This window comes from Brevundimonas sp. MYb52 (genome assembly GCF_002979535.1).
Taxonomy (GTDB): Bacteria; Pseudomonadota; Alphaproteobacteria; order Caulobacterales; family Caulobacteraceae; genus Brevundimonas.
Window position 1 is genome coordinate 1 of sequence record NZ_PCPB01000004.1, and the last position, 53820, is coordinate 53820.

A 53820-nucleotide genomic window follows, 5' to 3' on the forward strand; every position below is an offset into this window, starting at 1 on the left:
AGACCATTGATCATGGCGTTTCATTTTCTGCTCCCTCCCCCCTCGAGGGGGAAGGGAGCAGAAAATGAAACGCCATGATCAATGGTCTCCTCCCAGCCCTCCTCCTCTGCCTCGCCAACCTCCTCGCCTTCAGCCTGTTCGCCAACGACAAGGCGCGGGCGCGGGCGGGCGGACGCCGCATCCCCGAGCGCACCCTCTTGCTCGCCGCCCTGTTCGGCGGCCTCGGCGCGGTGCTGGGGCAGCGGCTGCTGCGTCACAAGACCCGCAAACAGCCCTTCGCCGCCTGGCTGAGCCTGATCGTCGGCCTCCACGTTCTGGCGCTGCTGGCCGCCGCCCTCCTCATTGCGCCCGCCCTCATCGCCTGAGATTTTCGGCGGTTGCCGCCCCGGCCAGACGGGCTAAGGTCGCGTCAGGGACAAGGGGAAGAATGATGAAAAACTTGACGATCACAGCCGTTCTGGCGGCGGTTCTGGCGGCAGGCGCCGCGCCGGTCATGGCGCAAGACGCCGGGCTGAAGGCGGCGGTCAAGGCGGACTATGACGCCAACCTGGGCGCCCTGTTCGACCACTTCCACCGCAACCCGGAACTGTCGGGCATGGAGGTCCAGACCGCCGCCCGCATGGCGCAGGAGTTGCGCGCCCTGGGCTATGAGGTCACCACCGGCGTCGGCGGCACCGGCGTGGTCGCGGTGCTGAAGAACGGCGCAGGCCCTACCGTCATGATCCGCGCCGACATGGACGGCCTGCCGCTGCTGGAGAACTCGGGCCTGGCCAACGCCTCGACCGCGCGCCAGGTCGACAGCGACGGAACCGAGAAGCCCGTCATGCACGCCTGCGGCCACGATGTGCACATCACCGCCCTGGTCGGCACCGCCCGTCAGATGGCGGCGAGGAAGGCCAACTGGTCCGGCACCCTGGTCCTGATCGCCCAGCCGGCGGAGGAGCGCATCTTCGGCGCCCGCGCCATGATCAACGACGGCCTCTATACCCGCTTCCCCAAGCCGGACTACGCCCTGGCCTTCCACGTCTCGGCCGACACCCCCACGGGCAAGATCGAGGCGCCGCTAGGCATCACCTCATCCAGTTCGGACAGCGTGGACATCACCGTCCACGGGGTCGGCACCCACGGGGCCTCGCCGCATCTGGGCGTTGATCCCGTGCTGGTGGCGTCGCAGATCGTCGTGTCGCTGCAGTCGCTGCGCAGCCGCGAGACCAATCCCCTGGACGGGGCCGTGGTCACGGTCGGCGCCATCCACGGCGGCATCAAGCACAACATCATCTCCGACCGCGTGGACATGCAACTGACCGTGCGCGCCGACAGTCCCGAGGTCCGCACCCAGCTTCTGGACGGCATCGACCGTATCGCCAAGAACACAGCCCTGGCGCTCGGCGTGCCCGAAGACAAGCTGCCGACTGTGACCCGTTCGGCGCTGGAGAACACCCCGCCGACCATCAATGACGCCGCCGCCGCCGCCCGCGTCCGCGCCGCCTTCGTCGCCGGCCTGGGCGAAGACGTGCTGATCGACAAGCCGCGCGGCGGCATGGGCGCCGAGGACTTCGCCTATTTCGTCACCCCCGAGAGCGGGGTGAAAGGCGTCTATTTCAGCGTCGGCGGCACCCCCGCCGATCAGGTGGACGGCGCCCCCGGCCACCACTCGCCCCTGTTCCGCATCACGCCCGAACCGGCCGTGACGCTCGGCGTCGAGGGCTCTGTCCTGGCCGCCGAGGCCCTGATGCCGAAAGCCTGACCCTGAACCCTCGGGCGGCTGATCCGTTCAGTCTGCAGCCGCCCGACCTTCACGGAGTTTCCCCATGCGCCTGCCTCGCCTCGCCACCCTTCTGGGCGGTCTGTTGCTGTCGCGGCGCGGGCGTGGCTTCGCCGGTCGCCATGCCGGCAAGCTGGCGCTCGCCGCCCTGGCCTTCGAACTGTGGCAAAAGCATCAGGCCAGCCGCCCTGGCGCCGCGTCTCAGTCGCCATCCGGCGCCGAGCCCAACGCCCGGCGCCATGCCCGCAACCGCTGGAGCGGCCGTCAGCGCCGTTGATACGGCGCCCTCTGGACTGACCTGGGGTCAAGCGCCCAAGCTGAGCCATCCTCAGACGGAGCGCGCCCATGATCGTCGTCCACCACCTGAACAACTCCCGCTCGCAGCGCGTGCTCTGGCTGCTCGAGGAACTAGGCCTGCCCTACGAGATCAAGCGCTACCAGCGCGACCTGGCCACCATGCTGGCCCCGCCCGAGTTGAAGGCGGTGCATCCCCTGGGCAAGTCGCCGGTGCTGGATGACGGCGACATCCGCGTGGCCGAGACCGGAGCCATCATGGAATACCTGCTGGACGCCTATGACCCCGAGGGCCGGCTGCGTCCGCCGCGCGGCACGGCGGAGGGGCGGCGCTTCACCTACTGGCTGCACTACGCCGAGGGCTCAGCCATGCCGCCCCTGCTGCTGAAGCTGGTCTTCGCCCAACTGCCCAAACGCGCCCCAGGCCTGCTGCGCCCCCTCGTCAACGGCATCGCCGCCAAGGCCCAGGCCGGCTTCATCAACCCTCAGCTCAAGGCCCATGCGGACTGGCAGGAGGCCGAGCTGGCCGCCACCGGCTGGTTCGCCGGGCCGTGGTTCAGCGCCGCCGACATCATGATGAGCTTCCCGCTGGAGGCCGCCGCCAGCCGCGCCATCGACCTGGCCGCCTACCCCAACATCGCTCGCTTCCTGCAGACCATCCATGCCCGTCCGGCGTGGAATCGCGCCTTGGAGCGAGGCGGGGAATACGCCTACGCCTGAGGTCCGCGTTCGTCGATCACGGCTTCGGGAGGTCGCAACCCCGACAGGGCGCCGACGTTAACGACCCCATGCGCCTGTCCATTATTCAAGTGATCGCGGCCCTGGTCGCCGCCGTCTGCGTCGTCATCGCCTTCATCGCCGCCGGGGTGGGACTGATCTCCACCATCTTCATGCTGCTGGCCCTGGCGGCCCTGGGCTTCATCGCCTGGACCGCGATCCGCCGCGCCGTGGGTCAGCCCCGGCCCTGATCCGTCACGCCGATCATGCTCTTGAGTTTGGCTGAAGGGCGCCCTAGACTCTTGGCCCCGATCACGTGCGCCCCGTGATCGTGTCTGTGCTGATTTACGTCTCTCATTAGTCTCCGGGCGAAGCAAGAAACTCACGACACAATGGAAAAAGTGCCGATGACGGCCGAGGGCTACCGTGTCCTCGACGAACAGTTGAAGCAATTGAAGCAGGTCGAACGGCCGAGCGTCATCGCGGCCATCTCCGAGGCCCGCGAACACGGCGACCTGTCTGAAAACGCGGAATATCACGCCGCCAAGGAACGTCAGGGCTGGATCGAAGGCTCGATCGCCGACATCGAGGACAAGCTGTCGCGCGCCCAGGTGATCGACGTGTCCAAGCTCTCGGGCAATCAGGTCAAGTTCGGCGCCACCGTCACCTATGTGGACGAGGACACCGAGGAAGAAGGCGTCTATCAGATCGTCGGCGAACACGAAGCCGATGTGAAGCTGGGCAAGATCTCTATCGCCTCGCCCATCGCCCGCGCCCTGATTTCCAAGGAAATCGGCGACGTGGTCGAGGTCAACACGCCCGGCGGTGTGAAGGCCTATGAAATCCTCAAGGTCGAGTGGAAATAAGCTCTCCTCTCACTGAGCAGGCCACAGGGGCGCGCGGTTCTGCCGCGCGCCCTCTGTCTGTCTGGGTGGTGTCCGATGGTCGCGCCGGCATCCAGAACCAGGCCCTGGGCCTGGCCGAGGCGGTCGCCCGCCAGACCCCCGCCGACATCGCCATCAAGCACGTTCACTGGCGCTCCCTGTTCGACCGCTGGCCTTCCGGGTTGAAGACCCCCGCCATGCTGGCGCCGGGGTCGCTTGACCCGCGCACCGTGACCGACTGGCCCGACCTGTGGATCGCCACGGGGCGCGCCAGCCTGCCCCTGTCCGCCCGCGTGCGCGACTGGAGCGGCGGCCAGACCTTCACGGTCCAGACCCAGGACCCGCGCTGGAAGAACGGCGCCTATGACCTGATCGTCGCCCCGGCCCACGACGGCCTGTCGGGCGACAACGTCTTCGAGATCATCGGCAGCCCGCACCGCATCACGCCGCAAAAGCTGGCCGAGGCCGCGCCGACCTTTGCCGACCGCATCGCGCCTCTGCCGCATCCGCGCGTGGCGGTGATGATCGGCGGCAAGTCCAAGGCCTTTGACCTGACCGAGGCCCATGCGGCGGTTCTGGCCGAGCGCATCAAGGCGGCGGTTCAGGCGGCTGATGGCTCCCTGCTGCTGACCTTCTCGCGCCGTACGCCCGAGGCGGCCAAGGCGGTGATGACCGAGCGTCTGTCGGCCCTGCCCGGCTGGATCTGGGACGGGACCGGCGACAATCCCCTGTTCGCCATGCTGGACGCCGCCGACCATATCCTTGTCACCGAGGACAGCGCCAATATGGCGACGGAGGCCGCCGCGACCGGCAAGCCCGTCCATATCCTACCCATGATCCCGCTGAAGCCCGCCGGCAAGTTCGCCCGCCTGCACGCCGACCTGGCCGCCCAGGGCGCCGCCCGCCCCTTCGACGGGACGCTGGAAGGCTGGACCTACGCCCCGCTCAACGAAACCGAGCGCGCGGCGCGGGCTGTGCTGGAGGCAATGGCTGCGCGCTAGTCGCAGCCGCCCCCGCCATCCGACGAACAACCCGCGTCGCTGGCGGACGACGAACTGGAAGACCCGCTGTCCAGAACGCCGGTCGAATCGGACCCGCCGCCTTCGCTCTTCTTCTTGGTCTGGGCCAGCATCGCCCCCATCAGGGCCACGCCCAGGCCCGAGCCGATGGCCACGCCCAGCGACAGCCCCAGGGCCAGGTTGTCGGTCGCCACGCCGACGCCCGTGCCGATGGCGATCCCCGCCCCTATGCCGATGGGCAGGAAGGCCGCCGCCTTGTTCGCCGGTGTCATCTCGTTTCCTCCCCTGATCGAGGCCCGACCTAGCTGAGCGCCAGGCGGGCCAGGTTCTGATCGCCGCGCTGACAGGCTGGTCCGGCTTCGTCTCGGACCGAGATCCCGGCCGCCGCCATTTCGGCGCGGAAGGACTGGCCGGCGTCCGGCTGGGCCTCACGATCGTCGGTCGCCGGGGCGCCCGGCGCCGGACGGCACAGGCTTAAGGCCGGACTGGCGCGCCACCGGGCCAGGGCCCAGACAGTGCGAGCGCGGGCCTCGGCGTCGCCCAGATCGACCGACTTCGGTTCCTGGACCGGCGGCGTGACCCAGACATCCACCCCGTCGAAGCGTCCGCGCAGGGCCGCCTCCAGGGCATAGGCGCTGTCCAGGTCCAGCCCGGCGTCGGGCCGCAGCAGGACGATGGCGCGGCGCCCCTCGGCGTCGGTCATCACGGCGTCCGTGGCGAAGGGCACAGCGTCCGCCAGCCGGTTGCGCAGCGCCGCCGCCGGATCGGGCGCGGCGGTCTGGCTGGTCTGCACGGCGCGGGCCGCCGCCTGAGGGTCGGCCACGACGATCTGATCCAGGGTAGCGGCGACGGGGACGTGCAGGGCCGCCGTCAGACGCTCCTGCAGACGGGTCTGGGCGTCGGCCACCAGCTTGCGCGTGCTGACCAGGGCCGAGACCGTCACCCCCTTGCCCTCGCTGCGGGCGTCCAGCAGGGTGATGCGGGATTCACCGCCGGCGAAGATGTCCTCGACCGCCAGCCGGGTCTCGGCCGTGGCCCGGCTCTCCAGGGCGATGCTGCGCAGCGACAGCACCAGGGGCACCGCCAACAGAACAAAGACCACCATGACCGCCACGCCGCGCCACGGCTTGGGCCGCTCCAGCAGGCGGGGCCGGAAGCCATAGAAGCCCGCCGTCACCGTCGCCGCCAGGGCGATGGCCACCAGGTTGGTCATGAACAGGAAGAAGGCGCCGGCCGCAATCGACAGGTCGCCTGTCCCCAGGCCGAAGCCTACCGTGGCGACCGGCGGCATCAGGGCGGTGGCGATGGCCACGCCGATGATGGTCTCGCCTCTCTGACGGATCACCGCATAGGCGCCCGCCACCCCGGAAAAGACCGCGATCAGCAGGTCGAAGAAGTTGGGCCGCGTGCGAGCCAGAATCTCGGCCGTCGGCTCCTTCAGCGGCGACAGCAGGGTCAGCAGGATCGCCACGAACAGGGCCAGCCCCACCCCGACGCCCAGGGCCGTCAGCGACTGCTTCAGCTCGTTCCAGTCCAGCAGGGCCAGGGAGAAGCCCAGGGCCACGATCGGCCCCATCATCGGCGACACCAGCATGGCCCCGATGACCACCGCCGGCGAGGACAGCATCAGGCCCAGGGCGGCGATGGCGGCCGAAATGACCGTCATCATCAGATAGCGCCCGCACAACCCGCCGTTCTCATAGACCGCCTGGGCGGCCTCGGCGTGATCGACCCCGCGCCGGGCGCTGACCAGCAGGCGGCGCAGCAGGTTTCGGGTCTCTTGGGCGGCGGGATTTTCAGCAGTCATGACGCCTTCCTTATCGCCGCACGCAGCCTTACGGAACGACGGGCGTCGCGAAATCGGGAATCAGCGCCTAAATAGGCGTCATGACCCAAGCTCGTACTGTCCGCCTCGCCGTCATCGGTTCCGGTCCCGCCGGCTGGACCGCCGCCATCTATGCCGCCCGCGCCTCGCTGAACCCGGTGGTCATCGCCGGCCTGCAGCCCGGCGGCCAGCTGACCATCACCACGGATGTCGAGAACTATCCGGGCTTTGCCGAGACCATCCAGGGCCCCTGGCTGATGGAGCAGATGCAGGCCCAGGCCCTGCACGTCGGCGCCGAGGTCATCCACGACATCGTGGTCAAGGCCGACCTGTCGCAGCGCCCCTTCCGCCTGACGCTGGACAGCGGCGCGGAACTGCTAGCCGAGACCGTAGTCATCTCGACCGGCGCCCAGGCCAAGTGGCTGGGCCTTGAGAGCGAGGCCGACTATCAAGGCTTTGGCGTCTCCGCCTGCGCCACCTGCGACGGCTTCTTCTATCGCGGCAAGCAGGTCGTGGTCGTCGGCGGCGGCAACACCGCCGTCGAAGAAGCCCTGTTCCTGACCAACTTCGCCGAGAAGGTCACGGTCATCCACCGCAAGAATGAGTTCCGCGCCGAGAAGATCCTGCAGGACCGCCTGTTCGCCCATCCCAAGATCGAGGTGATCTGGGACGTGGCCGTGGATGAAATCCTCGGCGTCGTCGACGGCGTGGCCCGCAATGTCACCGGCGTCCGCCTGAAGAACGTCAAGACCGGCGCCCTGTCGGAAGTCCCCGCCGACGGCGTCTTCATCGCCATCGGCCACGCCCCGTCGTCGGAACTGTTCGCCGGTCAGCTGGAGATCAACTCCGGCGGCTATCTGCGGGTCAAGCCGGGCTCGGCCTCGACCGCCATCGAGGGCGTCTATGCCGCCGGCGACGTGACCGACGACGTCTATCGCCAGGCCGTCACCGCCGCCGGCATGGGCTGCATGGCCGCCCTGGAGGCCGCCCGCTTCCTCGCCGAAGAGGACCACAAGGCCGCCCACAACCCCATCAGCCACAAGGAAGCCGAGAAGATCGGCGCCTGGTAGAGGCGCCCGACCTCAGTCGCGCGCCACGGTGAGGCTGAACTCCCCGGCTTCATTGCGACGCGCGGTGGCGCGGGGCTGGAAGGGGGCGATGACGAAGGTCATGTCGCGATCCGCCTTGAGCGTGGCGCTCGCCCCGTCCGTTTCGCCACGATGCAGGGCCGCGCCGCTATGGTCGGCGGCGTCGCTGACGTTGACGTAGAGGTTGGAGCTGTCGGACTGGAAGGTCACGGTCAGCGTCTGCCCGGCGGCGACCGGCACGGCATAGACCGGGGCCTTGTCGCCCACGACCGACCCGGTGACCGTCGTGGTCCCGGTGCGGTCAAACGTCAGCGGCGTCAGGGCTCCGCCTTCGCCCACGAACTGCTGGGCATTGGCTGTGTCCACCGCCGGCAGGGCCGCTGCTGCAGCCGCGACCTGGGGCGCGGCGGGCGCCTCCGTCTTTTCCGGCGCCTTCGGACTGCAGGCGGCCAGCAGAGCCAGGGCGGCCAGGCCCGCGATGGACGACGAGGCGGCGATCAGTTTCGTCATGATTGAGCTCCAGTGGTCTCATGTTGAAAGAAGACACCCGCCGGATTCTCGCCGGGGCCGCTCCCAAGGTTGATTTCAGGCCGACGGCTTGCCGACTTCCTCGACCGCCATGGCGGTGACGCCGGGCGGGGGCGCGACCGTCACGGTCGGCGCGGGCGAGGCCTCATAGGCCTTCAGTCGCTCATTGATGGCGGCGATCTCGTCCTTGCTGGCCTGGCGACGGCCGCCCAGGCTGGCGACGCCGACGACGCGGGTCTGGCCGTCGATCTCGACCGTGCGCAGTTGGCCGGGAGCGGTGCCCGCCAGGGCTTCTTCAATGCTGTCGGCGGCCGTGGCCAGAAGAACGCGCGGTTGGGCGAAGCGGGCCTCGTCGATGACCGGCTCGCGGCCCGCCGACTTCTGGACGAAGGCGGCGCTTTCGCCCGGCGCGCCCTTCCAGCGATAGAAGATGTGCGCCCCGACCTGGGTGATCTTGGCCAGGGTCGGCGACCACCAGGGATGGACATAGTCGGCGTGATAATGGGTCGCGGTGCCCACGCGGGTCGCCACATGGCCGGCCAGGGCGCGCTCGGCCACGCGGGCGGCGCGGGTCCAGGCCCAGGCGATGGGGGGGCGGCCGAGGGCGCCGTCGCAGGTGAAGCTGAACTGGCAGCCCGTGGTCCGCTCGGCCCCCTGATAGACAACGCCGCAGACCGTGGCCGGATAGTTGGGATCGCGCACCCGGTTCAGCACCACCTGGGCCACGCCCTCCTGACCCTCGGTGGGCTCCAGGGCCGCCTCGTAATAGACAGCCTGGGTTAGACAGCGCAGGGCGCGTTTGCGGTCCGCCTCGGTGGCGGGACGCAGGTCAAAGGGCCGGGCCGGCTGCAGGGCGCCGAAGGCCGTGGGCATGGCCGCGTTCAACTGCTGGGCCGCGACGCCCGAGACGCCCGCGTCCAGCGACGGCTTGCCGCCCAGGGTCAGGCTCTCCCACCCCGGCGTCAGGTCATAGAGCTCAGGCAGGTTCAGCGCCGGATCAAAGCGACGCGCCACAGCCAGTTGCCCCGCATCCAGCCGCGCCATGACCAGTTGCAGGCCGCGCGGGGTCAGGTCGCCGCCGGTGGCGCGAGCCACGGCCTCGGCGGTGCGGTCGATGTCGGGACGCGGGCTGGAACTGGCCGACATGGCCACGCCCATGACCGCCAGGCTGACAGCCATGACCATGGGCGCCGCGGCGATAGCCCGACGTCCCGTGGTCTTCAGCGGCGGCAGTCGGCCTTTCAGCATCCAGCGTCCTGTTTTCGGCGCTGGCGCGCGCCGGAAGGCGATCTGAGTGACCGCTCAATCCGGCGCTTTTCAGGCCCGAAGATTACTGTTCCGTGAGGAGGCGTGACGATCTAGCGGTCGCCCAGGCTGGACCGCAGCATCCAGGCGGCCTTTTCATGGGCGGCCAGACGCTGGGTCATCAGGTCCACGCTGGCCTCGTCGCCCACCTCGTCGGCGGCGTCCAGGGCGGCGCGGGCCGTGGCGATCAACACGCCGTGGTCCTTGATCAGTTCCCTGAGCATCTCGCCGGCGTCCTTTTCAGGGTCGCCGTCCTTGATCGAGGTCAGGTTGGCGAAGGCCGAGGCGCTCTGCGGGGCCAGTTCGCCCAGGGCGCGGATACGCTCGGCGATGTCATCCAGCGCAGCCCAGATTTCGTTGTATTGCTGCTCCAGCAGCTTGTGCAGGCTGAAGAACTCCGGCCCCCGGACGTTCCAGTGATAGCCATGCGTCTTCTGATAGACGGCGAAGCTGTCGGCCAGGACCTTGGACAGTTCGCGCGCGACGTCGGCGCGCTCCTTGGGCTTCAGGCCGGTGTCGATAGCGGCGGTCATGGCGGCTCCTGTTCTGCGTCGCTGTACGAATATCCAGCCTTGCAGTTAGGAAATCCGGGCCGCGATCCAAGAGGGCGCGCCCGGACACGGCCGGAAACTTCGCCCCTGTAACGCCGAAGCCGCAGGGGCGTTGCACGCCCCTGCCGGTCTGTCGCGTCTTAGCGCTGGCGCGCCTTGCGAGCGGCGTAGCGGGCGTCGCGCGCGGCCTTCTGTTCTTCCTTGGTCAACTGCTTGCGCTCCTTGCGGGCAGCGCGCTTGGCGGCGTCGACTTCGTCCTGAGCAGCCATTTCGGCGGCCAGACGAGCAGCTTCCTTCTCGGCCTTCTCGCGGCGCTGTTCAGCCTTCTCCAGCTCGAACTGCTGACGCTGGGCCTCCTTCTCGGCGGCGCGCTTCTCAGCCAGCTTCTCGAACTCGGGATCCTGGACCGTCGGCTTGGGCTTGAACTTGGCCAGCAGGGCCTTCTTGGCGTCCTGTTGAGCGGAGATGCGGTCGTTGAAGCCGGTTTGTTTGAGGTCTCGCATGCGTAGAGGCGGTCTTCCTTGAAACTCTGATGAGGGGCGACGCCGATCAATGGCGGCCCGGCGGGCGTGCGGATGCGCGAACGGCCCGGCGCGCTGCCAAAGCGGAATCTGGCGCGAAAATCAAGCTCTGCCGCCGTTTTGGGGCGTCAAACACGCAATTTCGCGTCGAAATCGACGTCGGACAGGCAGATGGAGGTTTGCGACGCCTCAGGCAAGCGACGCCGCAGATCGCCTCTTATCGGTTCGGCTTGTCGATATGACCCACGGCCGCGCCCGCCGCGCCGCCGACCGCCGCGCCCACCGGTCCGGCCACCACGGCGCCGGCGATGGCGCCCGTCGCCGCCTTCTGCTCGATCGTATGCCCGCAGGCGGAAAGAGCCAGGGCCGAAACCCCCAGGGCGAAAACAGCGACGGCGCGGATCGAGGAACGGGTCATCAGGCGAAGAACTCCTTGAAATGGTTGAGCTTGCAACGCGGTCGGAGGCGTTGAGTTCCCATCTAAGGCAGGAGTCAGGCAAGCAAGTAGAGAACCCTGCGCCAATAGGGTTTTAACCCAACCTCCCACACCAGCGAAATCATCGCTCCGTAATCAAATACAGACGTCAGAAGATGTGCTTTAGCAAAAACTCGCCACATTTATCCGCGCTCAAAATATCGTCTGTATGAAGGCGACGAATTGCTGCGCCGCAACAGCAATTGCCGAATCAACCACATTGACGCCATAAACGGATGGCTTAAGGCCCGCCTTCCGGAGGTCGGCCGTTCGTCGATCTCTGGTCCGGAGCTGGTTCGCGACGCGTCATGTCGCCTGGTTTCGTTGAGTACGGGGGCGGCATCCTCGCCCTGCTGAACAGGACTACGCCTTTGAGTTTCTCCTCGCAGACGCGTGCGCTGATGCACGCCGCCCAATCTGTTCGCCTGCGCCCCAAGACGGCGGCTGCGGCGTTCGGCGGCGTTGTCAGCCTTGCCGTCGGTGGAGCCTATCTGGGCGGCGTCGCCGCCCAGGCTTCGACCGTTCGCGCCCAAGCTGAACGCCTGCAAGGCGCCGGCTCCGAGGGCTATACCCAGGAAGCCATGGCCGCAGCGGCCGGCGGCCTGGACGCCAGCGCCCTGGCCATCGCTGATCGTCACGATCCCTATTCCGTCGCCGGCGCCGCCCAACGCGACCGCCAGGCGGAGTTGCTGACCGCCCGCCTCGACGAATCCCAGAACGGCCTGCGTCGCGCCAATCTGACCAATCCCGCCGCCCAGCCGTTCCGCCTCGGCGCCGCCCTGGACCAGTCGCGCGACCTCGATTGCCTGACCAGGGCCGCCTATTATGAAGCGCGCGGCGAAGGCGTGGACGGCATGCGCGCCGTGGCCCAGGTGGTGCTGAACCGCGCCCGTCACCCCGCCTTCCCCAACACCGTCTGCGCCGTGGTCTATCAGGGTTCGAACCGCAGCACCGGCTGCCAGTTCAGCTTCACCTGCAATGGCGCCATGCGCGGCGCCGTCAACCGCGCCGCCTGGAACCGCGCCCGCGACGTGGCCTCCAAGGCCCTGTCGGGTCAGGTCTACGCCGCCGTCGGCAACGCCACCCACTTCCACACCACCGGCGTCTCGCCCGGCTGGCGCAACAGCCTGATCCGGGTGGGTCAGGTCGGCGATCACCTCTTCTATCGCTTCGGCGGCCGTTCGGGCTCCAGCGACGCCTTCCGCTACACGCCCCGTCCCTCGACCGGCGCCGAACAGCCGCGCATGATCCAGGCCAGCCTGACCACGGCTGAACCGGCCAAGGTCAGCAGCGCCGTCGCCTATACGGCCGTCCTGGCCCGCGAAGGCGCGAGCGTTCCGGCTGCGGTCGCGACGGCTGCGACCACGCCCGCCGAGGCTGCGACCACGGAGTAGTCCGGTTCGCAGCCGACCGCCCTCAGCGGTCCTGCGTCTTCCATTGCGGCGTCATGTTCTGCTTCAGGTTGCCGAACCGGCCCTGTTGACCCGTGTTGACGTCCGCATCGCCGGGCTGGCCCGACTGGGCGCCCGTGGCCAGATCGCGCCGATCCGCCATGTCCTGGATGGTGCGCGCGCCGTGATCGGCGAAGCTGCGCTGCTCCTTGGGAACCGTGGGGGACTTGGTCATAAACCTCTCCTTTCGCCTTCATGAAACGACCTCCGGCGCCGAGGCGTTCCCGGCCTGCTTCTTGCTATAAGCTCGACCGAACGCTCTTCAGACGTCCCGAGTAGGCCGCATGACCCAGACGAACACCGCCCCGGCCGCCCCCGCCAAGACGCGCGGCGGCGCGCTTGACGCCCTGCGCTTCATCGCGGCCCTGTTCGTCGTGGTGTTCCATTTTGGCAGTTCTGCGCCAATCGAGCTGGAGTCGATGCACGCCTTCCTGGGGCGCGGCTATCTGGCCACCGACTTCTTCCTGATCCTGTCGGGCTTCGTCCTGGCCAAGGCCTATGGCGCGGCGGTGGCCAGCCGCAAGGTTTCCCTGGCCCGATTCTGGCTCAAGCGCCTGGCCCGCTGCTACCCCACGCACATCATCACCCTGGCCATGCTGGTCGCCATGGTCCTGGCCGCCGGCTGGCTGGGTCTGGCCCAGAGCAGCGAGGGCCGCTTCGACCTGTCCGGCCTGCCCGCCCAGATCTTCCTGCTGCACGCCTTCGGCCTGGGCGGCGGTCACTGGAACATCCCCAGCTGGACCATCTCCACCCTGCTGATCTGCTACGCCTTCTTCCCCATGCTGTGGCGGGGCATGCTGAGGATCAACAGCGTCTGGATCAGTCTCGGACTGGGCCTGGTCATCATCGTCGGCTCCAACGCCCTCAGCCTGGCCCTGTTGGGCGAGCAGCAGTTCAGCCTGCCCTTCCAGTGGTGCATGTTCCGCGCCGCCCCCCTCTTCCTGGTCGGCCTGACCCTGGCGCGCGCGGTTCAGACAGGGCGCTGGACCAGCAGTTCGGCCCGTCTCGTCGGCTTCGGCGGCGGCGCTGTCCTGCTGGTCAACGCCTGGCTGGTCGGGCCGGACCTGATCAACATCCTGGCCATCTGCGCCATCATCATCGGCTGCGGCGCCTCGCCGGTGACCAAGCCCATCCCCGGCGCCGAATGGGGCGCCAAGGTCAGCTTCTGCCTCTTCATGGTCCACACCATCACCGGCGCCGTCTGGTTCGACGTGGTCGAGCCTCTGGCGGCCCGTCTGCACCCGGCGGTCGAGAGCGTGGCCTGGGAGGCCTGGGCCATGTGGCTCGGCGCCCTGGTCTTCACCCTGATTGCCTCGGACCTCTACAACCGCTTCATCGACGAGCCGATCCAGAAATGGATCGGCCGCAAGTGGTTCGCCCGGCCGGTCAGTTCGCGTCCAGACCCACGTCCAGTTGCGGAACCGAGTGCGTAAGGGCGCCGACCGAGATCACGTCCACCCCGGTCGCGGCGATCCCCGCCACCGTCGTCAGATTGACCCCGCCTGAGGCCTCCAGAGTCACAGGGCCAAAGGCGCTGTCGCGCACCCGACGCACGGCTTCTTCCAGATCGGCCAGGCTGAAGTTGTCCAGCATGATGACGTCGGGGCGTTCGGGCAGGACCTCGTCCAGCTGATCCAGGCCGTCGACCTCGACCTCGACTTTCATCAGGTGGGGGGCGAAGGCCTTGGCGCGACGCGTCGCCTCGCCCGCCCCGCCGCAGACGGCGACGTGGTTGTCCTTGATCAGGATGGCGTCATCCAGACCGAAGCGATGGTTCAGCCCACCGCCGCAGGCCACCGCGTGCTTCTCCAGCGCGCGCAGGCCCGGCGTGGTCTTGCGGGTGTCGGCGATGCGGGCGTTCGTGCCCGCCACGGCCTGCACATAGGTCCGCGTCAGGGTGGCGATGCCGCACATCCGACCCAGCAGGTTCAGCGCCGTCCGTTCCGCCGCCAGCAGGGCGCGAGCATTGGCCTCGACCTCGACCAGCACGGTCCCGACCTCGAAGGCCTCGCCGTCGGCGACCTTGATCGTCACCTTGGCCTTGGGGTCCATGACGTGGACCGCGATCCGCACCACGGCCCCGCACGCCATCACCCCGGCCTGACGGGCGGCGAAGACGGCGCTCATCCGCGCGTCCTCAGGGATGCAGGCCTGAGCCGTCACGTCGCCGGTGCGGCCCAGATCCTCGGCCAGGGCCATCCGCACGACGGGCTCGATCAGCAGGTCCGGCAGGGTTCGGGTCATACTCTCAACGTCTCTCGTTTTGCGCCGTCATCCCGGGACGCGCAGCGGACCCGGGACCCAGACGGTCAGACTATCTCAGCCGCCTGGGTTCCGGCTCGCACCTGCGGCGCGTCCGGAATGACGGAAGGGGAAAGGGTCATCCGCGTGTGCTTCGCCGTCGGCAGGCTGTCGGGATAGTCGGCGCGGAAATGCCCGCCCCGGCTCTCGCGCCGGTTCAGCGCCCCCTCGGCGATCAGCCGCGCGGCGGTCAGGACCACGGCGTCGGGATGGGCCTTGGCCAGTCTGTCGATCACGGCGATCAGGGCGGTCAGCCCCGTCTCGTCACGCACCACGCCCGCGAACCGGGTCATGGCGGCGCGCAGCTCGGCCATGGCTTCGGGCGGCAAATCCTGCGACGCCCGCGTCGGCTTCAGTTCAGCCTTCGCCGGTTGCACTTCCAACGCCGCCGCCCGGCCGGCGCGACGCCCGAAAGCGCCCGCTTCCAGCAGGGAGTTGGAGGCCAGACGGTTGGCGCCGTGCACCCCGGTCGCCGCGCACTCGCCGATGGCGTAGAGGCCGGGCACGGTGGTCCGCCCCTCGTCGTCGGCGACGATGCCGCCCATGTGGTAGTGGGCCGCCGCCGCCACCGGGATGGGGCTGACGCGCGGGTCCAGCCCGGCGCGCAGACAGGCGGAAAACACCGCCGGAAACTCATGCGGAAAGGCCTCGCCCACCGCCTTGGTGGCGTCCAGAAACGCCCCGTGCCCGTCGGCCCTTGCCGCGTGCACCGCCCGCGCCACGATGTCTCGCGGGGCCAGATCGGCGTCTTCGTCCGCGCCCAGCAGGAAGGCCCCGGTCCCATCCACCAGCCGCGCCCCCTCGCCGCGCAGGGCCTCGGTCGCCAGGGGCGCAGGGTCCAGCCCCACGTCGATGGCGGTGGGGTGAAACTGCACGAACTCGGGGTCGAGGATTTCAGCCCCGGCCGCATAGGCCAGCGCCAGCCCCTCGCCGCGCAGGGCCGAGGGGTTGGTCGTCACTTCATAGAGCCCGCCGACCCCGCCGGTGGCCAGCACCACGGCGGGGGCGAAAACCTCGTCCACCCGTCCGCCGGATCGCTCGATCAGGGCGCCGCGCACCCGACCGTTCACGTCCTGGATCAGGCCGCGCAGCCGCCCGTCCTCCCAGATCTCGATATGTTTCGACGCCCGCGCCGCCGCCACCACCGCCGACAGGATGGCCCGCCCCGCCCCGTCGCCGCCGACCCGCGCCACACGCGGCAGGCTGTGCGCCGCCTCCAGCGACACAGAGAAGCCGCCTGCCTCGTCCCGGTCGAAGGGGGCGCCCAGCGCAGCCAGCCACTCCACCGTCTCGCGCCCGCGCTCGGTCAGGGCGCGCGCCGCCTCGGGCTCGACCAGACCGGCCCCGGCCCCTTCGGTGTCCTTGGCGTGCAAGATCGCGCTGTCCTTGGGCGACAGGGCCGCCGCCAGACCGCCCTGGGCCCAGGCCGAGGAACAGGCGTTCAGCAGCAGGTCCGGCGTGACGACCAGGGCTTTCGCCGGCGCCGCCTCCAGCGCAGCCGACAGGCCCGCCAGTCCGCCGCCGATGATCAGGGGCCCGTCATGCCGGATACGCGCCATGCCTTTAACGGCCTCCCACGCCGATGAACTTCAGGCCCATGTCGAAGGCCGGCTCGACCGCGCCGCCGGTCAGGGGCAGCAGGGCGCCGACAGCCGCCGCCGCACAGATCGCCGCCGTCGCCAGATAGAGGCCCAGGCTGCGCCCCGCCTCGGGCCAGCTCAGTTGACCCCAGGCCGCGCGCCAGACGCCGCGCTTCATGTGGCCGAAAATCGCGATGGCGAGGAAGATCGCCAGAGGCCAGCGTCCCGTCGACAGACCCCACCAGACGGCCAGACCGCCGACGGCCAGCAAGGCGACCTGCTCCAGCCGCGGATGCACCCGCGTCAGCACCGGACCGAGCGCCTTGGACCCGTCCAGCGGCGGCGCCGGCAGCAGGTTCACCAGATTGATCATGGCGATGAAGAAGGCGGCCATCAGCGACTCCGGCGATCGCAGCCACAGACCCGCCGCCACGAAGGGGATCATGGCGATCAGGCCAAAGGCCGGGCCTGCCAGCGACACCAGCACGCCGTGCCACTCGCTTTTCGGCTCGCGCTGCGCCTTGGCCATGCCGCCGAGGAAGGGGATGATGTAGATGCGCGCCGGTCCCATGCCGAGGCGGTTCATCGCCAGCACATGGCCGTATTCGTGGACGAACAGGCCGAACAGGACGCCGCCCGCCACGACGACGCTTTGCGTGATCCACCACAGGAAGCCCGCCATTAGCAGGGTCGAGGCGATGGCCCAACCCGGATGCTGGCCCTTGTCCTCTTGCGGCGCAGGCCGGCGCACAGGTTCAGGCGTCGCCACTTCGGGCGGCAGGTCCCAGGGACCGGGACGGCGGGTGGTGTTGTCGATGTCGCTCATGGCGTCGAACTGGGCTTGCGGCGAGCGACCCGCAACGGGCCGCATCGCCGCAGGACCTCAGATCAGTTCCACATCGACGTGATGCTTGGCCTTGAACAGGTCATAGCGCGCCGGGATGGCGGGCGGCGGCAGGTCGATCATCCGCTGCACGGCCAGTCGCCCACGCTCGGCCATGTCTTCCGGCACCGTCACCTCGAACTGCATATGCAACAGGCAGTCGCGGATGTTCTCCAGCGTGATGCGCTTCATGTGCGGGCACAGGTTGCACGGGCCGATGAAGTCGACGCCCGGCACGTCGCCCTTGACGTTCGAGGCCATCGAGCACTCGGTGATCATCACCACCTGCTTCGGCTTGCGGTCGACCACATAGTCGATCATCGCCGCCGTCGATCCGGCAAAATCGGACGCCGCCAGCACCTCTTCGGGGCATTCCGGGTGGGCCAGGATTTCCGCGCCCGGATAGGCGGCGCGCATGTCGGCGATGTCGTCGGCGGTGAAGCGCTCATGCACCTCGCAGCGGCCCTTCCAGGCGATGATGCCGACATTCGTCTGGGCCGCGACATTGCGCGCCAGGAACTCGTCGGGGATCAGGATGACCTTGTCGACGCCCCATTCCTTCGCCGCCCATTCCACCACCTGAACCGCATTGGCGCTGGTGCAGCAGATGTCGGTCTCGGCCTTCACGTCGGCGGTCGTGTTCACATAGGTGACGACCGGCAGACCAGGGTAACGCTGCTTGATCAGGCGCACGTCCGCGCCCGTGATCGACGAGGCCAGCGAGCAGCCCGCGCGCAGGTCGGGGATCAGCACGGTCTTGTCCGGCGACAGGATTTTCGACGTCTCGGCCATGAAGTGCACGCCCGCCTGGACGATGACCTTGGCGCTGGACTGCGCGGCCTCCTTGGCCAGGCCCAGGCTGTCGCCGACATAGTCGCCGACGCCGTGGAAAATTTCGGGCGTCATATAGTTGTGGGCCAGGATGACGGCGTCGCGCTGCTTCTTCAGCGCATTGATCTCGCTGATCAGTTTCGCCTGTTCCGGCCACTCCAGCGGCGTCACCAGACCCTTGACCTTCTCCCAGACCGGCGCGGTCTCGCGCGCCAGTTCTTCTGACAGGCCAAATGCGCCGTCCGCCATCGCCTCAACTCCCTTGCGGCCGTCTGCGCCGCCCCGACTTATGCTCAAAGTTAGCATAAGCAGGCGCAATGTAGGCCCTTCCGCACACGGCGCAAGCCCAATCCGTCAGTCGTCCAGCGTGAACAGGGCGTCCAGCGGCACGTCCAGCGCCCGCGCCAGCGTCAGCGCCACCAGGACCGAGGGGGTAAAGACGCCGTTCTCGACCGTGTTCACGGTCTTGCGCGACAGCCTGGCCCGATCGGCCAGCTCCTGCTGCGTCAGCCCCGCCGCCGTCCGCACCGCCTTCAAATGGATGACCAGACGCGGCTCAGCCACCGCTGGCCCGCCGGTCCAGTTGCCAGTAGCGCAGCCCCGCCGCCGAGGCCGTGACGAACATCAGTCCGGGCAAGGCCGCCACCGCCGCCTCGGCCCTCCACAACCCCAGACCGAAGACGACCAGCAGCCCCACCATGGCCGCGGCCAGCGCCGCATTCAGCGCATCGCGACGGAAGGACAGGGTCAGCTCGTCCTCCAGCAGCCGCTTCATCTTCTTGTCGCCGCGATTGTCGAGGCCCGCGACCATCATCAGCAGGACGATAGAAATCATCGGCGACAGCCCGACCATCATCCAGTCCAGCCCTTCGCCCTGACCGCTTGCGATGTTCCAGGCTCCAAGCGTCCCCCGATAGACCAGAAACAGCGATGTCAGCGGCATCAGCGCCATCGACACGGCTCGCTTTTTCTGGACCATATCGCGATAGCCGCCCCTAGCGTTCTCGACGCGGATAGTGTCGCCGTCAGGCAGGTAACGGCCCGCCAAAGGAAGTGAGGCGACAACGGCGCCCAGTCCCGCAAAGGCAAGCACCACGCCTGCCGCCGACGTCCATCCCTTGCCGTTTCCGGCGAGCACAAGACCAAGCACGCCCGCCGTCGCCCCCATACCGCCAAGCGCCGCGACCATCCGCAGCCGCCGCACCCGACGCCGTTCGTTCGCCTTCGCCCGCTGCAATTCCTCGTCCATCCGCCCCCTCCATGACACCTACAGGTTACATATCACCTATGGGTTACATGGCAAGCGCAGACCTTTAAAGCGCCTCAGCCTCCAGCCGCGCCGCCCACAGAGCGGCGCGCTTTTTCAGCTCATCCTTGCGGGCCATGTCGGACAGGTCGAGCGACAGGCGGTCCAGTTGCTCGAAGCGGAAGCTGTCGGCGCCGTGGGCGGTCCACTCGGCCTGCAGCGACCGGAAGGGGCTGCCGCCCATCTTCAGCGCGAACCACAGGCCGTTCTGCTGGGTGTCGATGTGGCGGCTCTGGCCCACCCAGGCGCGGCCGGTGGCGGAGCAGATGACGGCGAACACCCCGGCGATGGTTTCGCGGTCCTTGTAGTCGTTGATGAGCGCCTTGCGGTCTGCGGACGTCATGGACGCCTCCCTTTGTTTTACCCGGATCAAATAACAGAAGTTATTACCCGGGTAAATATATGCGCCTCCAACAATCCGCCGCCCGCCAAGCGCAAGAGCCTTCCCCCGCACGCAACTTCTGGCCTAGACGAAAGGACGATTGATCCTCCCTGCCGCGCTGTTTCGAGTTTTTCGTGCAAGACACCGTCCGCCGCATCCTGACCGCCCGCGTCTATGACGTGGCCGAGGAAACCCCTCTGGACCCGCTGAAGCGGCTGTCGGCGCGGCTGGACCGCGCCGCCCTGCTGAAGCGCGAGGACCTGCAGCCGGTCTTCTCGTTCAAGATTCGCGGCGCCTACAACCGCATCGCCAACCTGACCGAGGCCGAGTTGGCGCGCGGCGTCATCTGCGCCTCGGCGGGCAATCACGCCCAGGGCGTGGCCCTGGCGGCGGCGAGGCGCGGCGCGGCCTCGACCATCGTCATGCCGACCACGACGCCGGGCATCAAGGTGGCGGCGGTCAAGGCGCTCGGCGGCAACGTCGTCCTGCACGGCGACAGCTTCGACGACGCCTACGCCCACGCCCGCGCTCTGGAACAGGAAACCGGCGCCGCCTTCGTCCACCCCTTCGACGACCCCGACGTCATCGCAGGCCAAGGCACGGTCGGGCTGGAGATCCTGCGTCAGCACCCCGACCCGATCGACGCCGTCTTCGTCCCCATCGGCGGCGGCGGCCTGGCGGCGGGGGTGGCGGCCATCGTCCGTTTCCTGCGCCCCGAGACGAAGATCATCGGCGTCGAGCCCGCCGACGCCCCGACGATGAAGAGCGCCATCGCCGCCGGCCATGTGGTGACCCTGGATCAGGTCGGCCTGTTCGCCGACGGGGTGGCGGTGCGCCGGGCCGGGGACGAGACCTTCCGCCTGTGCCGCGACCTGCTGGACGACATCGTCCTGGTCGACACCGACGCCATCTGCGCGGCGGTGAAGGACATCTTCGACGACGTCCGCGCCGTGGCCGAGCCCTCGGGCGCCGTGGCCCTGGCGGGCATGAAGGTCTGGGCGGCGCGTCATCCCGGCGTGGGCGCCCTGGTGGCGATCAATTCGGGGGCCAACGTCAACTTCGACCGCCTGCGCCATGTGGCCGAGCGCGCCGAGATCGGCGAGGGCGCCGAGGCCCTGCTGGCCGTGGCCATGCCCGACCGCCGCGACGACTATCACCGTTTCCTGCAAAGCCTCGACGGCCGCTCGGTGACCGAGTTCAACTATCGCTGGTCCGGCGACGGCACGGCCCAGATCTTCGTCGGCGTCTCGCTGAAGGGCGGCGGCGCCCTCAAGCAGCCGAACGCCGCGCGCGAGGCGATAGGGCAAGAAAAGGAGACGCTAATCGAACGCCTCCGCTCGGACGGCTACGCCGTCGAGGACATGAGCGACAATGAAACCGCCAAACTGCACGTCCGCTACATGGTCGGCGGGCGCACCATCGGCCTGCCGCACGAGCGGCTGCTGCGGTTCGAGTTCCCCGAACGGCCCGGCGCCTTCCTGCGCTTCCTCAACAGCCTGCAGCCTGCCTGGGCCCTGACCCTGTTCCACTATCGCAACCACGGCGACGACGTCGGCCGGGTGCTGGCCGGGATCAGCGTCGCCCCGGATCAGGTCGCCGCCCTGTGGACCGCGCTGGACGCCCTCGGCTATCCCTATGTCGACGAGACCGACAATCCGGCCTGCCGCCTCTTCCTCGACGGCGCCGCCTAGGGACACCGCATGAAACTGAACCGCCGCGCCGTCCTGGCCGCTCCGCTGGCGCTCGCGCCGCTCGCCGCCTGCGCCTCCCTGCCCGCCGCCGCGCCTGCCGACCAGACCGTCTGGACCTTCGACCGTCTGTCAGCCATCGGCGGAGAGGTCACCCACGTCGAAGGCGCGCCGCAGATCATCGCCAGCCCCTTTGGCCCGGCGGTGCAGTTCGACGGCGTGGACGACGCCCTGTTCATCGACAGGCATCCGCTGGCGGGCGCCGCGACCTTTACCTTCGAGGCCGTCTTCCGCCCCGATGGCGGCCCCTTCGAGCAGCGCTGGTTCCACCTGCAGTCGGACGAGGCGCCGGGCGGCCCCGGCACCCGCATCATGTTTGAGATCCGCGTGGTCGAGGGCGGCTGGTATCTGGACGCCTTCACCAAGGGCGAGGGCTACAACAAGCCCCTGATCGAACCGACCCGGCTGCACCCCCTCGGCCAGTGGGCCCACGTCGCCCAGACCTTCGACGGGACCACCTATCGCGCCTTCGTCAACGGCGTGCTGCAGGCCGAGGCGGAAATCGCCTTCAGGCCGCAAGGCCCCGGCCGGTCCTCGGTCGGCACGCGCATCAACCGCGTCAACTACTTCAACGGCGCCGTCCGCGAAGCCCGCTTCACCCCCCGCGCCCTGGCCCCGGACCAGTTCACCTCGCCGCTCAGATAGGGCCGGACGCGGCCTAACGCCCCTTCCGGCCGAAGCTGCGCCAGACGAACAGGACGGCTATGACGGCCAGGGTGACCAGGGCCAGCGCCCCGTCTGATGTTTCCAGAAAGCGCGTCTGCCACGGATGTTCTGACCGGGTGACAGCGTCGAACACCCAATAGGTGTCTGATCCCCTGACGCTGGCGCCTTTTCGCACCACCTCGCCATTGAGTTCAGACGCCATGAACGGGCGCACCACGGCGTTCACCAGGACGGTGATCGCCAGAGGGATAACGTACCAAAGGGAGTCGACAAGGGCCTTGCCCCGAGACGTCATCATCCGCCGATCAGAATAGGCGCCTCGCCGAATGTCAACGCAGAGCGAAGGCGCCCTGCGCCGCTCCCAACTGGGCCTTTTCGTGGGCCAGCAGCCAGCGCTTGCGCTCCAGCCCGCCGGCATAGCCAGTCAGGGTTCCATTGGCGCCGACGACGCGATGGCAGGGCACGATGACGCCGATCGGATTGGCCCCGTTGGCCAGGCCCACGGCGCGCACGGCGCTGGGCTTGCCGATGGCCGAGGCCAGTTGGCCATAGCTCCAGGTCTCGCCCGCCGGAATGGTGCGCAGGGCCGCCCAGACCAACCGCTGGAAGTCGGTGCCGCCGGTCTTGACCGCAATGCCGTCCAGCGCCGTGGCGTCGCCGCCGAAATAGGCCGCGACCGCCGCCCGCACCGCCTCGGGCGCCCGGCCCGCAGTCAGCACGACCTCGCCATAGTGGCGGGCCAGCAGCTTTTGCATCCGCGCCTCGTAATCCACGAAGTCGAAGGCCCGCACCGCGCCCTCCGCGTCAGTGACCAGCAGGACCTCGCCCACCGGCGAGGCGATGCGATCCAGCGTAAAGGCTTCAGGCTGCGTCTTTTTCATCGTCCATCTCCATCAGTGCGGCGCTGTCGATCCCCGCTTCGCGCAGGTGCAGCGCGCCATAGGCCCGCCAGGGCCGCCATTGCTCGGCTCGAACCGCGAGCCTTTCGTCATCCAATCGGTCGCTGGCCATGTCGGCCGCCTCATCGATCCAGTCGCCGGGCAGGCGCAGACCGGGCCGCGCGCGCACCAGGGGCGCCAGCAGACCATCCGCCGACAGATCACGCTGGATCGCCTCGGGGTCCGCCGACAGGTCGAACACCCGCCGCACCCGCGCCAGCACGCCCGGCAGGGCCTTGAGGTCCGAGACTGCGACGCTGACCGACAGTCGGTTCCCCGCCTCGAACCGGGCCGAGACTTCGCCCGTCGCGCCGTCCACATCCGCCGTCAAATCGCGCCGCCAGACGCCGCCCACAACCGTCTCGCCACGCGCGGTCAGGGCCGCCAGCATGGCCTCGATCTCATAGGGCGCCCGATAAGGCAGGCTGAGACGCACGCCGCCGTCGCCCGGCTTCTCCGCCCGACGCCGCAACGCCGAGGGCGGGCGTCCATAGAGGCCCTGAAACGTCTCGTTGAAGCGCCGCACGCTGCCAAACCCGGACGCCAGGGCCACCTCGGCCATGGCCAGGTCGGTCTGGTGGATCAGGGCCTTGGCCAGCAGAACGCGCCGCGTCTGGGCCACGCTGACCGGGGCCGCGCCCAGATGCTGTCGGAACAGGCGGCGCAGGTGCCGCTCGCCCACCCCCAGCCGCGCGGCCAGGGCGTCGACATCCCCTTCATCGAGCGCCCCCGCCTCGATCAGGCCCAGAGCCCGGCTCACCGTATTGGACGTGCCGCGCCACGCGCCCATGTCGGGCGCGGTTTCCGGCCGACAGCGCAAACAGGCGCGAAACCCCGCCTCCTCCGCCGCCGCCGCCGAGGCGACGAAGCTCATGTTCTCGCGCTTGGGCGTTCTTGCCGGACAGACCGGGCGGCAATAGATCCCCGTCGTCTTCACGCAGGTGAAGAACCGCCCGTCGAAGCGCGGGTCGCGCGTCAGGACCGCCCGGTAGCAGGCCTCCTGATCCAGACTGTCGCGGGCGTTTTCCATGCCCGCAACATGATCCTTCGACGCCGCCCTGTCTCGCGGTTTTCGGACATGACGGCGCCGGGCAGTTTCAGCGGTCGCGCACGGTCACGATCCGCCAGAGGTTCTGCACAATGCTGAAGCCATAGCCGATCATGGCGATCACCAGCACCCAGCTCAGGACTGAACCCAGGGTCACGGCCGTCTCCTCCAGACCTCGCCCTTCCAGGCGTAGCGTCCGCAGCAACTCCGTGCCGATCCTGTTGGCCGGGCCGCCCACGACGCGGGCGACCTGCTCGCCCTGGGTCAGGGTGAACCACCAGCCGGCGTCGAACAGCCGCCAGGCGATCCAGATGGCCGCGCCCGCCAGAGGGATTCGCAAGGCCCAGGTCACGCGGTCGGCGCCGCCGCGCGCCAGGGCCACCGCGTCCACCGCCAGCCCCGAAACCACCCAGGCCAGGATGGCGCCATAGAGGGCGGACCAGATGGGCGCCGCAGCCACCGCCACCTCGCCGCTGCGAAGCGTGAACTGGCTCAGTCCGTCGAACCGGATCACCCCCATCCACCACAGCAGGAAGATCCCGCTGAAGACGATGGACCACAAGACCTCGGCCACGCGCGATGTCTCCGCGCGCAGGCCCCAGACCTTCGCGCCCTTGGGCAGCCACTCCGCCTTCGCCTTTTCACTTCCGCTTATCGACGCGCCCCACTTGGCCGGATCGGCCAGACCAAAGGCCGACAGGTCGCGCACCCGCCATTTCGTCAGCCAGGTCGGCTTGATGTCGTAGTGCTCCATGATGGCGCCGGCGAGCGTAAGCGCCCCCAGCAGGGTCAGCGCCCCGGAGAAGAAGCCGTGGAAGGCCTGACTAATCGACTGGCCGAAATTGACCGGGTCGCCCAGCACATGGACCAGCAGCCCCAGCGCCTGCACCGCCGCAATGACGATCAACCCCGCCTTGGCCCCGAACAGCCAATAGGGAAACAACTCGGGTCCAATGAGACTGTCCGGGCCCTTGCGATAGCGGGCGGCGACGACCAGCGGATGGCCGATCTCGTGCAGGATGACCTCCTTTTCGTCGTCGGTCAGGGCCCGCTCCAGTTCCTCCTCGCGCGCCTCGACGCGGCTCAGGATCAGGTCGCGCAGCTCGGCGACGATGTCCTCGCGGTCTTCCACCGACAGCTGGGCCGCCACGGCCTCCAGATAGCGTTCGATCACGTCCATTTTGGTCTCCCTCCCCCGAGAGTTCACAGCATTCGATCCAGCGAGGCGTTGATGCCGCGCCATTCCTCGGTCAGGGCGGCCAGCAGAGCCTCGCCCTGCGGCGACAGGACATAGAAACGCTTCTTGCGCTTCTCTTCCTCTCGCCATTCGCTGGTCAGCAGCCCCTGCCCCTCCAGCCGCCGCAGCAGCGGATAGAGAGTGGATTCCTCCATCTCCAACCCGTCCGCCGCCAGGGCCTGACGCAGGGTGTAGCCGTAGCGTTCGGTCCGCAGGCAGGCGAGCACCGCCAGCACCAGCGACCCGCGCCGCAGTTCCAGCCGCATCGTCTCGAACAGATCCTTGTCCACGCGGGACCACCTCACCTGCCGCCACATAGTGTGTGACACACAGTGTATGCGACATACTGTATGAGACTGTCAACGACCCGACTTGTCGCCCCGCCTTCCCTTCCGCGCGAAACGACGGTTAAGCTGGTCGCCAGTAGGGGGAAGCTTTCATGTCACGTCGTCGTATCGCCGCGCGTCCGTTGCTCGCGCTCAGCCTGGTTCTGGCCGCAGCCGCCACGCCCGTTCTGGCCCAACAGACGCCGCCGACCCAGGACGCCGTCCTGGGCCATGCACCAGGCACGCGCATTACCCGCGCCGCCGAGGTGCGTCGCTATTTCGAGGCCCTGCGCGCCGCCGCCCCTGATCGCATGGTCATGGGCGACTACGCCACGACCTGGGAAGGTCGTCCCCTGTTCTGGGCCGCCGTCGGCTCGCCCGCCAACATCGCCCGGCTGGATGCGATCAAGGCCGCCACGCAGGCGCTCGGCGATCCGCGCCGCACCTCCCCGGAACAGGCCCGCACCCTCATCAACGACACCCCGGTCATCGTCTGGATGGCCTACTCGGTGCACGGCAACGAGATCAGCCCCGCCGACGCCGCCATGGCCGCCGCGCGCCGCCTGACGGACGCCTCTGACGCCGAGGCCCAGGGCTGGATGCAGAACGCCGTGGTCGTCTTCGTTCCGACCCAGAACCCAGATGGGCGCGAGCGGTTCATCAACGGCTTCGAGGCCGGACTCGGCCTGCAAGCCAACCCCGACGCCCTGTCCGCCGAACGCTCCGAGCCCTGGCCGTCCGGCCGCTTCAACCACAACCTGTTCGACCTGAACCGCGACTGGTTCATCCAGTCCCAGCCGGAGACCCAGGGCCACGCCGCCCTGATCCGCGACTGGCGCCCCCAGGTAGTGGTCGATTCCCACGAGATGGGCACGGACTCCAGCTTCTTCTTCCCCCCAGAAGCCCAACCGCTGAACCCGTGGATCTATCCGCCCATTCTCGACGCCCGCGAGCGCTTCGGCCGCAACAACGGCGCGCGGTTCGACCAGGCGGGGCTGGACTATTTCACGCGCGAAACCTTTGACGCCTTCTATCCCGGCTATGGCGACGGATGGCCCGCCTACCTCGGCGCGGTCTCCATGACCTATGAGCAGGGTTCGGCGCGCGGTCTCATGGCCCGGCGCTCGTCGGGCGAAATCCTGACCTACGCCGATACGGTCAAGGGCCACCTGACCGCCACCTTGTCGACCATAGAGACGGCGGCGCGGGATCGCGAAAAGCTGCTGAACGACTTCTACGCCTTCCACCGCGACGGCGTGGCGGGCGGCCGCGGCGCCTATGTCATCGCGCGCGCGGGCGCCGCCGACCCGGCCGCCGCTGACAAGCTGGCCGGCCTGTTGGTGCGCTCCGGCATCGAGGTCGGGCGCGCTACGGCCGCCTTCTCAGCCTGCGGTCAGACCTATCGTCCCGGCGACTATGTCGTGAACCTGTCCCAGCCCCAGCGCCGCATGGCCGAGACCCTGCTGGCTCGGGACGTGCCGCTGGACCCCAGGTTCCTGGCCGAACAGGAGGCCCGCCGCGCTCGGGGTCTGGGCGACGAGATCTATGACCTGACCGGCTGGTCCCTGCCCCTTCTGTTCAACGTGCCCAGCCAGAAGTGTGCAGGCGCGCCGGCGGTCCAGACCACGGCGGTCGGCCCCGACCTGGTGCGCCCGATCGCCATCGCCGGGTCGGACGCGACCTACGGCTATGCGATCAATCCGGGCACGGCGGGGATGCGCTTCCTGACCGCCGCGCTGATGGAGAAACTGCCGGTTCGCTCAATCGAGGCCCCCTTCACCCTGGACGGCAAGGCCTATGCGGGCGGCGCCTTCATCGTGCCGCGCGCCGGGTCGCCGGCTGATCTGGACGCGCGCGTGCGCCGCATCGCCGCCGCCAGCGGCGCCGAGGTCACGGCCCTGGCCACCTCCTGGGTGTCCAGCGGCCCCAGCGTCGGCTCGGACAAGGCCACCGCCATCACGGCGCCACGCGTGGCCATGGCCTGGGACGACCCGACCGACGCGGAGTCCGCCGGCTCGATCCGCCACATTCTGGAGCGGGAATACGGCTGGCCGGTCACGGCGGTCCGCACCCGCCGCCTCGGCTCGGCCGACCTGTCGCGCTATCAGGTGCTGATCCTGCCGTCGGGTGGAAACTATGAGAAGATTCTGGGCGAGGACGGCGTCGCCAACCTGCGGGCCTGGGTCCAGTCCGGCGGCGTCCTGATCGGCGTCGGCTCGGCCAGCCGCCTGTTGACCGACCCCGACGCCAAGCTGCTGGACAGCCGTCGCGAAACCGCCGTCGTTCCAGAGGGCGACAAGACCGAAGAAGGCTCGAGCGCCACGACCCCTGGCACGGAAATTCCTTCAGAGGCCGACTACCTGGACCGCACCAACCACCACGGTTCGCCCGATTCCGTGGCCGGGGTTCTGGCCCACGCCGTCGTGGATCAGGAGCACTGGCTGGGCGCAGGCGTGGCGCGCGAACTCAGCGTCATGGTGCGCGGCTCGGACATCTACACGCCCCTGACCCGCGAACAGGGGACCAATGTGGTGCGCCTGGCCGGCCCCGACAGCGTGCTGGCCTCAGGACAACTGTGGGCCGAGAACCGTCGCCAGCTGGCCTACAAGCCGGTCGCCATGGCGTCCGAGGTCGGGCGCGGCCAGGTCGTCGCCTTCACCCAGGACGTCACCATGCGCGCCTTCCTGGAGGGGCTGAAGCCGCTGTTCCTCAACGCCGTCTTCCGCGGCCCGGCCCACGCTTCGGGCGGCAACGGCGAGGCGCGCTAGAGGCGGTGTTCATGCGCGGCGGCGAGGGCTAGGATTCAGCATGATGATCCGCCTCGCCGCCCTCTGCCTCGCCAGCCTGACGCTCGGCGCCTGCACCACCACGGTCGGCGGCCTGCCGGTTCGGAACACGCCTTCCGATCTGAGCCAGTGCCCGGACCTGAGCGGCGCCTATCGCGCACAGGGCGAGATCCTCAACCGCCGGGGCAAGCCCGTTGCAGACCCCGACCTGAACGCCCTGCTGGCTCGTCCGCTGGCGGTGCGCGACCTGTCCCAGGCGCCGGAAATCTGGCGCGACGCCCCGCCGTCAGCCGTCGCCCTGTCGCGGCAGGACGCAGCCTGGCGGATCGAGACGGTCAACGGCCAGGGCGTGACCGCTGCGGGCCGCCTGCCCCTGTTGAACGGCGCCGCCGACCCTGAACCGAACGAAGTCCCCTACGCCGCCGACCTTCTGTCGCGCACCAACGGCTGTGCGCGCGGCAAGCTGTGGATCGCGACCGAAAGCGTGCGCACCCAATATGAGAGTTACACAGCCCACAGCCACGTCGGCGTCCTGGCCGCAACGCCCGAGGCCCTGATCCTGGACCTGTGGACCGAGCGCCGCCAGATCGGCCTCCTGCCCTGGACCTTCGTCGACCGGTCCGTGACCCGCTACCGCTTCGCCCGCCTCACGTCGCCCGCGTCGCCAGCGGCGGCGCAGCCGTAACGGCCCAGGCCTTCGGCGCGTCTAGGGGCGTCGCGCACTTCGCCTCGATCAGCTTTGCGTCCTGCGTGCGATAGCGCACCGGCTGCGACGCCGCGCAACGCGCCTGAACCGCAAAGAACATGGCCGAGGCCTCGCTCGCCGGATCAAGGTCTTCGACAGCAACCAGCAAGGGATCGCCCGACAGCACGCCGCACTTGTCGCCCGTGTCCAGCTTGACCCCCTGCTCGGTCATGTAGAAACCGTTGGCGCCTTCGGCGCAGTTCTCGCCATTCAGATGAAACAGCGCCGCCACGCGATACTGGTCCGCATCCGGCCCGTTCTCCAGCGCCACCCCCAGGGCCGCCAGCCGCGCCTCTATCCCGCTCCAACGCGCCGCGCCCGGCCCGTCCATCAAGACGGCGACCGCACTGTCAGGCTGCATCAGGGCGCGAAAGTCGGCCACGCCGTAGCCGTCGCCGGCCCGACCGGCGTCGAGCATGGTCCTCCAGAGATCGAACACATCGCCCGCCCCGCCAGAAGCCCGCCGCGCCTCCAGATCGGCGATCCACTGGACCACGACGCCGCAGTTGTAGATGGCTGAGCCCGCCGCCAGCTTCCGCGCATCATAGTCGGCGTCGCCCAGGGCCTCCCGGCACCCGTTCAGCCTTTTCGCCAGCGCCCCGCGCGCCTGCCCCTCATCGATCACGCCGGTCGAGGCGGCGGCGACCAAAGCCCCATATTCGGCCATGCCTTCGTGCAGCCAGGGGGCCGAACCACTGTCCTTCATCTTCATGCCGTTGCCGTTCCACAGGTGTAGAACCTCGTGCCAGACGAAGGTGCCCAGCGGCACGGCCACATCCGGCGGCGGCGAGGCCCACATCTCGCCATGGAACCGCAATGAAATAAGCCCTGTATCCGTCACGTCCCCGCGAAACCCTGTCGGCCCCGGACTGTCGGTCGAGATGATGAGCGTCGGCTCGTTCGTCAGGACATGACCCAGCCGGGCGCCGTAGAATTTCTGGGCGGCGAAGAAGCCGTCGCGCAGCAACTCCGTCAGGGCCGGCGGCGCCGAGGCGCTGGTCACCACCGCCGCCCCGTCGCGGCGCATCAGCGCCTCCTGCGGCCCTAGATAGAGATAGCCCTTCACCGCCTCGCTCGTCGGCACGGCGACTTCGCCCGCAGCGAGCCGCGCCGTCAGGTCGGCGTCCATGCCCTGCAGTTCCAGCCCGGGACCATAGAGGACGTGCCCTTCCCCCGCCTTCGACAGACCCATGTAGATACGGTCCACCTCGGCGACGTCAGGCGTGATCCGGATGTCGAATGTCTGAAACGGCGCCTCGCTCTCGACCACGCCGTCCTTCAGCGTCAGGCCCGGCGTCGCCACCGTCCAGGTATCGCGGATGACGCTGCTCGCCAGGAAGGCCGCCCGCGTCGTCGGTTCGACCAGCCGCCAGGTCACGATCACGCCGCCCGGCGCGGAGCGGGCCTCTATGGTCGCCGCCTGTTGCGCCTGCACCGGCGCGGATACGGCGCAGGCCATCGTCAGGGCCGCCAGGGCGCCCGCCAGTCTCTTGCTCATCTTGCCTTCCCTCCGACGCCCCGAGGGAAGCTTGGCCGCGTTGCGCCCGCCTCGTCAACCGCCGTTCAGTCAGTCTCGACCGCCTCGCCGCCCTGGACCATCCGTGTCACGGCCATGTCGGCGGTGACATTGCCCAGGGTGCGGAAGATGTCGGGGATGACCTCGACCGCCAGCAGCAGGGGCAACATTTCCAGCGGCACGCCCATGGCGATGCAGATGGGGGCGATGGAGGCGAAGAAGCTGGCCTGACCGGGCAGGCCCACGGTGCCGATCGAGATCAGCACCGCCGTCAGCATGGCGGCGAACAACTGGCCCATCGACGGCTCGATGCCGAACAGGTGGGCGCAGTAGATGGCCACGCCCAGGTTGGCGACCGGGCTGGTGATGCGGAACACCGCCACCGCCAGCGGCAGGACCAGGCCCGCCGTGGCCCGCTTGACGCCCAGCATATCCACCGATCGCTCGACCATGACCGGCAGGCTGGCCAGGGACGACTGGGTCGAGAAGGCCACCACCTGGGCCGGCGCCGCCGCCCGCGCGAACCGGCTCAAGCTGACCCGGCCGAAGATCACCGCCAGGGGATAGAAGATCAGACCGATGCCGATGCAGGCGATGGAGATCAGGGCCACATAGTGCAGCAGGACACCCGCCGCGCTGGCCCCCGCCATAAGCCCCACCCCGATCGACAGGGCGAAGACCCCAAGCGGCGCCGCCAGCAGCACCCAGCGGACGATGGTGATCATGGTCTCGCCCACCGCCTCGAAGAAGGTGATCAGCGGCAGCCGCAGCCGCTCGGGCAGGCCAGAGGCGGCAAAGCCGAAGAAGACGGCGAAGACCACCATGCCCAGGATGGCGTCCTCGGCGGCGGCGCGGATCGGGTTGGCCGGGGCGATGGTTTTCAGAAACTCGCTGAAGGGCGCCCCGGCGCTCAGGCCTTCGGCGCCCTCGGGCTTGATGGCCAGCAGCAGACGCGCGCCCTCGGGATCGATCGGCCACAGGGCGTGCAGGCCATAGGCCGCGCCCACCGCATAGAGGGTTGCAAAGACGATCAGCCCGCCAAACCAGGCCACGGCCCGCATCGCCAGACGCCCGGTCCGCGCCGCATCCGCGATCGAGGCGATGCCCGTCACCAGCAGGCTGAACACCAGGGGGATGATGGTCATGCGCAGGGCGTTGAGCCACAACTGGCCCAGGGCCTGGATGAAGTCGGCCGTGGCGTGACCGCCCGGCAGGCCCCACTTCTGCGCCGCCGCCCCGGCCAGCAGGCCCAGCACCAGAGACAGCAGCACCATGGTGCTGAGAGAGGTCAGAAAGGAGCGCGCCGTTTTCATAACAGCGACGCTATCAGCGCCGGTGAAACACGCCAGCGGAACTTGCCGTCGCCCCTCAACCTTTTCGCCCCGAGAGGCCCCGAATTAAAGCCAGTAGCCCAACCGTGGATTGAGTCATATCGTCGTTACGCCGCAACCGGCACAGCCAACCTGGACGCCCTGCCATGTCACGTCAGCGCTTCATGTTCCTTCTCGGCGCGATCGGCGCCGTCGCCGCCCTGTCTTCCGCCTCCGCTTCCGCTCAGCAACGCTCCAGTCCCGTTCGCCCGCCCAGCGCCTCCGCCCCCTCGGGCAGCTACCAGCAAAGCTGTCGCGGCATTAACATGAACGGCAACATGCTCAGCGCCCAGTGCCCCAACAGTTCGGGCGCGCCGGTTTTCTCGTCGATCGACACCAACAGCTGTCGCGGTCGCGACATTTCCAACGACAATGGCTACCTGCGCTGCAACTCCGGCGGCGGCCCTGTCCCACCAACCCCGCCCATCCCCACCGGCAGCTATCAGCAGAGCTGCCGGGGCATCACCCTCAACGGCGCCATCCTGCGCGCCCAGTGCACCAATCTGCAGGGTCGCCCGGTCTCCTCCAGCCTCGACGTCAATGGCTGCCGGGGCCGCGACATCCGCAATGACAACGGCTATCTGCGCTGCAGCACCGGCCCCGTGCCCCCGGTTCCGCCTCCCGGCGGCGGCGGCGGGGCCTTCGAGGCCATCGCCTACACCAGCGCCAACTTCGGCGGGCGGCAACTGCGCATCCGCACCCCGATCGCCAACCTGGGCAACATCCCCGGTTTCAACGACAACATCCGTTCGATCCGCATCGTCAGCGGCCGGGCCGAGGTCTGCGTCGATTCCCGTTATCGCGGGCGCTGCGTCACCCTCAGCCAGTCGGTCAGCGACCTGAACCGCATCGGCATGGGCAACCGGATCTCCTCGATCCGATAGAGACTGCGGCGGGAGGCTCCTCGGGGCCTCCCGAAACCGCCAGCGCCCTCTGCCCTATGGCGTCCCGAGCCTGCACGCACTACCTTGACGTTCATGGCTCGTTCTCCTTCGAAACCGTCCAAGCCCGTCCATGTGCCCGGCCAGAGCGCAGGGATGCAGGAGATGGCCGCCCCCTTCGTCCACGACGCGCCGCGCGCGCGAGGCAAGGCGGCGAAAGAGCCCATGTTCGCGCCCGTCGTCGGCCCGCGCCTGGTGCCGGAACAACCGCCAGCCGCCCCCGACGACTGGGTCCCCCACCGCCCCTCGCGCGAGGGGACGAAGAAGGGCGGCCGCTTCCGTCTGGAGACGAAATACACCCCCGCCGGGGATCAGCCCGCCGCCATAGCCGAACTGTCCGCCATGGCCGAGGCCGGCGAGCGCGATCAGGTCCTGCTGGGCGTCACCGGCTCGGGCAAGACCTTCACCATGGCCAAGGTCATCGAACAGACCCAGCGCCCGGCCCTGATCCTGGCCCACAACAAGACCCTGGCCGCCCAGCTCTATTCCGAGTTCAAGGCCTTCTTCCCCGACAATGCGGTCGAGTATTTCGTCAGCTACTACGACTACTACCAGCCCGAGGCCTACGTCCCGCGCACCGACACCTATATCGAGAAGGACAGCTCGATTAACGAGCAGATCGACCGGATGCGCCACGCGGCCACCCGCGCGATCCTGGAGCGCGACGACGTCATCGTGGTCGCCTCGGTCTCCTGCATCTACGGCATCGGCTCGGTCGAGACCTATACCGCCATGACCTTCACCCTGAAGGTCGGCGACACCATCGACGAGGCCAAGCTGCGCGCCGACCTGATCGCCCTGCAGTACAAGCGCAACGACCTGAATTTCGAGCGCGGCATGTTCAGGAAGCGCGGCGACGTGCTGGAGATCTTCCCCGTCCACATGGAGGACCGCGCCTGGCGCATCCAGCTGTTCGGCGACGAGCTGGAATCCATCCAGGAGTTCGACCCCCTGACCGGCAAGAAGACCGCCGAGCTGGACGAGGTCACCGTCTACGCCGCCAGCCACTACGTCACCCCGCGCCCCTCGCTGAACCAGGCCATCACCGGCATCAAGGACGAGTTGAAGGAGACGCTCGCCTGGATGAACGAGAACGGCAAGCTGCTGGAGGCCCAGCGGCTGGAACAGCGCGTCCGCTTCGATCTGGAGATGATGGAGGCCACCGGCTCCTGCGCCGGCATCGAGAACTACAGCCGCTGGCTGACCGGCCGCGCGCCGGGCGAGCCGCCGCCCACCTTCTTCGAATACATCCCCGACAACGCCCTGCTGTTCGTGGACGAAAGCCACGTCACTGTCGGCCAGATCGGCGCCATGTTCAAAGGCGACTACAGCCGCAAATCCACCCTGGCCGAGTACGGCTTCCGCCTGCCGTCGGCCATCGACAACCGCCCGCTGAAGTTCGAGGAATGGGACGCCATGCGGCCCCAGACCGTCCACGTTTCGGCCACCCCCGGCAGTTGGGAGATGGAGCGCACCGGCGGCGTCTTCGTCGAACAGGTCATCCGCCCCACCGGCCTGATCGACCCCCCGGTCGAGATCCGCCCCGTCTCCGGCGCCACCCGTAACCAGGTCGACGACGTCATCGACGAGGTCAAGGCCACCTCCCGCAACGGCTATCGCTCCCTGGTCACCACCCTGACCAAGAAGATGGCCGAGGACCTGACCGAATACATGCACGAACAGGGGGTGCGCGTCCGCTACATGCACTCCGACGTCGACACGCTGGAACGCATCGAGATCCTGCGCGACCTGCGCCTCGGCGCCTTCGACGTCCTGATCGGCATCAACCTGCTGCGCGAGGGCCTGGACATCCCCGAGTGCGGCCTGGTCGCCATTCTGGATGCGGACAAGGAGGGCTTCCTGCGTTCGGAAACCTCCCTGATCCAGACCATCGGGCGCGCGGCCCGCAACGTCGACGGCCGCGTCATCCTCTACGCCGACAAGATGACCGGCTCGATGGAGCGCGCCATCGCCGAGACCAACCGCCGCCGCGACAAGCAGCAGGCCTACAACCTCGAACACGACATCACGCCCGAAAGCGTCAAGCGCGACATCAAGGACATCCTCGACAGCCCCTACGAGTCCCGCGACCTCGACCAGTTGACCCGCCCCGGCGTCGCCGAAGCCGCCAAGCCCTTCCTCGGCTCCAACTTCCAGGCCGCGCTCAAGGACATGGAGGGCCGGATGCGCGAAGCCGCCGCCAACCTCGAGTTCGAGGAAGCCGCTCGCCTGCGCGACGACATCAAGAAGATGAAGCTCCTCGACCTCGAATTCGCCAACGAAGCCCTCACCGGCGCCGACGAAACCGTCGACAAGTCAGCCCCCAAACGCTGGCGCGCCGAAGCCGCGGCCGAAAAGGCGGAGGCGTTCAGAAAGGGGCGGTAAGCGCGGCCGCCGCCTTCCAGCGCAAGCACGACGCGGCGGTCGCCTGCGGCAAGGCGCCGCCCTTCATCCCCGATTCATGATGCGTCGGTGCAACATGGGCCGCCTGCCGCAAGCTTGGCCGCAAATCGGTTGCGACCTTGCGGCGAAAATGCGGCATGGTGCGTTACGGAGATACGCGATGACCAAATCGAGCAACCCCGACACTGAGGCCCGCGCCAATCTGCGCGTCGTCTCTTCGCCAGAGGCCGAGGTCTATGACCTGATGCGCGCGCCCGAGACCACCGCCGAGCGCGTCAAACGCCTCCAGGCCGAGGCGCGCGCCCTGGCGCTCGAACAGGTCGAGGCGCTGGAAGAAGTCTTGCTCAAGGCCGCCGACATGGCGCGCGAGATCGCCGACGGCGGCGACGCCTATCCCGTCGGCGCCCGCGAACTGGCCCACCGCCTGGTCCAGGACCTGCCCGCCAAGGCCGAAACCATGAAGGCCATCATCGCCAAGAGCCATCCATGATGGTTTGAAGGGCGCTATCGCGAGCGACGCGGTCGCTCGCTGCCTGAGCGCAGATTTAGGGCGCTATCGCTCGGCTCGCGGAGCCTCGCTGCTTGAGCGCGTCGCCTCTCACTGTTCAGGCGCGCGCGAAGCGCCAGGCCGCGTCGGGTCGGGAGGTCCCGAAGGGCCGACGACCGCGGCCTAACCAAGAATGTCTGCGTACTCGGCGTGTCGCTTCAACCACGCCACGGCATAGCTGCAGTGCGGGATCAGGGTCAGCTTCTCGGCCCGCGCGTGCTCGGCCATGGCCTGCATGAACTGGCCCGCCGCGCCCGTGCCGCGCAGAGCCGGGTGGGCCTCGACGTGCAGGATGACGCGGGCGTGGCCGCGCACCGCATACTCGGCCCAGACGGGATGCGCCTTCCCGTCCACGTCAGCGAACTCCTGCTGGAAGCGGCGGTCGGCGGGCTGGTCGCGGAAGGCGGACATGGAGGCTCCTGAAATCAGGCCGGCCGATCGTTGAGCAGGGCCAGCAGACCCAGAACGCTCTTCACCGTGAACCAGATCGACACCAGCAACAAAAGAAGGCCGAACAGCATCAGGAAGGGAATGCCGATCAGCAGCATGGAGGCCACGGCGCTGACCGCGATCAGGCCCCACAGCACGATGCTGATCCAGAAGACCGACCAGAACAGCTTGATCTGGGCCTCGATATGCTGGGCCGCCAGCCCCGTCGCCGAGCCCCGGCAGGCATAGGCCACGACCAGGCCGACCAGGACGAGCAGGTTGGCGCTGGGGATCGACAAAATATAGAGAATCCAGGCCAGAACGGCCCCGTCCCGGCCATTGCCGCGCGCCTCGGAGATCTGATCGGTCATGACGGGCCTCTAGTAGAACAGACGAAGGGGATGACGGATGGCGCGGCCCTCCAGCAGGTCCTTCAGACCCAGGGCGCCGCGCACGATGGTCCAGACCGCCATGACGAAGAGGACGAAGACCCCGACGTTGATCAGGATCAGCACCACCCCGCCGATGATGGCGGCGACGGCGGCGAACAGGGTCCGCTGCTGGAAGATGAAATGGCTGCGCGCCAAGGGATCAGCGGGCGGCGCCTTGCGCCACATCCGCAGCAGGCCGATCGCCGCCGCCACGCCAAAGGTCGGCACCGCGAACAGGATCAGGGCGTAGCCGACATAGAGGCTGGTCAGGTCGCCAGCCTGATCGGAGGAGGCCGCGCTGTTGCTGCTGTAATCGCCGGACTGGACCATCGGAACCTCTTGAACGAGGCGGGACAATGGCGGGACGCATCGCCCCGCGCAACTGGCCTCAGCGCGAATAGGCGACTTCACAGCCCGCCGCCGCCGCGCCGGGGATGGCGCCAGGCTTTTCCACCCGCACCTTGACCGCCAGGACGCGAGGATCGTTCAGGCAGGCCAGGGCGATGCGTTCGGCGAAGGTCTCGACCAGGGCCACGTGCTCGCCGCCCGCCAGATCGCGGGCGATGCGGGCCACGCCCTCATAGTCCAGGGTATCGGACAGGGTGCGGATCGGGGCGGCGCCCAGGTCCAGCTCGACATCGACGAACAGGGGCTGCAACCGGCCATGCTCGTGGGCGTGGACGCCGATGGCGGCCTGAACCTCCAGACCGCGCACCAGCACGGTCAGACCCAGGCGACGCGGCTCGGACGCGGTGAATGGCGTAACAACGGCGCTCACGACCAGGTCTCCGGCGGCAGGATATCGTTGATGCTGAAATCGGCCCGATCGCACCAGTCGCCCAGCTTCCACGCCCGCTCCGCCTCGGTCAGACCGCGCGTCAGGACGGTATTGGTCGGCGTCTCCTCGATGGCCAGTTCGGCCAGACGGAAGGGCAGGCCCTCGGCGGCGAGGATGGCTTCCAGCTTGCGCCACAGGGCGATGACCAGGGCCTCGGTCGTGGGGTCGCCGTCGATGGTCAGGACCTGGTTCAGCCGCTGCGGCTCATGGCTCTGGAACCAGTCCAGCAGGGGGTCGGCGCGGTTCAGCTGGAAGGCATGGTCCAGGCTACGGTCGACAAAACCGTGCCAGCGCCGCTTCAGGTTCTCGAACGAGGCGGCGTGGTTCGACTGGCCGAATGCGATCTCGGCCGTCGGCTCCAGCGTCACCTTGACGAACTCATTGTGGCCATGCGGCACGGCGCACTTGGACCCCGCATCGGCGATCAGCCGGTGCGCCATCGAGAAGCGGCGGGTGAACTGGACGGCAGGCATCAGGGGCAAGGGTTCCGAAAACGCAGTCGCCCCATATAGGCGCCGCGAAGGGTTCGCGCATCAACACCCTGACGGCGGCGAAGTAAAGGCGCGGTCAGGGCCAACCTCAGGGAAGGGGGATTCCGTCAAAGGCCACGTCGCGGCCTCGTCCGATCAGGCTCTCGCCCCCGTCGATGGTCAGGTTCTGGCCAGTCAGGCTGGGCGTCTCGAGGATGAAGCGCACGGTGCGGGCCACGTCCTCCAGCGAGGCGCCGCGCCCCAGCGGCGTATCGCGCCAGGCGGCTTCATACTCGGCCTCGGTCTGCTCGCCGCTGCGCAGGATCAGGCCAGGCGAGACGCCGCACAGCCGGATGCGGGGCGCCAGACCCATGGCCAGGGTCCGCGTCAGCCCCGCCAGACCGACCTTGCCGGCCGTATAGGCGAAGAAGTCCGGGTTCGGACTATCGACCTTGTGATCCAGAATATTGACCACCACGCCCTGCCCGCTCGCCGCCTCGACGGCCCGGGCGAAGTCGCGGATCAGGAAGACCGGGGCGGTCAGATTGGACGCCAGATGCTCGCCCCACGACGCCTCGGTCAGGGTGGGCAAGGTGTCATAGCGAAACAGGGAGGCGTTGTTGATCAGGGCGTCGATGCGCCCGAAATGGCCGATGACGCGGTCGATCAGGCCGTCGCGCTCGCTGGCGTCATTGAGGTCCGCTTGAAAGGCCGCCGCCCGCACGCCGAAGCCACTCAGGTCGGCGACAAGAGCCGCCGCCTCTTCGCCCCCGCCGCGATGGTGGACGGCCACGTCCCAACCCGCCTCGGCCAGCGACCGCGCGAGCCCGGCGCCGACGCGCCGCGCAGCCCCGGTGATCAACACCACCTTGTTCGCAGAGGCCGTCACTCAGCCCGGCCTGCGGCGGAAGATTTCCACGCCCGCGCCGGCGGCTTCCGGGAAGATGTCCGGCTTGGTGATCCGCACCCGGCAAGCCTCGACCGGCGGCAAGGCGAAGCAGACGCCGATCAGTTCCTCGACCAGGGTTTCCAGCAGCTCGACGTGATCACGCCCGCGCCAGCTGGCGATATGATCGCGCACCCGATCGTAATCGATGAAGCTCCCGTCTGGCAGCGGCCAGCGGGCGAACATCTCCACATTGACGATCAGCCGCGTGGGGCGCTCGGGGTGCCGCTCCCACGGATGCAGGCCAATGCGCACATCGACCACCACATCCGACAACAGGACGCGGACATGGTCCCCGGCGTTGCGCCAGTCGAACCCGCCCGCTCCGGCAGCGGATTCAGTCAATCCGGCCGAACTCGTAGAAGTTCACGGCGGCGATGACGGCGATGAAGGCGAAGATGATGGCGATGGCCAGCATGGGAAGGCTCCTGTTCAAAGCTTCGCATAGAGGCAGAGACGCGACTGTTCAAGCCGCCCCGCCGCAGCCTATCGTCGCCCGATGACCACCTGGCGCACCTGTATCGAGCCCTTCACCCGGCCCCTCTTCTTCGCCTGGTCGCGGATGAACCGGGGCATGACGCTGGGCGTGCGCGGGGTGGCGACGGACGCCGAGGGTCGGGTGCTGCTGGTCAAGCACACCTATCTGCACGGCTGGTGGCTGCCCGGCGGCGGCGTGGACAAGGGCGAGACGACCCATGCCGCCGTGGTCCGTGAACTGCGCGAGGAGGCCGGCCTGATCGCCAGAAGCGAGCCGCGTCTGATCTCGGTCCATTCCAACGAGCGCTTCTTTCCCGGCGATCACGTCCTGGTCTTCGCCATCGACGCCTTCGACATGACCGAGCGCACCAGCCATGGCGAGATCGCCGAGATCGGTTGGTTCGCCCCCGACTCTCTGCCCGAGGATGCGACCCGCGCCACCCGCGATCGGCTGGCCGAGATCTTCGGCGGCGCGCCCGCCGATCCGAACTGGTAGAGACGGCCCATGCAGGTTCCGATCCTCGTCTTCCTGACCTTGCTGATGGCCGGCGCCGCCACCGCCTTGCAGGGACCGACCAACGCCAGACTGGTCACGGCGGTCGGCTCGCCGCTGAACGCCGCCTTCGTCTCCTTCGCCGTCGGCACGATGGCGCTGGGCTTGCTGGCGCTCGCTCTGCAGACACGGCCCGACGTGGGCGCGATGAAGGCCCTGCCCTGGTGGGCCTGGATGGGCGGGCTCTACGGCTGCGCCTTCGTGGTCTCCGCCGCCTGGGGCGTACCGCGCCTGGGCGTGGCCACCACCATCACCGTCATGATCGCGGGGCAACTTCTGCTCAGCCTGGCGCTGGACCATTTCGGCGCCCTGGGCGTCGAGAAGCAGCCCTTGAGCCTGGGCCGCATCGCCGGGGTCGCCCTGGTGATCGGCGGCGTGGTTCTGGTTCGCCGTTCCTGAGCCTATATCCCCGCCGATGACCGACGAGACGATAGACACTGCCGCGACCGAGGACCTGCCGCTTCAGGCCACCGCCCTGATCGCCGACGAGGCGCGCCGCGCCCCCGACAAGCCGGGCGTCTATCGCATGTACGGCGAGGACGGCGACTGCCTCTATGTCGGCAAGGCCAAGTCGCTGAAGAAGCGCATCGTCCAGTATGCGCAAGGGCGGTTCCACACCCAGCGCATCGGCCTGATGGTGTCGCTGACGCGGTCGATGGAGCTGGTGGTCACCACCACCGAGACCGAGGCCCTGATCCTCGAGGCCGGCTACATCAAGCGGCTGAAGCCGCGGTTCAACGTCCTGTTGAAGGACGACAAGTCCTTCGCCGAAATCATGATCCGGCGCGACCATCGCGCGCCCCAGGTGAGAAAGCATCGCGGGGCCCACACCACGCCCGGCGCCTATTTCGGCCCATTCGCCTCGACCTGGGCGGTCAACCGGACCCTGAACACCCTGCAGAAGGCCTTTCTGCTGCGCACCTGTTCGGACAGCGTCTATGAGACCCGCACCCGGCCCTGCATGCTGCATCAGATCAAGCGCTGCTCGGCCCCCTGCACTGGCCTAATCAGCCTTGAGGACTACGGCGATCTGGTGAAGGAGGCCGAGGCCTTCCTGCGCGGCAAGTCGCGCGCCGTCATCGCCCGCCTGTCGCAAGAGATGCAGACCGCCTCGGACGAGATGGAGTTCGAGCACGCCGCGCGGGTGCGCGACCGCATCCGCGCCCTGTCAGCCATCGCCATGGAATCGGGCCTGAACGCCGAAGGTGTCGGCGACGCCGAGGCCGATGTCTTCGCCCTGCATTCGGAGGGCGGTCAGGCCTGCGTGCAGGTCTTCTTCTATCGCGCGGGTCAGAACTGGGGCGGGCGCGCCTACTTCCCCCGCATCGACAAATCGGACACCGATCCCGAAATCCTCGGCGCTTTCCTGGCCCAGTTCTACGAGGACAAGCCGATCCCGCGGCAGATCCTGTCCAACGTCCGCCCGCACGAGTTGGAGCTGCTGCAAGAGGCCTTCACCCTGAAGTCGGGCCGCAAGGTCGAGATCGCCCGTCCGCAGCGAGGCGAGAAGCTCGCTGTCGTTGAATACGCCCTGACCAACGCCCGCGAAGCCCTGGGCCGCAAGCTGGCCGAGAACTCGGCCACCTCCAAGATCCTCGACGAGGTCTGCGAGGCCTTCGGTCTGGACGCCCGGCCCGAGCGGATCGAGGTCTATGACAACGCCCACATCCAGGGGACCAATGCGGTCGGCGGCATGATCGTCGCGGGGCCCGAGGGCTTCCGCAAGAACCAGTACCGCAAGTTCAACATCCGGGGCGACGACCTGACCCCCGGCGACGACTACGGCATGATGCGCGAGGTCATGCGCCGCCGCTTCGGCAAGATGGTCAAGGACGAGGAGGCCGGCGAGGTCGTCGAACGCCCCGACCTGCTGCTGATCGACGGCGGCGCAGGCCAGTTGGCCGAGGTGCTGGCGGTGCTGGCCGATCTGGGGGTGGACGACATCACCGCCGTCGGCGTGGCCAAGGGACCGGACCGGGACGCGGGCAAGGAGCATTTCTTCATGCCCGGCAAGCCGCCCTTCATGCTGCCGATGAAGAGCCCGGCCCTCTACTACATCCAGCGACTGCGCGACGAGGCCCACCGCTTCGCCAACGGCGCCCACGCCAAGCGTCGCTCGATGGACATCACCAGGAACCCGCTGGACGAGATCGAAGGCGTCGGCCCCTCGCGCAAGAAGGCCCTGCTGCACGCCTTCGGCTCGGCCAAGGGGGTGTCGCGCGCCTCGGTCGCCGACCTGATCAAGGTCCCCGGCGTCAACCAGGCCCTGGCCGAGCGCATCCACGGCTTCTTCCACAAGTCCTGAAACACATGCATTTGCGGTTGAGCCGCGACGGGTCGCGGGTCTAGGAAGGCGCTCATGACCAATGAACTGATCAAGGGCTATCACCGCTTCCGCCAGAACCGGTGGCCGTCCGAACGCGCCGAATACGAGGCCCTGGCCATGAACGGCCAGAAGCCGCACACCCTGGTCGTGGCCTGTTCCGACAGCCGCGCCGATCCGGCCCTGATCTTCGACACCGCGCCGGGCGAGCTGTTCGTGGTGCGCAACGTCGCCAATCTGGTCCCGCCCTATGAGCCGGACGGCAAGCTACACGGCGTCTCGGCGGCGCTGGAGTTCGGCGTCAACGTGCTGAAGGTCCAGCACGTGGTGGTCATGGGCCACGCCTCGTGCGGCGGGGTCAACGCCATGCGCAACGGCGCCCCGTCCAACTGCCAGGACTTCGTCGCCCCCTGGGTCGCCCAAGGCGTGCCCGCCGTCAGCGCCGCCCTCGAGGGCGTGCCCGCCGACGAACAGGAGACGGTGGCCGAAGAGGCCGTGGTGCGCCTGTCGCTGGACAACCTGCGCACCTTCCCCTGGATCGCCGAGAAGGAAGCTGCAGGCGAGCTGCGCCTCAGCGGCCTGCACTTCGGCATCGCCGCCGGCCTCCTGACCAAGCTGACGGGCGCCAAACGGTTCGAACGGCTGGACTAGGCGCCAGAAGGGCGACAGGTCGTCGCCCTCGCATCCAGTGGCGAACCATGCCACACCGCAGGCGTTGCAATGGACGTGATGATGACCTCTGCCCACAAAGCCAACCCGATCCCCAACATCCTGACCAGCATCCGTCTGGCGGCCGGGGTGGTCATGTTCCTGCTGCTGGCCGGCGCCACCAGCGGGGTGCCCTTCTTCTCGGCCATGCTGAGCCCTGACGACCAGTTCGCCCTGTATCGGACCGGCTTCTGGATCTTCGTCATTGCCGCCTCGACCGACTGGGTCGACGGCTATCTGGCGCGGCGCTGGCACGCCGAGACGCGCTGGGGCGCCATTCTGGACCCTATCGCCGACAAGATCCTGGTGACGGGCGCCATCCTCGGCGTTCTGACCTCGGGTTCGGTGCAGCAGATCATCATTCCCTGCGGCCTGATCCTGTTCCGCGAGTTCGCCGTCTCGGCCCTGCGCGAGACCATGGCCGGGCGCATCAACCTGCCCGTCACCCTGGCCGCCAAGTGGAAGACCACCCTGCAGATGGTGGCCCTGGGCTGCCAGCTGTTCGCCCGCAACTGGGACGGCTGGGGCCTGCCGTTTGACTACCTGCCCCACTTCCAACTGTTCTCGGACGCCCTGATCTGGCTGGCCGCCATCGTCACCCTGTGGACCGGCTGGCAGTATTTCAGCGCCGCGCAGAAGCAGATGCGAGATTTGTAGGATTCTCCTTCTCCCCTTGTGGGAGAAGGTGGCTCGCGTAGCGAGACGGATGAGGGGTTGCGGGGCATCAAAGTCTCGCAGCCCCTTTTTTCATGGCGGCGAGACCCCTCATCCGGCCCTGTCGGGCCACCTTCTCCCACAAGGGGAGAAGGGAAAGTCAGAGCGCCTTTTCCATGACCACGAACACCAGCTCCCGCGTCTGCGGCAGGCCGAAGCGCTCGTCGTCCAGGGGGAAGGGCCGGGTTTCGCCGGTCAGGGCATAGCCGCGGCGTTCGTACCAGGCGATCAGCTCCGCGCGCTGACGAATGACGGTCATCTCCATGCGGGTCGCTTTGAACCGAGCGACCGCTTCGGCTTCGGCGGCGTCGATCAGCAGACGGCCCAGCCCGCCGGCCTGACGGGTCGGATCGACGGTCAGCAGACCGAGATAGGCCAGGCCCTGCCCTTGATCCGCCACCTGAACGCAGCCGGTCAGGACGCCCTCGACCTCGGCCAGCAGAATGACCCGGCTGGCGTCGGCAAGGATGTCGAGAAGCTCGGCCGGATCGGTGCGCTGGCCGCCCAGAAGGTCGGCCTCGTGGGTCCAGCCCGCTTTCGCGCTGTCGCCGCGATAGGCGCTTTCGACCAGGCGGTGCAGCGCCGGAACATCATCCGGCGCCGCAGGGCGGAAGGTCGGGGCGCTCAACGGCGGGCCCGACGCGGGGCGGCCTTGCCAGCGTTCTGGAGCGCCACGCCCAGTTCCTGGATCAGGTGATCCATGCCGTAGACGTCGCGCAGGGCCACGGTCACGGCCTGGGTGGTGACGATGACACTGCGGTTGACGTTGCGGTCATAGCCGTAGGCGTTGCGCTGGGTCAGGACGGTGGAGTCGAAGTTGGCGCCGATGATCTCGCCCTTCGCATTCACCGCCGGCGAGCCCGACGAACCGCCGATGGTGTCGGACGACACGGCCATGTTCATCACCGCGTTCGGGTCGATGCGGTCCTTGGCGGCCAGCAGCTTGGGCGCGACGTTGAAGGGCTCAGCCCCCGTCGCCCGATCCCACAGGCCGGCGAAGGTAGTGAAGGCGCCGATGCGCTGGCCCGGAACGTCCGTGCCCTCGACCCGGCCGTAGGTCAGGCGCAGGGTGCCGGTGGCGTCCGGATAGACGGCGTCGCCAAAGGCGGCGAAGCGGGCGGCGGCCAGTTGCTCGGACGCGCGGTCGGTCGGGGCCTTGACCTGGTCATCCCACTTCTTGCGCACGGCGCGGGCGTCGGCGTCGATGGCCAGGACGTACTGGATCAGCGGATCGGTCGAGGCCTGGACGGCGGGCAGACCGCCTTCCCACAGGGCGCGGCGGACGGCCGGGTCAGCCAGTTGGGTGCCAGCGACCAGACGCGCCGACAGGGCCTCGGGGCTTTCCTTGCCCAGCAGGGTGCGGACATAGGGGCTATCGACGGTCAGCCATTCGCGGGTCTTGGACAGCCACCATTCCAGTCGGATCTGCTCCAGCGCCGGATAGGTCGGACGCTCGGCGAACAGGCCGGACTGGACGCCCGGCAGACGGCTGTCGGCGAATTCGCCAAACCGCTGATCCGACGGCTTGGCGCGTTCCTGAGCGCCGCGCACGATGGCCCGCGCCCACTGGAACAGGGACGAGCCGCCCGCCACCGAGGTCGTGCCCATGCCGGTGCCGCCTTCAAGCAGGGCCATCGGGGCGTAGAGTTCGCGTGCGATCGGCTGGACCTCGGCCAGGGCGGCCCAGGGATCGCCGACCTGACCCGACAGGACCTCGTTCTCGGCCACGCGGCGACGGAAGACGGTTTCCTGACCGGCCAGTTGGTCCATGAAGGCCGGGTCGATCAGTGCGGCCATGCGACCGCGACCGCGCTTGTAGGTGTTCTCGACGCCGACGATGGGGTCCATGGCGATGAAGGCCTGCTCGTCACCCTCTTCCGAATAGCGGATCAGGCGACCGCGCAGTTCCGAGGCGATCAACTGGTCCATCGGCAGGACCACGTCGCGGATGGTCATGAGCTGAGCCTGGGTCAGCAGGCGCTGGGTCGAACCGGGGTTGCCGGTGACGAAGACGGGCTCGCCCTCGGTCGGCTTGTCGGGGTTCCAGGTGAAGTGGGTCGGGGTCGCGGCGGGCTTGCCGTCCTCATACAGGCGGATGAAGGCCGCATCGATGGCGAAACGCGGGAAGGAGAAGTTGTCCAGGTCGCCGCCGAAGGTCGCGGCGCGGTCTTCCGGCGCCCAGGCCAGGCGCACGTCGGAGTATTTGCGGAACTTGTAGAGCTTGAACTGGCCGCCGCGATACAGGCTGACGACCTGGCAGCGGATCTTGGGATCTGAGCCGCAGTTTTCGGTCTCGATGCGGCCGGCCTCGGCCTCACGCGCCTGAGTATAGGCCTGACCGTCCAGACCCTCGCCGGCCTTCTGGACGCGTTCGGTGACATCGACGATCTCGGTCAGAATCTCGGCCGAACCGCCGGGGCATTTCAGCTCCTCCTCGCGGCTCCTGGGCGTGAAGCCGGTCTCGGCGTACTGCAGCTGCGGCGTGGACAGGTTGGCGACGCAGGTGGCGACGCAGTGATTGTTGGTCATCACCAGGCCCTCGCCCGAGATGACGCCCGCCGAACAGCCGCCGAACTTGACCGAGGACAGGCGAACGCGGTCCAGCCAGTTCTGGTCGATCGAGGTGCCCAGCGTCTGGTTGGCGCGGGCAATGGGGAAGTTGTCATAGGTCCACATCCCCTCCTCCGCCTTGGCCGAAGACGCGGCGGCGAAGGCCAGGACGGCGGCCGAGGCGAAGAGTAGCGGGGCGTGACTGGTGCGCATGGGGTTTCCTCAGCATCGCTGCCCCGACCACCGCCGGAGCCCGTTTTACAGGCCCATGGAATGTCAGGCCCGTTTGCGGTCAGTCTGAACAGAACCTCGAAGCAAACCGCAACCCCTGGCGAGAGCATTCACAGCCCGCCTTGACGAGACTAGATTCGGCGAATGACGAAACACGACGGGATTGACGCGATGTCGGACGACTTCCCCCAGGGCGTGGTGCATCTCGTGCCGGATGACATGCGGGCGCGGCTGTCGTCCGACCCTGAAATTCTTGCCTTGTGGCGAAACCTGACCCCGCTGGGCCGCAATGAATTCATCTGTTGGGTCGAAGACGCCAAGCAGGCCGCCACCCGTCAGAAACGGATCGAGCGGGCGATCGAAGAACTTCACGAAGGCAAACGGCGTCCGTGCTGCTGGGTCGGCTGCATCCACCGCACCGACAAGGCGCCGAGCCGCTGGCAGCAGGCAGTGCTCATCGAGAAACGCGAGAAGCCGCGCTAGACGCGAGCGCGCAAAGAAAAAGGGGCGCCCGAAGGCGCCCCTTATCCCTCAAACCCGGATCGGCGCTTAGCGCGTCACGCCCAGTTCACGCAGCAGGCGCGGCTGGTTGTAGACATTGCGCAGGGCCTCGGTAACGGCGGCGGTCGAGACCGTCACCGTGCGGTTCAGTTCGCCGTCATAACCGAACGAGCCGCCCAGCGAGTGGATGTTGCCGTCGAAGGCGGCGCCGATCACCTCGCCGCGGGCGTTGATCACCGGCGAACCGGAGTTGCCGCCGATGATGTCGTTGGTCGAGACGAAGTCATAGACGACGTTCTTGTTCACGCGGCTTTCGGCGTCGACGAAGCGGGCCGCCGCGTTGAAAGGCTCGGCGCCGGTGGCGCGCTCATACAGGCCGCCGATCTGGGTGAAGGCCGGCACGGTGACGCCGCGATAGGTCCAGCCCTTCACCTGACCGTAGGACAGGCGAAGCGAGAAGGTCGCGTCGGGGTACAGGTTGTCGCCATAGACGGCGAAGCGGGCCTGGGCGACCTTTTCGGCGGCGCGGGCGGTCGGGGCGTTGACGCCCGCATCCCACTGGGTGCGGACGGCTTGCGCCGCGTCGTCATTGGCCAGGACGAAGGCGATCATCGGGTCGCCCGACGAGGCCAGTTGTTCCGGCGTCATGGCCAGGGCCTGGGCGCGGAAGGCCGGGTCGATCAGCTTGGTCTCGACCAGGCTGGCGGCGATGCCCTCAGGATTCTCGCGGCCCAGCATCGCCTTCACATTGGCGTTGTCGACGGTCAGGTATTCGCGGGTCTTGGACAGCCAGAAGGACAGCTGGATTTCCTCGACGCCCTTGGCGATCGGGGCTTCCGAGGCCAGACGACGGCCCAGAGCGGCGATGTCGCTGTCGGCGTAGCCGGCGCGGCGCTCGGCGAGCGGCTTGGCGCGTTCCTTCGACGCGCGGACGATGGCGCGGGCGTAGGAGTAGAGGGTCGAACCGCCGCCGGCGTTCCCTTCCAGCTGACGGTAAGGCAGGTAGAGGTCGCGCGCCGTGGTCTGGGTTTTTTCCAGATCGGCCCACGGATCGCCGATACGCTCGGCCAGGGCCGGGTCGGCGGCGACGCGTTGACGCAGCTCGGCTTCTTCAGCGCGCTTCTTGCCCATGAAGGCCGGGTCGGTCAGGGCGCCCTGCTGGCCGTAATAGACCTTGAAGCTGTTCTCCAGGCCGAAGATCGGGTCCAGAGCGACGCGCTTTTCTTCCTCGCCGGTCGTCGAATATTCGACCAGACGGCCGCGCAGTTCCGAACCCTGGATCAGGGTGACGGGGATCTGCTGGTCGCGCAGGCGCTCCAGCTGGCTCATGGTCAGCAGGCGCGAGGTCGAGCCGGGGTTTCCGGCGACGAAGGTGACGTCACCTTCGGCCGGGGCGTTGGCATTCCACTTCAGATGGTTCGGCGTGGCGACCGGCTTGCCGTCCTCATAGGCGCGCAGGAAGGCGGCATCGAGGGCGTAGCGCGGGAAGTTGAAGTTGTCCGGATCGCCGCCGAAGAAGGCCGCCTGGAACTCCGGTGCGAAGGCCAGACGCACGTCCTCATACTTGCGGAACTGATAGAGGGCGTACTTGCCGCCGCGATAGAAGCTGATGACCTGGCAGGTCAGCTTGCGGTCGTCGCCGCAGGCTTCTTTCTGGATCTTGTCGATTTCGGCCGAGCGGGCGGCGACAAAGGCCGCGCCCTCGAGGCCGGCGCCGGCGCCGAGCACGCGCTCGGTGACGTCGGTGATGTCGGTCAGGACCTCGGCGGTCTGGCCGGGGCAGGTCTTCTCTTCTTCACGCGTGGCCGGCATCCAGCCGTTCTTGACGTAGTCGTTCTGAGCCGTGGACAGGTCCTGGACGCAGGAGATGACGCAGTGGTGGTTGGTCAGGATCAGACCTTCGCCCGAGACGAACGAGGCCGAGCAGCCCTGCAGGCGCACGGCGGCGTTGCGCACGCGGTCCAGCCACGACTGGTCGATGCGGGTGCCGTACTTGTCGTTCACCGTCTGGATCGGGAAGTTGTCGAACGTCCACATGCCCTCGTCGGCGCGGGCCGGAGTGGCGGTTGCGCCGGTGACGGCGGCGGCGACGCCCAGGGCCGCCAGCGAGGCGGTGAAGGAAAAGGTGCGACGAAGCGACATTCAGGCTCTCTCCCGAGCGCAAGGCACGGCGCCTCGCGTCTGTTATTGTGTAACTAGCGCCGTCGATGGACGGGCCTCAAGCCCCCTTAGTGCCGCAAGACGCCGGGGGGAAGCCGCAGCCTTACCCCGATTTAACTTGGCCCCGGCCCAGCGCGCCGTCAGATAACACTGCAAGTCAGGGGTTTGAGACGCGTCATGTCACTCGCGCTATCCACGCTGCTCTTTGAGTGGCGACGTTATATGGCCGCCGTCATGGCGCTGGCCCTTTCGGGTCTGCTCGTGCTGGCGATGACTGGTGTCTTCATCGGCATCGGCAAGGGCTTCACCGCCCAGATCGAGCGCTCGAACGCCGACATCATGATCCTGCAGCCAGGCGCCAAGAGCCTGATCAACGGACCGTCGGGCGTGCCGCGTCGCTTCATCCCCCTGGCCTACAACCACCCCGCCGTGGTCGAGGTTCAGCCTCTGGACGGCGCCGGCGGCACCTTCCAGTCGGTCAAGGAGGTCGATCCGACCCGAAGCCAGGCCGACAACGCCAAGCAGGGCGCCCCGCGCCAGAAGTTCGTCCAGTCCAGCATCATCGACACCACGCCGGGCTCGGTGACGATCCCGACCGACTATTCCCAGGAACTGGTCGACGCCCTGCGTCAGCCCTACACGGTCGCGGTCGATGAGACGGCCCTGACCACCCTGGGCGTCAAGCTGGGCGACAAGGCCCTATACAACGGCCAGACCGTCACCGTCGTCGGCGTGACGCGCGGCTATCCCAACATGATGCAGCCCGGCGTGGTCATGTCGCGCGACACCCTGCGGATGCTGGGGCAGGCCGACACCGGCCCGCGCGTCGGCCCCCTGATGATCAAGATCAAGGACCCGGCCCAGGCCCCGGCCGTCGTCGCCGAGCTCAACAAGCTGGGCAACGGCCAGTGGAAGGCCTGGACCCGTCAGGAACTGGCCGACGCCAACGCCGGCGCCATGTTCGAGGAAGGCATCCTGGTCATCATCATCGGCGGCTGCGTCGTGCTGGGCATCATCATCGGCGTCGCCATCACCTGGCAGACCCTGCGCGGCGCCATCATGGCCAACATCAAGGAGTTCGCCTCGCTGCGCGCCCTGGGCGTCGGCATGGGGAGCCTGCGCCGCATCGTCATGGAGCTGAGCTTCTGGGTCGGGGTGGTCGGCGTCGCCGCCGCCATCGGCCTGACCTGGCTGCTGTCCCTGTTCGCCATGTCCAAGGCGGTCATCATCGCCCTGCCCCTGCCGCTGCTGATCGTGGTGGGCGGCGGCCTGATCGCCATCTCCATGCTCTCGGGCTTCCTGTCCATGGGCATCCTGAAGAAGAGCCAACCTGCGGACCTGCTGCGATGAACATGCATACGAAAGTTCAAGGCAAGCATGGCGAGTTCGCCATCGAGGCCAAGGGTCTGATCAAGCGCTTCAAGTCCGGCAAGAACTATGTCGAGGTTCTGAAGGGCGTGAACTTCGACGCCCGCCACGGCGACCTGACCATGGTCATGGGCCCGTCCGGTTCGGGCAAGTCGACCCTGATCGCCGCCCTGTCCGGTCTGTTGAAGCCCGAGGCGGGCCGGGTCGACGCCCTGGACGTGGACGACATGTGGAAGCTGTCTTCGGGCCGTCTGGACAAGTTCCGGCTGGACCACTGCGGCTTCATCTTCCAGGGCTTCAACCTCTTCCCCTCGCTCAGCGCCCTGCAGCAGGTGACGACGGTGCTGAAGTTCCAGGGGTTGACCCCCGATCAGGCGAAGAAACGCGCCACCCTGGCCCTGGAAGAAGTCGGCCTGGGCCACCGCCTGCATCAGCGCCCCGCGGCCCTGTCGGGCGGCGAGAAGCAGCGCGTCGCCATCGCCCGCGCCCTGGCCAAGGACCCGCAGATCCTGTTCGCCGATGAACCGACCTCAGCCCTGGACGGCGAGAACGGTCAAGTCGTGATCAAGCTGCTGCGTCGCGCCGCCACCGAACACGGCGCTGCGGTCATCTGCGTGACCCACGACCCCCGTCTGGAAGCCTGGGCCGACCGGGTCATCCACATCGAAGACGGCGTCATCATCGACGATCAGCGCCGCACCCCCAATCCCGACGCCGTTCTGGCCTCGCACTAGACACCGATCCTCAAGGACACCTCCATGCCCGCTTTCCTGAAAAACAAATGGCTCTGGATCGGCCTCGTCGCCCTGATCGTGGTGATCATCGGCTTCGGCATGTTCCAAAAGGCCCAGGCCGCCAAGAAGGCTGAGGCCGCCGCCGCCGCCGAGAAGAAGGTCGAAAGCCCCTATGCGGCCATCGCCAACGGCAAGGTCGACATCGAAGGCGGCATCATCCAGATCGCGGCCCGCCGCGGCGGCGTGGTGCGCGAAGTCCTGGTGCAGGAAGGCGACCGCGTCACCGCCGGCCAGATCCTGGCCCGTCAGGAGGACGACGAACCGCGCCTGGCTCTGCAGACCGCCGCCGCCAACCTGTCGGAGGCCGAAAGCCAGTTGCGCCTGATCAACGTCGACATCGCCACGGCCCAGCGTGAGTACGACCGCCTGCAGAAGCTGGTCTCGACCAACTTCGTCGCCGCCCAGCGCCTGGATCAGGCCCGCGACGCCATTGCTCAGGCTCAGGCCCGCCTCGGCTCGCAACAATCGGCCGTCCAGACCGCCCGCGCCCGCCGCGACCAGGCCGCCTATGACGTCGAACTGACCGTCATTCGCTCGCCCGCCGAAGGCCGCATCGTGCGCCGCTACGCCAACCCCGGCGCCGGCGCCTCGACCCTGAACGTGTCCAACATGTTCGACCTGGAGCCCGACGCTCCGCGCATCGCTCGCGCCGAAATCGTCGAGGCCGACATTCCGAACATCACCGCCGATCAGGCCGTCGAGATCACCCCGGAAGGCGACCCCAGCAAGGTCTATGTCGGCAAGGTCCTGCGCCGCGCCGCCGTCTTCGGCGCCCGCAAGCTGGCCTCGGACGATCCCTCGCAGCGCACCGACGAACGCGTGGTCGAGGTGGTGGTGGCGGTCAACGACGCCCCGCTGCTGATCGGCCAGCGCGTCCTGGTCAAGTTCATGAAGCCAGGCCAGACGGCCGGCGCCAAGCGCGACACCAATGTGGCGGGCGTCCCCGCCAGCCGCTCGATGCAGACCCCGGCCCGTCGCTAAGCGGTCAGTAGAACCGGATATGGAAAAGGGGCCTCGCGAGGGGCCCCTTTTTTGTTGTCCGATCAGTTTCCGGTGAAATCCCCCGGCCGCTTCTCCAGCACCGCCGTGACACCTTCGATGTGGTCCTCGGTCAGGTGGGCCAAGGCCTGCATGGCGGCGGACAGTTCCAGCATCTGATCGAAATTCATGTCGCGGCCCTGACGCAGCAGGCTCTTGGCCATGCGCAGGGCCTGGGGCGGCTGGGCGGCGATCTGGCTGGCCGTGATCATGGCCTCGTCCATCAGGGTCTCATGCGGGACGACCCGGTTGACCAGGCCCCACTGGTCAGCGGTCTCGGCGTCGATGGAGCGGGCGGTGAACAGCATTTCGGCAGCGCGGACATAGCCGATGTTGCGCGGCAGCAGCCACGACCCGCCGTCGCCGGGGATGATGCCCAGCTTCATGAAGGGCACGCCGAAGCTGGCGCGGTCCGAGGCGATGCGGATGTCGCCTAAGCCGGCGATGTCGCAGCCCAGGCCCATGGCCGGGCCGTTGACGGCGGCGATCAGCGGAACCTCCAGCCCATAGAGCGAGCGCACGATGCGGTGGACGACCCGGCGATAGCGCTCACGGATGGCGGCGCCCGAACCCTCGAACAGGTCGGCGCGGGCCTTCATGGCCTTGAGGTCCCCGCCCGCCGAAAAGGCCCGGCCCGCCCCGGTCATGACCACGCAGCGGATCGAGCGGTCGGCGTTAACCGCCTCGCAGGCGGCGGCGAAGGCCTCGCCGTCGTCCAGATCCGGCAGGGCGTTCAACCGGTCGGGCCGGGTCAGGGTCCAGACCATGACCTCGCCGCAGCGCTCCTCGACGATCAGACCCATGACAGACGCTCCTTTAAAAGATGGAGCCGGTTTCAGCGGGGCGACGGTCGAAGGCAAGCGGAATTGAAAAACCCCGGTCGTTCTGACCGGGGCTTGCGGGTTGGATCAAATACCCTCGCGACTACGCGCGCGGCCGTTTGATCGTTATGGGCACGAAGTTCGAAGGATGACTAACCGTGCGGTTGTTCGCCGGGTTCATCTGCTTCGTATTGACCAGCATCCCGCCCCAGAGGGCAAAGGACATCATGGCGTGCTGGAGGTTGCGCTCCTTGTCGTTCATTTAGGCGTCTCCTTTCGTTGAACGATGAAAGAAGACGCGTCGTGCTTATCGGGGATCTCACCGTCATAGTCGTTTCGCGTCAGCAGCCTAGATAGCTCCGCTTGGTTAAAAAGTCAAGATTTTGGTCCGGAACCGGACTTGTTGTAGTTCTAACGTCATAAAATCATGAGCCAGCCGCCCGCCTCCGAACCCGCCCGACCGCCGCGGTCCATCGCCACGCCCTGCGTCA

Annotated in this window: 61 protein-coding genes (1 of these 61 only partly in view); 27 read left to right on the forward strand and 34 right to left on the reverse strand. The window is 68.2% G+C overall.

Translation table 11 applies throughout. From position 1 onward, the window contains the following. Positions 1 to 74: 74 nt before the first annotated feature. The 7 genes from CQ039_RS06700 to CQ039_RS06730 all read left to right on the forward strand — a co-directional run bounded on the left by CQ039_RS06700 (position 75) and on the right by CQ039_RS06730 (position 4661). The gene (locus CQ039_RS06700) at positions 75 to 365 is read left to right on the forward strand and encodes a DUF1294 domain-containing protein (RefSeq protein WP_105564748.1); all 291 of its coding nucleotides are present in this window, start codon (positions 75 to 77) and stop codon (positions 363 to 365) included. 65 nt (positions 366 to 430) lie between these two features. Then, entirely contained in the window at positions 431 to 1747 is a 1317-nt protein-coding gene (locus CQ039_RS06705) for an amidohydrolase (protein ID WP_105564752.1), read from the forward strand. Positions 1748 to 1811: 64 nt separating this feature from the next. Continuing rightward, positions 1812 to 2042: a cysteine protease gene (locus CQ039_RS16825; protein WP_233190327.1), complete on the forward strand. Its 231-nt coding sequence runs from the start codon at positions 1812 to 1814 to the stop codon at positions 2040 to 2042. Positions 2043 to 2110: 68 nt separating this feature from the next. Then, positions 2111 to 2779 carry a glutathione S-transferase gene (locus tag CQ039_RS06715; RefSeq protein WP_105564747.1) on the forward strand — a complete coding sequence of 223 codons (669 nt, stop codon included), beginning with the start codon at positions 2111 to 2113 and terminating at the stop codon, positions 2777 to 2779. 68 nt (positions 2780 to 2847) lie between these two features. Continuing rightward, complete coding sequence (locus tag CQ039_RS06720) at positions 2848 to 3027, forward strand: hypothetical protein (RefSeq protein ID WP_105564746.1); 180 nt, start codon at positions 2848 to 2850, stop codon at positions 3025 to 3027. Positions 3028 to 3168: 141 nt separating this feature from the next. Continuing rightward, entirely contained in the window at positions 3169 to 3642 is a 474-nt protein-coding gene (gene greA, locus CQ039_RS06725; RefSeq protein WP_105564745.1) for a transcription elongation factor GreA, read from the forward strand. A gap of 68 nt (positions 3643 to 3710) precedes the next feature. Further along, positions 3711 to 4661, forward strand: a complete 951-nt coding sequence (locus tag CQ039_RS06730; protein WP_233190326.1) for a mitochondrial fission ELM1 family protein — start codon at positions 3711 to 3713, stop codon at positions 4659 to 4661. On the opposite strand, the gene CQ039_RS16970 is transcribed toward CQ039_RS06730, so the two are convergent. Both CQ039_RS16970 and CQ039_RS06740 read right to left on the reverse strand, forming a co-directional pair. After that, a complete protein-coding gene (locus tag CQ039_RS16970) occupies positions 4658 to 4951 on the reverse strand; it encodes a hypothetical protein (protein WP_105564744.1) in 294 nt (97 codons plus the stop codon). The two genes, CQ039_RS06730 and CQ039_RS16970, sit on opposite strands and share 4 nt — an antisense overlap. Before the next feature lie 29 nt (positions 4952 to 4980). Next, positions 4981 to 6486: a TIGR00341 family protein gene (locus CQ039_RS06740; protein WP_105564743.1), complete on the reverse strand. Its 1506-nt coding sequence runs from the start codon at positions 6484 to 6486 to the stop codon at positions 4981 to 4983. An 80-nt stretch (positions 6487 to 6566) separates the two neighbouring features. On the opposite strand from CQ039_RS06740, the gene trxB reads away from it, so the two are divergent. Continuing rightward, positions 6567 to 7574 carry a thioredoxin-disulfide reductase gene (gene trxB / locus CQ039_RS06745; RefSeq protein ID WP_105564742.1) on the forward strand — a complete coding sequence of 336 codons (1008 nt, stop codon included), beginning with the start codon at positions 6567 to 6569 and terminating at the stop codon, positions 7572 to 7574. 12 nt (positions 7575 to 7586) lie between these two features. On the opposite strand, the gene CQ039_RS06750 is transcribed toward trxB, so the two are convergent. The 5 genes from CQ039_RS06750 to CQ039_RS06770 form a co-directional block, all read right to left on the reverse strand. After that, the gene (locus CQ039_RS06750; protein WP_105564741.1) at positions 7587 to 8102 is read right to left on the reverse strand and encodes a hypothetical protein; all 516 of its coding nucleotides are present in this window, start codon (positions 8100 to 8102) and stop codon (positions 7587 to 7589) included. Between the two features lie 75 nt (positions 8103 to 8177). Continuing rightward, positions 8178 to 9368: a cell wall hydrolase gene (locus tag CQ039_RS06755; protein WP_105564740.1), complete on the reverse strand. Its 1191-nt coding sequence runs from the start codon at positions 9366 to 9368 to the stop codon at positions 8178 to 8180. Positions 9369 to 9478: 110 nt separating this feature from the next. Continuing rightward, on the reverse strand, positions 9479 to 9958 hold the full coding sequence (locus CQ039_RS06760; RefSeq protein WP_105564739.1) for a Dps family protein: 480 nt from the start codon (positions 9956 to 9958) through the stop codon (positions 9479 to 9481). Positions 9959 to 10116: 158 nt separating this feature from the next. Next, positions 10117 to 10479 (reverse strand): DUF6481 family protein, encoded by a 363-nt coding sequence (locus CQ039_RS06765; RefSeq protein WP_105564738.1) that lies wholly within the window; start codon positions 10477 to 10479, stop codon positions 10117 to 10119. Positions 10480 to 10714: 235 nt separating this feature from the next. Next, entirely contained in the window at positions 10715 to 10915 is a 201-nt protein-coding gene (locus CQ039_RS06770; protein WP_105564737.1) for a hypothetical protein, read from the reverse strand. Positions 10916 to 11280: 365 nt separating this feature from the next. Here CQ039_RS06770 and CQ039_RS06775 point away from each other — a divergent pair, with 365 nt between their 5' ends. After that, positions 11281 to 12366, forward strand: coding sequence for a cell wall hydrolase (locus tag CQ039_RS06775; RefSeq protein WP_233190325.1), 1086 nt, complete (start codon positions 11281 to 11283; stop codon positions 12364 to 12366). 22 nt (positions 12367 to 12388) lie between these two features. Here CQ039_RS06775 and CQ039_RS06780 read toward each other — a convergent pair whose 3' ends face one another. Beyond that, the gene (locus CQ039_RS06780) at positions 12389 to 12598 is read right to left on the reverse strand and encodes a hypothetical protein (RefSeq protein WP_105564736.1); all 210 of its coding nucleotides are present in this window, start codon (positions 12596 to 12598) and stop codon (positions 12389 to 12391) included. A 109-nt stretch (positions 12599 to 12707) separates the two neighbouring features. Between CQ039_RS06780 and CQ039_RS06785 the strand changes: the two genes are divergently transcribed. Further along, positions 12708 to 13856, forward strand: a complete 1149-nt coding sequence (locus tag CQ039_RS06785) for an acyltransferase (RefSeq protein ID WP_105564735.1) — start codon at positions 12708 to 12710, stop codon at positions 13854 to 13856. Here the strand turns inward: CQ039_RS06785 and nadC are convergent. From nadC to CQ039_RS06820, 7 genes are all read right to left on the reverse strand, one after another. After that, positions 13810 to 14667: a carboxylating nicotinate-nucleotide diphosphorylase gene (gene nadC, locus CQ039_RS06790; RefSeq protein ID WP_105564734.1), complete on the reverse strand. Its 858-nt coding sequence runs from the start codon at positions 14665 to 14667 to the stop codon at positions 13810 to 13812. The genes CQ039_RS06785 and nadC overlap by 47 nt on opposite strands. 65 nt (positions 14668 to 14732) lie before the next feature. Beyond that, positions 14733 to 16283 carry an L-aspartate oxidase gene (locus tag CQ039_RS06795; RefSeq protein ID WP_105564733.1) on the reverse strand — a complete coding sequence of 517 codons (1551 nt, stop codon included), beginning with the start codon at positions 16281 to 16283 and terminating at the stop codon, positions 14733 to 14735. A 4-nt stretch (positions 16284 to 16287) separates the two neighbouring features. Next, entirely contained in the window at positions 16288 to 17175 is an 888-nt protein-coding gene (locus tag CQ039_RS06800) for a metalloprotease (RefSeq protein WP_233190324.1), read from the reverse strand. Positions 17176 to 17187: 12 nt separating this feature from the next. Continuing rightward, positions 17188 to 18267, reverse strand: a complete 1080-nt coding sequence (gene nadA / locus CQ039_RS06805; RefSeq protein ID WP_105564732.1) for a quinolinate synthase NadA — start codon at positions 18265 to 18267, stop codon at positions 17188 to 17190. A gap of 105 nt (positions 18268 to 18372) precedes the next feature. Further along, positions 18373 to 18582 (reverse strand): helix-turn-helix transcriptional regulator, encoded by a 210-nt coding sequence (locus tag CQ039_RS06810; protein ID WP_105564731.1) that lies wholly within the window; start codon positions 18580 to 18582, stop codon positions 18373 to 18375. Further along, positions 18575 to 19267 carry a hypothetical protein gene (locus tag CQ039_RS06815; RefSeq protein ID WP_105564730.1) on the reverse strand — a complete coding sequence of 231 codons (693 nt, stop codon included), beginning with the start codon at positions 19265 to 19267 and terminating at the stop codon, positions 18575 to 18577. Before CQ039_RS06815 ends, CQ039_RS06810 begins: the two co-directional genes overlap by 8 nt. 64 nt (positions 19268 to 19331) lie before the next feature. Continuing rightward, entirely contained in the window at positions 19332 to 19667 is a 336-nt protein-coding gene (locus tag CQ039_RS06820) for a GIY-YIG nuclease family protein (protein ID WP_105564729.1), read from the reverse strand. Between the two features lie 173 nt (positions 19668 to 19840). Here CQ039_RS06820 and ilvA point away from each other — a divergent pair, with 173 nt between their 5' ends. After that, on the forward strand, positions 19841 to 21397 hold the full coding sequence (ilvA, locus tag CQ039_RS06825; RefSeq protein ID WP_105564728.1) for a threonine ammonia-lyase, biosynthetic: 1557 nt from the start codon (positions 19841 to 19843) through the stop codon (positions 21395 to 21397). Between the two features lie 9 nt (positions 21398 to 21406). Next, positions 21407 to 22099: a LamG domain-containing protein gene (locus CQ039_RS06830; protein WP_105564727.1), complete on the forward strand. Its 693-nt coding sequence runs from the start codon at positions 21407 to 21409 to the stop codon at positions 22097 to 22099. 13 nt (positions 22100 to 22112) lie between these two features. Here the strand turns inward: CQ039_RS06830 and CQ039_RS06835 are convergent, their stop codons facing one another. From CQ039_RS06835 to CQ039_RS06855, 5 genes are all read right to left on the reverse strand, one after another. Then, positions 22113 to 22418 (reverse strand): hypothetical protein, encoded by a 306-nt coding sequence (locus CQ039_RS06835; RefSeq protein WP_105564726.1) that lies wholly within the window; start codon positions 22416 to 22418, stop codon positions 22113 to 22115. A 31-nt stretch (positions 22419 to 22449) separates the two neighbouring features. Then, positions 22450 to 23001, reverse strand: a complete 552-nt coding sequence (locus CQ039_RS06840) for a methylated-DNA--[protein]-cysteine S-methyltransferase (RefSeq protein ID WP_105564725.1) — start codon at positions 22999 to 23001, stop codon at positions 22450 to 22452. Then, a complete protein-coding gene (locus CQ039_RS06845; protein WP_105564724.1) occupies positions 22982 to 24088 on the reverse strand; it encodes a bifunctional transcriptional activator/DNA repair enzyme AdaA in 1107 nt (368 codons plus the stop codon). The genes CQ039_RS06840 and CQ039_RS06845 overlap by 20 nt, the downstream gene beginning before the upstream one ends. Before the next feature lie 67 nt (positions 24089 to 24155). Beyond that, on the reverse strand, positions 24156 to 25286 hold the full coding sequence (locus tag CQ039_RS06850; RefSeq protein WP_199183663.1) for a hypothetical protein: 1131 nt from the start codon (positions 25284 to 25286) through the stop codon (positions 24156 to 24158). 23 nt (positions 25287 to 25309) lie between these two features. Then, on the reverse strand, positions 25310 to 25609 hold the full coding sequence (locus CQ039_RS06855; protein WP_369831550.1) for a PadR family transcriptional regulator: 300 nt from the start codon (positions 25607 to 25609) through the stop codon (positions 25310 to 25312). Positions 25610 to 25782: 173 nt separating this feature from the next. Between CQ039_RS06855 and CQ039_RS06860 the strand changes: the two genes are divergently transcribed. Next, positions 25783 to 28437 carry a M14 family metallopeptidase gene (locus CQ039_RS06860; RefSeq protein WP_105564722.1) on the forward strand — a complete coding sequence of 885 codons (2655 nt, stop codon included), beginning with the start codon at positions 25783 to 25785 and terminating at the stop codon, positions 28435 to 28437. Between the two features lie 40 nt (positions 28438 to 28477). Then, positions 28478 to 29140, forward strand: a complete 663-nt coding sequence (locus CQ039_RS06865; protein ID WP_105564721.1) for a hypothetical protein — start codon at positions 28478 to 28480, stop codon at positions 29138 to 29140. On the opposite strand, the gene CQ039_RS06870 is transcribed toward CQ039_RS06865, so the two are convergent. Further along, a complete protein-coding gene (locus tag CQ039_RS06870; RefSeq protein ID WP_105564720.1) occupies positions 29103 to 30698 on the reverse strand; it encodes a hypothetical protein in 1596 nt (531 codons plus the stop codon). The genes CQ039_RS06865 and CQ039_RS06870 overlap by 38 nt on opposite strands. A 65-nt stretch (positions 30699 to 30763) precedes the next feature. Further along, complete coding sequence (locus CQ039_RS06875; protein ID WP_105564719.1) at positions 30764 to 32029, reverse strand: dicarboxylate/amino acid:cation symporter; 1266 nt, start codon at positions 32027 to 32029, stop codon at positions 30764 to 30766. Positions 32030 to 32193: 164 nt separating this feature from the next. Between CQ039_RS06875 and CQ039_RS06880 the strand changes: the two genes are divergently transcribed. The 3 genes from CQ039_RS06880 (at position 32194) to CQ039_RS06890 (ending at position 35920) form a co-directional block, all read left to right on the forward strand. Next, entirely contained in the window at positions 32194 to 32970 is a 777-nt protein-coding gene (locus tag CQ039_RS06880) for a CVNH domain-containing protein (protein WP_105564718.1), read from the forward strand. Positions 32971 to 33063: 93 nt separating this feature from the next. Then, on the forward strand, positions 33064 to 35412 hold the full coding sequence (gene uvrB / locus CQ039_RS06885; protein WP_233194641.1) for an excinuclease ABC subunit UvrB: 2349 nt from the start codon (positions 33064 to 33066) through the stop codon (positions 35410 to 35412). A 178-nt stretch (positions 35413 to 35590) separates the two neighbouring features. Beyond that, the gene (locus CQ039_RS06890) at positions 35591 to 35920 is read left to right on the forward strand and encodes a hypothetical protein (RefSeq protein ID WP_105562705.1); all 330 of its coding nucleotides are present in this window, start codon (positions 35591 to 35593) and stop codon (positions 35918 to 35920) included. A gap of 180 nt (positions 35921 to 36100) precedes the next feature. Here the strand turns inward: CQ039_RS06890 and CQ039_RS06895 are convergent, their stop codons facing one another. The 7 genes from CQ039_RS06895 to CQ039_RS06925 all read right to left on the reverse strand — a co-directional run bounded on the left by CQ039_RS06895 (position 36101) and on the right by CQ039_RS06925 (position 39436). Then, the gene (locus CQ039_RS06895; RefSeq protein ID WP_105562704.1) at positions 36101 to 36388 is read right to left on the reverse strand and encodes a GNAT family N-acetyltransferase; all 288 of its coding nucleotides are present in this window, start codon (positions 36386 to 36388) and stop codon (positions 36101 to 36103) included. Between the two features lie 14 nt (positions 36389 to 36402). Beyond that, positions 36403 to 36777 carry a hypothetical protein gene (locus CQ039_RS06900; RefSeq protein ID WP_105562703.1) on the reverse strand — a complete coding sequence of 125 codons (375 nt, stop codon included), beginning with the start codon at positions 36775 to 36777 and terminating at the stop codon, positions 36403 to 36405. Between the two features lie 9 nt (positions 36778 to 36786). Next, the gene (locus CQ039_RS06905) at positions 36787 to 37167 is read right to left on the reverse strand and encodes a serine/threonine protein kinase (RefSeq protein WP_105562702.1); all 381 of its coding nucleotides are present in this window, start codon (positions 37165 to 37167) and stop codon (positions 36787 to 36789) included. A gap of 58 nt (positions 37168 to 37225) precedes the next feature. Further along, on the reverse strand, positions 37226 to 37615 hold the full coding sequence (gene folB, locus CQ039_RS06910) for a dihydroneopterin aldolase (RefSeq protein ID WP_105562701.1): 390 nt from the start codon (positions 37613 to 37615) through the stop codon (positions 37226 to 37228). Further along, positions 37612 to 38148 carry a 6-carboxytetrahydropterin synthase gene (locus CQ039_RS06915; protein WP_105562700.1) on the reverse strand — a complete coding sequence of 179 codons (537 nt, stop codon included), beginning with the start codon at positions 38146 to 38148 and terminating at the stop codon, positions 37612 to 37614. The genes folB and CQ039_RS06915 overlap by 4 nt, the downstream gene beginning before the upstream one ends. 106 nt (positions 38149 to 38254) lie before the next feature. Beyond that, positions 38255 to 39034: an SDR family oxidoreductase gene (locus CQ039_RS06920; protein WP_233190157.1), complete on the reverse strand. Its 780-nt coding sequence runs from the start codon at positions 39032 to 39034 to the stop codon at positions 38255 to 38257. Next, on the reverse strand, positions 39035 to 39436 hold the full coding sequence (locus CQ039_RS06925; protein ID WP_105562699.1) for a dihydroneopterin aldolase: 402 nt from the start codon (positions 39434 to 39436) through the stop codon (positions 39035 to 39037). A 154-nt stretch (positions 39437 to 39590) separates the two neighbouring features. Here CQ039_RS06925 and CQ039_RS06930 point away from each other — a divergent pair, with 154 nt between their 5' ends. The 5 genes from CQ039_RS06930 to pgsA all read left to right on the forward strand — a co-directional run bounded on the left by CQ039_RS06930 (position 39591) and on the right by pgsA (position 43809). Next, positions 39591 to 40064, forward strand: coding sequence for an NUDIX domain-containing protein (locus CQ039_RS06930; protein WP_105562698.1), 474 nt, complete (start codon positions 39591 to 39593; stop codon positions 40062 to 40064). Between the two features lie 9 nt (positions 40065 to 40073). Next, positions 40074 to 40520: a DMT family transporter gene (locus CQ039_RS06935; RefSeq protein WP_105562697.1), complete on the forward strand. Its 447-nt coding sequence runs from the start codon at positions 40074 to 40076 to the stop codon at positions 40518 to 40520. Between the two features lie 16 nt (positions 40521 to 40536). Next, positions 40537 to 42426: an excinuclease ABC subunit UvrC gene (gene uvrC, locus CQ039_RS06940; RefSeq protein ID WP_105562696.1), complete on the forward strand. Its 1890-nt coding sequence runs from the start codon at positions 40537 to 40539 to the stop codon at positions 42424 to 42426. Between the two features lie 54 nt (positions 42427 to 42480). Continuing rightward, positions 42481 to 43095: a carbonic anhydrase gene (locus tag CQ039_RS06945; RefSeq protein ID WP_105562695.1), complete on the forward strand. Its 615-nt coding sequence runs from the start codon at positions 42481 to 42483 to the stop codon at positions 43093 to 43095. Between the two features lie 81 nt (positions 43096 to 43176). Next, positions 43177 to 43809, forward strand: coding sequence for a CDP-diacylglycerol--glycerol-3-phosphate 3-phosphatidyltransferase (pgsA, locus tag CQ039_RS06950; protein ID WP_105562722.1), 633 nt, complete (start codon positions 43177 to 43179; stop codon positions 43807 to 43809). Between the two features lie 157 nt (positions 43810 to 43966). Here pgsA and CQ039_RS06955 read toward each other — a convergent pair whose 3' ends face one another. Both CQ039_RS06955 and CQ039_RS06960 read right to left on the reverse strand, forming a co-directional pair. Beyond that, complete coding sequence (locus tag CQ039_RS06955; RefSeq protein WP_105562694.1) at positions 43967 to 44494, reverse strand: GNAT family N-acetyltransferase; 528 nt, start codon at positions 44492 to 44494, stop codon at positions 43967 to 43969. Further along, the gene (locus CQ039_RS06960; RefSeq protein WP_105562693.1) at positions 44491 to 46629 is read right to left on the reverse strand and encodes a S46 family peptidase; all 2139 of its coding nucleotides are present in this window, start codon (positions 46627 to 46629) and stop codon (positions 44491 to 44493) included. Before CQ039_RS06960 ends, CQ039_RS06955 begins: the two co-directional genes overlap by 4 nt. Positions 46630 to 46791: 162 nt before the next feature. On the opposite strand from CQ039_RS06960, the gene CQ039_RS06965 reads away from it, so the two are divergent. Continuing rightward, the gene (locus CQ039_RS06965; RefSeq protein ID WP_233190156.1) at positions 46792 to 47130 is read left to right on the forward strand and encodes a YdeI/OmpD-associated family protein; all 339 of its coding nucleotides are present in this window, start codon (positions 46792 to 46794) and stop codon (positions 47128 to 47130) included. A gap of 66 nt (positions 47131 to 47196) precedes the next feature. Here CQ039_RS06965 and CQ039_RS06970 read toward each other — a convergent pair whose 3' ends face one another. Beyond that, entirely contained in the window at positions 47197 to 49290 is a 2094-nt protein-coding gene (locus CQ039_RS06970; RefSeq protein WP_105562692.1) for a S46 family peptidase, read from the reverse strand. Between the two features lie 195 nt (positions 49291 to 49485). On the opposite strand from CQ039_RS06970, the gene CQ039_RS06975 reads away from it, so the two are divergent. The 3 genes from CQ039_RS06975 to CQ039_RS06985 are packed head-to-tail and all read left to right on the forward strand — an operon-like array spanning position 49486 to position 52451. After that, complete coding sequence (locus tag CQ039_RS06975) at positions 49486 to 50658, forward strand: ABC transporter permease (protein ID WP_105562691.1); 1173 nt, start codon at positions 49486 to 49488, stop codon at positions 50656 to 50658. Further along, positions 50655 to 51410: an ABC transporter ATP-binding protein gene (locus CQ039_RS06980; protein ID WP_105562690.1), complete on the forward strand. Its 756-nt coding sequence runs from the start codon at positions 50655 to 50657 to the stop codon at positions 51408 to 51410. Before CQ039_RS06975 ends, CQ039_RS06980 begins: the two co-directional genes overlap by 4 nt. Positions 51411 to 51434: 24 nt before the next feature. Next, positions 51435 to 52451, forward strand: a complete 1017-nt coding sequence (locus CQ039_RS06985) for an HlyD family secretion protein (RefSeq protein WP_105562689.1) — start codon at positions 51435 to 51437, stop codon at positions 52449 to 52451. 62 nt (positions 52452 to 52513) lie between these two features. Here the strand turns inward: CQ039_RS06985 and CQ039_RS06990 are convergent, their stop codons facing one another. Further along, a complete protein-coding gene (locus CQ039_RS06990) occupies positions 52514 to 53311 on the reverse strand; it encodes a crotonase/enoyl-CoA hydratase family protein (RefSeq protein ID WP_105562688.1) in 798 nt (265 codons plus the stop codon). A gap of 121 nt (positions 53312 to 53432) precedes the next feature. Beyond that, complete coding sequence (locus CQ039_RS16700) at positions 53433 to 53591, reverse strand: hypothetical protein (RefSeq protein WP_199183586.1); 159 nt, start codon at positions 53589 to 53591, stop codon at positions 53433 to 53435. A 165-nt stretch (positions 53592 to 53756) separates the two neighbouring features. Between CQ039_RS16700 and CQ039_RS06995 the strand changes: the two genes are divergently transcribed. Continuing rightward, positions 53757 to 53820, forward strand: partial view of a DUF1289 domain-containing protein gene (locus CQ039_RS06995; RefSeq protein WP_105562687.1) — the 5' end (the start) only. 164 nt of this gene lie beyond the right edge of the window; only the first 64 of its 228 coding nucleotides appear in the window; its start codon is at positions 53757 to 53759; its stop codon lies beyond the right edge, outside the window.

Excerpts from the sequence above, each read along its gene's own strand:
- CQ039_RS06945 (WP_105562695.1), top strand. The coding sequence starts at position 42,481 with ATGACCAATGAACTGATCAAGGGCTATCACCGCTTCCGCCAGAACCGG.
- CQ039_RS06760 (WP_105564739.1), bottom strand. The coding sequence starts at position 9,958 with ATGACCGCCGCTATCGACACCGGCCTGAAGCCCAAGGAGCGCGCCGAC.
- CQ039_RS06895 (WP_105562704.1), bottom strand. The coding sequence starts at position 36,388 with ATGTCCGCCTTCCGCGACCAGCCCGCCGACCGCCGCTTCCAGCAGGAG.
- CQ039_RS06770 (WP_105564737.1), bottom strand. The coding sequence starts at position 10,915 with ATGACCCGTTCCTCGATCCGCGCCGTCGCTGTTTTCGCCCTGGGGGTT.
- CQ039_RS06795 (WP_105564733.1), bottom strand. The coding sequence starts at position 16,283 with ATGGCGCGTATCCGGCATGACGGGCCCCTGATCATCGGCGGCGGACTG.
- CQ039_RS06705 (WP_105564752.1), top strand. The coding sequence starts at position 431 with ATGAAAAACTTGACGATCACAGCCGTTCTGGCGGCGGTTCTGGCGGCA.
- greA (WP_105564745.1), top strand. The coding sequence starts at position 3,169 with ATGGAAAAAGTGCCGATGACGGCCGAGGGCTACCGTGTCCTCGACGAA.
- CQ039_RS06820 (WP_105564729.1), bottom strand. The coding sequence starts at position 19,667 with ATGACGTCCGCAGACCGCAAGGCGCTCATCAACGACTACAAGGACCGC.
- CQ039_RS16825 (WP_233190327.1), top strand. The coding sequence starts at position 1,812 with ATGCGCCTGCCTCGCCTCGCCACCCTTCTGGGCGGTCTGTTGCTGTCG.
- pgsA (WP_105562722.1), top strand. The coding sequence starts at position 43,177 with ATGACCTCTGCCCACAAAGCCAACCCGATCCCCAACATCCTGACCAGC.
- CQ039_RS06785 (WP_105564735.1), top strand. The coding sequence starts at position 12,708 with ATGACCCAGACGAACACCGCCCCGGCCGCCCCCGCCAAGACGCGCGGC.
- CQ039_RS06830 (WP_105564727.1), top strand. The coding sequence starts at position 21,407 with ATGAAACTGAACCGCCGCGCCGTCCTGGCCGCTCCGCTGGCGCTCGCG.
- CQ039_RS06755 (WP_105564740.1), bottom strand. The coding sequence starts at position 9,368 with ATGCTGAAAGGCCGACTGCCGCCGCTGAAGACCACGGGACGTCGGGCT.
- CQ039_RS06850 (WP_199183663.1), bottom strand. The coding sequence starts at position 25,286 with ATGGACGTGATCGAACGCTATCTGGAGGCCGTGGCGGCCCAGCTGTCG.
- CQ039_RS06765 (WP_105564738.1), bottom strand. The coding sequence starts at position 10,479 with ATGCGAGACCTCAAACAAACCGGCTTCAACGACCGCATCTCCGCTCAA.
- CQ039_RS06700 (WP_105564748.1), top strand. The coding sequence starts at position 75 with ATGATCAATGGTCTCCTCCCAGCCCTCCTCCTCTGCCTCGCCAACCTC.
- CQ039_RS06905 (WP_105562702.1), bottom strand. The coding sequence starts at position 37,167 with ATGGTCCAGTCCGGCGATTACAGCAGCAACAGCGCGGCCTCCTCCGAT.
- CQ039_RS06985 (WP_105562689.1), top strand. The coding sequence starts at position 51,435 with ATGCCCGCTTTCCTGAAAAACAAATGGCTCTGGATCGGCCTCGTCGCC.
- CQ039_RS06835 (WP_105564726.1), bottom strand. The coding sequence starts at position 22,418 with ATGATGACGTCTCGGGGCAAGGCCCTTGTCGACTCCCTTTGGTACGTT.
- uvrB (WP_233194641.1), top strand. The coding sequence starts at position 33,064 with ATGGCTCGTTCTCCTTCGAAACCGTCCAAGCCCGTCCATGTGCCCGGC.
- CQ039_RS06750 (WP_105564741.1), bottom strand. The coding sequence starts at position 8,102 with ATGACGAAACTGATCGCCGCCTCGTCGTCCATCGCGGGCCTGGCCGCC.
- CQ039_RS06870 (WP_105564720.1), bottom strand. The coding sequence starts at position 30,698 with ATGAGCAAGAGACTGGCGGGCGCCCTGGCGGCCCTGACGATGGCCTGC.
- CQ039_RS06990 (WP_105562688.1), bottom strand. The coding sequence starts at position 53,311 with ATGGGTCTGATCGTCGAGGAGCGCTGCGGCGAGGTCATGGTCTGGACC.
- CQ039_RS06975 (WP_105562691.1), top strand. The coding sequence starts at position 49,486 with ATGTCACTCGCGCTATCCACGCTGCTCTTTGAGTGGCGACGTTATATG.
- CQ039_RS06865 (WP_105564721.1), top strand. The coding sequence starts at position 28,478 with ATGATGATCCGCCTCGCCGCCCTCTGCCTCGCCAGCCTGACGCTCGGC.
- CQ039_RS06845 (WP_105564724.1), bottom strand. The coding sequence starts at position 24,088 with ATGGAAAACGCCCGCGACAGTCTGGATCAGGAGGCCTGCTACCGGGCG.
- nadA (WP_105564732.1), bottom strand. The coding sequence starts at position 18,267 with ATGGCGGACGGCGCATTTGGCCTGTCAGAAGAACTGGCGCGCGAGACC.
- CQ039_RS06965 (WP_233190156.1), top strand. The coding sequence starts at position 46,792 with ATGACGAAACACGACGGGATTGACGCGATGTCGGACGACTTCCCCCAG.
- uvrC (WP_105562696.1), top strand. The coding sequence starts at position 40,537 with ATGACCGACGAGACGATAGACACTGCCGCGACCGAGGACCTGCCGCTT.
- CQ039_RS06775 (WP_233190325.1), top strand. The coding sequence starts at position 11,281 with ATGTCGCCTGGTTTCGTTGAGTACGGGGGCGGCATCCTCGCCCTGCTG.
- CQ039_RS06960 (WP_105562693.1), bottom strand. The coding sequence starts at position 46,629 with ATGCGCACCAGTCACGCCCCGCTACTCTTCGCCTCGGCCGCCGTCCTG.
- CQ039_RS06970 (WP_105562692.1), bottom strand. The coding sequence starts at position 49,290 with ATGTCGCTTCGTCGCACCTTTTCCTTCACCGCCTCGCTGGCGGCCCTG.
- CQ039_RS06880 (WP_105564718.1), top strand. The coding sequence starts at position 32,194 with ATGTCACGTCAGCGCTTCATGTTCCTTCTCGGCGCGATCGGCGCCGTC.
- CQ039_RS16700 (WP_199183586.1), bottom strand. The coding sequence starts at position 53,591 with ATGAACGACAAGGAGCGCAACCTCCAGCACGCCATGATGTCCTTTGCC.
- CQ039_RS06915 (WP_105562700.1), bottom strand. The coding sequence starts at position 38,148 with ATGCCTGCCGTCCAGTTCACCCGCCGCTTCTCGATGGCGCACCGGCTG.
- CQ039_RS06890 (WP_105562705.1), top strand. The coding sequence starts at position 35,591 with ATGACCAAATCGAGCAACCCCGACACTGAGGCCCGCGCCAATCTGCGC.
- CQ039_RS06720 (WP_105564746.1), top strand. The coding sequence starts at position 2,848 with ATGCGCCTGTCCATTATTCAAGTGATCGCGGCCCTGGTCGCCGCCGTC.
- CQ039_RS06815 (WP_105564730.1), bottom strand. The coding sequence starts at position 19,267 with ATGGACGAGGAATTGCAGCGGGCGAAGGCGAACGAACGGCGTCGGGTG.
- CQ039_RS06740 (WP_105564743.1), bottom strand. The coding sequence starts at position 6,486 with ATGACTGCTGAAAATCCCGCCGCCCAAGAGACCCGAAACCTGCTGCGC.
- nadC (WP_105564734.1), bottom strand. The coding sequence starts at position 14,667 with ATGACCCGAACCCTGCCGGACCTGCTGATCGAGCCCGTCGTGCGGATG.
- CQ039_RS06935 (WP_105562697.1), top strand. The coding sequence starts at position 40,074 with ATGCAGGTTCCGATCCTCGTCTTCCTGACCTTGCTGATGGCCGGCGCC.
- CQ039_RS06875 (WP_105564719.1), bottom strand. The coding sequence starts at position 32,029 with ATGAAAACGGCGCGCTCCTTTCTGACCTCTCTCAGCACCATGGTGCTG.
- trxB (WP_105564742.1), top strand. The coding sequence starts at position 6,567 with ATGACCCAAGCTCGTACTGTCCGCCTCGCCGTCATCGGTTCCGGTCCC.
- CQ039_RS06930 (WP_105562698.1), top strand. The coding sequence starts at position 39,591 with ATGACCACCTGGCGCACCTGTATCGAGCCCTTCACCCGGCCCCTCTTC.
- CQ039_RS16970 (WP_105564744.1), bottom strand. The coding sequence starts at position 4,951 with ATGACACCGGCGAACAAGGCGGCGGCCTTCCTGCCCATCGGCATAGGG.
- CQ039_RS06980 (WP_105562690.1), top strand. The coding sequence starts at position 50,655 with ATGAACATGCATACGAAAGTTCAAGGCAAGCATGGCGAGTTCGCCATC.
- CQ039_RS06840 (WP_105564725.1), bottom strand. The coding sequence starts at position 23,001 with ATGAAAAAGACGCAGCCTGAAGCCTTTACGCTGGATCGCATCGCCTCG.
- CQ039_RS06900 (WP_105562703.1), bottom strand. The coding sequence starts at position 36,777 with ATGACCGATCAGATCTCCGAGGCGCGCGGCAATGGCCGGGACGGGGCC.
- CQ039_RS06780 (WP_105564736.1), bottom strand. The coding sequence starts at position 12,598 with ATGACCAAGTCCCCCACGGTTCCCAAGGAGCAGCGCAGCTTCGCCGAT.
- CQ039_RS06715 (WP_105564747.1), top strand. The coding sequence starts at position 2,111 with ATGATCGTCGTCCACCACCTGAACAACTCCCGCTCGCAGCGCGTGCTC.
- CQ039_RS06855 (WP_369831550.1), bottom strand. The coding sequence starts at position 25,609 with ATGCGGCTGGAACTGCGGCGCGGGTCGCTGGTGCTGGCGGTGCTCGCC.
- CQ039_RS06860 (WP_105564722.1), top strand. The coding sequence starts at position 25,783 with ATGTCACGTCGTCGTATCGCCGCGCGTCCGTTGCTCGCGCTCAGCCTG.
- CQ039_RS06800 (WP_233190324.1), bottom strand. The coding sequence starts at position 17,175 with ATGCGGCCCGTTGCGGGTCGCTCGCCGCAAGCCCAGTTCGACGCCATG.